Source organism: Pseudescherichia sp. (assembly GCF_032052675.1).
In the GTDB taxonomy this organism is placed as follows: domain Bacteria; phylum Pseudomonadota; class Gammaproteobacteria; order Enterobacterales; family Enterobacteriaceae; genus Pseudescherichia.
Genome location: NZ_DAMBWA010000002.1, coordinates 171,077 through 228,747, shown reverse-complemented (window position 1 = coordinate 228,747; position 57,671 = coordinate 171,077). Strand labels below are relative to the sequence as shown.

Here is a 57,671-nt window from a genome sequence, read left to right as displayed (position 1 = left end):
GACAGCGCTCCTCAACCACCGGCAGACCTAATACCGGGCCAGAGATGACCGGAATACCGTAGCAGTTAAATTTATCCTCATCGCGTCCGGTGACGCTCCCCACCGCGTAGGTCCAGTTTCTGGCGGCCACGCCGGGAACCACGATGCCAAACATGCCGCTGCGCTCAATCAGCTCCCGCGACCAGGCGCTCTTGTCGATCACGATGGCAATGCGCGGCGGGGAGAACTCCACCGGCATCGACCATGCTGCCGCCATGATATTGCGGCGATCGATCTGTTCGTCCCGGCTGGTGATCAGTACGGTTGGACCGTGGTTAAGCAGGCGGCTGGCGTGCTCCAGCGCAACGGGGCGGAAATAACTCATTGTGACTCCTTAAAGTGACCTTGCTGCATTAAAGGCTGCATGGCGGATTAAATCAAGTCGCAACATTAGCGTCATCGCGCCGTAATAAAGCCTGCCTATAGTCGCCAGCAACCAAGTCCCAAAGAGGATAACAATATGTTTGCTCCCCTGTCTTTTGTACAGGTGAGTGCGTCCCGTCATTTTCTGGCGACGGGACGTTGTCGGCTTCCTGCTGCAGGAGGGCGATGATGCACGCACTCACTCGTATCCGTCTCGAAGGTGTCTCGTACGCCTTTGCCACCCATACCGTTCTTCATCAGATCGATCTGCATATCGAACCCGGCAGCATTGTGGCTCTGCTCGGGCCGTCCGGCTGCGGGAAAAGTACGCTGCTGCGCCTGCTCGCCGGGCTGACGCAGCCTGGGGAAGGGGAGATCTGGTTTGGCGATCGCCGTGTGGCTAAGGCTGGCTGGGCGCTGCCGCCCGAAGCGCGCGATATCGGCATGGTCTTTCAGGACTATGCTCTCTGGCCGCATATGTCCGTGGCGCAAAACGTGGCTTTTCCGCTCAAAATGCGCAACCTACCGCGTAATGAACGCGACGTTCGCGTCGCCGAGGCGCTGGCGCGGGTAGGGCTGTCTGACTTTGCCGATCGTAAACCCTCCGGACTCTCCGGCGGGCAGCAGCAGAGGGTGGCACTGGCCCGGGCCATTGTCGCTCAACCGCGGGTGCTGCTGTTTGATGAACCGCTCTCCAATCTCGACAGCGAGTTGCGTGAGTCGCTGTGCCTGGAGATGTCGCGCATCCTGCGCCAGTCCGGCACGACGGCGGTCTACGTTACCCACGATCGCCAGGAGGCCGAACTCATTGCCGATCGCATTGTGCATCTCTCAGCGGGTCGCGTTGCCGCGTCCGATATCGTTACGTCTGATTTAGTTACAACATACAATGGAGTTTCATGATGAAAGCAGTACCGTCTGTAATAAAAGGAGTTGCATTAGCTATGGCATTATCTGCAATAAGCCTCTCCAGCGCGCAGGCGCTAACCGTCTACACCGCAGGGCCGGGATCGCTGGCAAAAGGGCTGGCAGCAGGTTACGAGAAGAAAACCGGCGTCAAAGTTAATATCTTCCAGGCAACAACAGGGAAGGTGATGGCGCGTCTGGAGGCCGAGCAGGCCAATCCGCAGGCGGATATTCTTATCTCCGCCTCCTGGGATACGGCGGAAGATCTGCACAACCGTGGCTGGCTGCTGCCACACCAAAGCGGGAACGCTGAAAAGGTGCCGGCTAATCTGAAAACCAACGACTATGTTGCCCAAGGCATCTCGGCGCTGGGTATCGTCTGGAACAGTAAGAGCGGAACGCCTGAGCCAAAAGAGTGGCAGGATCTCACCTCTGCGGATTTCAAAGATAAGGTCACCACGCCTGACCCTGCGCTCTCCGGCGCATCGCTCGATCTGCTGATCGGTCTGCAAAACGGGATGGGTGACGAGGCGTGGAAGCTGTTTGAACAGCTGAAGCAGAACGGCATGGTGGTCAGCGGGCCTAATGCCCAGGCGGTAACACCGGTTATGCAGGGGGCAAAAGCTGCCGTGTTTGGCGCGGTAGACTATGGCTCCTACGGCAATATCGCTCAGGGTGAATCCCTGAAAGTGATCTTCCCGACCAGCGGTACGGTGATCGCCCCACGCCCGATGATGATCCTGAAAACGACCCAGCACCCTGATGACGCTAAAGCTTTTGTGGATTACGTGCTCTCACCTGAAGGGCAGGCGCTTGTAGCCGATGCCTGGCTGATGCCGTCCCGCACCGACGTCGCGGCTAAGCGTCCGCTGCTTAATGAGCTAAAAATTCTGCCGACTACCAACGATGGCAACAGCGAGCGCAGCGACGTGCTGAAACGCTTTAATACGCTTTTCGCGCAATAATTATCTCGCGGGGGCAACCCCGCTTTCAGGATAGCCGTTGTGAAACAGAAATTTATTACGCTCACTACCGTGGCGCTGCTGGCGATCCTGGTCGCGCTGCCGTTGCTGTTTATCGTCCTGCAGGCCATCTTCCCGCAGTTTAGCGCGGGCTCTTTGAGTGGCGCATTTAGCGGCATCGCGCCGCAGTTTCTAGACCCGCAGCTACCAGCCATGCTGGGCGGTACGCTGTGGATCGCCGCTGGGGTTGCGCTGTTCAGCGCTCTGATTGGTCTGCCGCTCGGCGTCATGCGCGGGCTGTTTAATCTTCCGGCTCCGAGGCTGTGGGATCTTATCTTTTTGATCCCGTTTCTCACGCCGCCCTATATTGCCGCGCTCTCCTGGATGCTGGTTTTACAGACCAACGGCTACCTGGATCAGCTGACGGGCATCGACCTTAACGATCTGCTTTTTAGCCGCAGCGGCATTGTGCTAGTCATGACCCTGAATATCTTTCCAGTGGTCTATTTTGCCGTTTCGCGCAGCCTGCTCGCCAGTGGACAAAGGCTGGCACTGGTTGCCCGGGTGCATGGCGCCACGGCCTGGCGGGCGTTCTGGCATATTACGCTGCCGATGGTCGCTCCCGCACTGGCGGCAGGCATGCTGTTAGCCTTTACTCTGGCCATTGAGGAGTACGGCGTCCCGGCTGCGTTAGGTTCGCGCTCAGGGGTAGTGATGATGACGGTGGGCATTGAGAAGAAGCTTGCCGACTGGCCAATCGATCTGCCCGGCGCGTCTCTGCTCTCCATGATGCTGATCGTTATTGCCTTAGCGGGGTGGTGGCTCCAGCGTCGTCTGATTGGGGATAAAGAGGTCACCAGCGTGACCGGAAAACCTACTGAGAACCAGGGGGCCACGCTCGGCATCGCCGCCGTTCCGGTGGTCATGGTGATGGCACTCACCGGCTTTCTGGCGGTGGGATTACCCGGTTTGTCGATGGCCATCACGGGCGTAATGTCTACGCTCTCTGGCGGAGTGGCGTGGAGTAACCTGACGCCTCAGCACTATCAGGCGCTTTTCTCCCAGCAGGGCGATGCGCTGTCGGCGTTGGGCACCAGCCTGTCGCTGGCGCTGGCCGCGTCGCTCATTACCGGTCTGCTTGGACTGCTTGTCTCGTGGCTGGTTGTCGTCAGACAGATTAATGGCCGAGGTGTGCTGGACGCGCTGTCGTTATTGCCAGCAGCACTGCCGGGCATTGTCGTTGGTATCGGTCTTATTCTATTGTGGAACCGCACCTTCTGGCCCGTTTCGCCCTACAATACCTGGGCGATACTACTGCTCTCTTACTGCTGCCTGCTGATGCCGTGGCCAGTGCGTTATATCACCAGCGCGCTGCGCCAGCTGGGCGGCAATCTGGAGCCAGCCGCCCGCGTCCACGGTGCAAGCGCGCTACAGGCGCTGCGCTTTATCGTCATGCCGCTGGTCTTTCCTGCCATGCTGGCCGCGATGCTGATGGTGTTTGCTATCGCCTCACGCGAGCTGGTCACCTCGCTTCTGCTCTCACCAGCCGGAACACAAACCGTAGCGGTCTTTATCTGGCGGCAGTTTGAACAGGGATCGGTCGGGCAGGGGATGGCGATGGCTACCTTAACGCTGCTCACCGGGCTTGTTCTCATGCTTACCGCGTTGACGATAATGCAGCGTAAAGCACGAAGCTGATAATAATTTGCGCAGACATGCTCAAATAGTAGACAGTTGAAACGGGGACTATTGCGCGGGTGAAAATTGCTGTCTACGTTTATTCCGGTAATAATTTTCTCTCGCTATCTGGAGAGACGAATAACTTAAAACTGAAGGCATATTGATGCACAGCGCAACAACCGAAGACCAATTAAACACCTTGTTCGACCAGGGTATTCAGGCTTTTGAGGCCGAACGTGTTCTCATCAAAGAACTTGCTCAGAATCTCAAAAGTAACCGAATTGAGGTAAATAACAAGAATCTGATCCTGGCATTGATCAGACTGCTCGAAACTGAAGATGACGTGGTCAAGCTTGATGTCTACCGCAACGCACTTGAGCTGATCGTGCAAAAAACACCGGACGATCTGTAACGTTATTTGAAACGCCCCGTATCGCTTTGTCAGGATACAGGGCGTTCGCTTATAAAGGTTTTACCAAACGAGCTCTGAGATAACGGATACAGGTTTCGAGTGTGCGCTGTAGCTGCTTCTCTTTTACCATCACTCTACGGGCACGAAGTACCATCATAAGATTGTCCGCATTAACCGGCAGACGTGAATTCATTAGCCAGGTTGCCGCCTCACCAATGACCTCTTGAATCTTTTCAAGTCCAACCTGTTCATCTTCGTTCAATTGCACTCTCAATGCTGAAAGGGGTTTGTCTTCCAGGCGTGTTAGCCAAGATCAAATTCACAGAGAGCATTTAGGGGAACATGCTTAAAGCAAGTCTGATTAGAAGGGCGAAAAATAGCAGAAAACCTGTTAATCATACGGATTAAACAGGTGTCACTGCTTGATGCTAGTGTTTGTAGACGGTGGTGGGGTGATTAAAAACAGCGTCACGCTTATGAAGCTTCAAAGAGCGAGAGGAACGGGTGCCACTGTTGGGAAGCGTTCTGAACTGATGTACCCCGTTGATAGCCGTGCGAAAAGCTTCACGTCTGCCATGATCGCATTCATCATGGAGACTCTCCTGCAACTGGCCTATAAGGGCATCAAAAGAGACACTGTCGTCAGATTCAAGAAGCGACATGACTGCCTCTCCCATAACTTTATCTACCAGCCTTTCCTTATCATTTTTGCTCATTGAGCCTCTCAGTAATTATATGGCGCTGGACTGCATATCAAACTAGCAGTATGCCCGCTTATGCTTGAGATTGACAGGTATATTATACATGCATGAATGTTATGAGCGATTGTTTCGTAAAATTAAACGCATCAAGTCGCTAAGATGAGCCGCAACGATCGGATCGGTTTCAGATTCGATTCGGGAAACCAGTTTTAAACAGATAGTGCGCCTGCTGATAATTTGACCAGCGCGTAACAGAGCCATGACGATATCTCCCAGCATCTCCTCACGTGAGGGAACGCTCTGCATTACTGCACGCACATCAGCACTTACATTGTAATCATGTGCATGTTTTACATCTTTATCACACATATCTGCGTTTCCGGTCCGAGTCGATCTTGTGCTTGCAGAGGAGGAGTGGGGTTAGCCGCCTCAGCCATTTTATTTTGATGCCTAATAATATCGGGAAGAAACGGCAAATGAAAAGAAAAGTGATATTTTTTTACCTCGCCTCAGCAAGGATTTAAGGGTAAGCCCTTTATTTAAATACGATATATCCTATTAATCATTGTACATAAACCTTCCTTAAGTAGAACTGCATATCACTCTCTGCATCATAGACTATGATTTTATGTACATGCGGTCAGGAGAGGTAACTAGCCGAACACCGTTTTACACCCTTTCATCACGTCTGCGTTTATTGAGGTATCTGCATGGAGTCCAGATCTTTTCTTAAAAGCTGGGGGGCCGAGTTCGTGGCCGCTGACACAGTGCGTTTTCGTGTTTGGGCAAGCGGTCAGGAGAGCGTCACGCTCAGGCTCTCAGGCAAGGAATTTAAGATGAACCCGGCCGGAGATGGCTGGTTCGAATTTTCTACAACCGATATCGCGCCAGACGCGGAATATAACTATGTTCTGGCCGACGGTACCGTCGTGCCGGATCCTGCGTCCCGCGGACAAAAGGCCGATGTGAACGGCCCATCGCTGGTTGTAAACCCGGATAGCTATCGGTGGCAAAATACCCAGTGGCGTGGGCGCCCTTGGGAAGAGACCGTTTTTTATGAGCTACATGTCGGAACCTTTACCCCAGAGGGGACGTTTAGGGCCGCAATTGAAAAACTGCCTTATCTGGCAGACATGGGTATCACCGCTATAGAGATCCTGCCCGTGTCGCAGTTTGGCGGCAATCGGGGTTGGGGCTACGATGGCGTGCTGCTCTATGCGCCGCACTCTGCCTATGGTACGCCGGATGACGTAAAAGCCTTCGTTGATGCCGCTCACGGCTACGGCATATCGGTTGTGCTCGATATTGTGCTGAATCATTTCGGCCCGGAGGGTAACTATCTGCCGCTGCTGTCGCCAGATTTCTTCCACAAAGAACGAATGACGCCCTGGGGACCCGGTATTGCCTATGACGTTGACGCCGTGCGCCGTTATATTGCCGAAGCGCCGCTCTACTGGCTGAAAGAGTTCAACCTGGACGGTCTGCGCTTCGATGCGATCGATCAGATCGAAGATAGCGCTGAGAAGCACGTTCTGATTGAGATTGCCGAGCGCATTCGCGCTGAGATTACCGACCGGCCTGCCCACCTCACCACTGAAGATTGCCGGAATGTCATCTTCCTCCATCCGCGAGATGAAAACGGTTCAGCGCCGCTGTTCAGCGGCGAATGGAATGACGACTTCCACAACGCCGTACACGTTTTTGCTACCGGCGAAACGCATGCCTACTATCAGGACTTTGCTGACGCGCCGGAAAAACACGTAGCGCGAGCGCTGGCTGAAGGGTTTGCCTATCAGGGAGAGGTATCACCTCAGTCTGGCGAAGCACGTGGTGTGAACAGCACCGCGCAGCCGCCGGTGGCTTTCGTCGACTTCATCCAGAACCATGACCAGACGGGCAACCGTGCCCAGGGTGAGCGATTGGTTACCCTGGCGGGCGTCGAGCGCACTAAGGTGCTGCTGGCTGCGCTGCTTCTCTCCCCGCATATCCCGCTGCTGTTTATGGGAGAGGAGTACGGTGAGAGTAATCCTTTCCTGTTCTTTACCGATTTTCATGGCGATCTCGCCAAAGCCGTGCGCGAAGGGCGGGCCAAAGAGTTTGAAGGTCACGATGGCTACGAAGGCGACAGCGTGCCCGATCCCAACGCTGAGAGCACCTTTATGCAGTCAAAGCTGGACTGGAAAAAGCTGGAAGGAGACGAAGGGCGCGCCTGGCAGGCGCTAACCCGGGCACTGCTGCGGCTGCGCCAGCAGCATATCGTGCCGCTTTTGGCTACAGCCGGAGGTCATTCAGGGCGAGTAGTCAACACGGCTGTAGGTTTCCTTGCTGTGACCTGGACCTTCCCGCAAGGCACACTCTCGCTGGCGCTAAATATTGGTGAGCGTAATCAGACCCTGCCGGATCTACCCGGCGAAACCGTTTTTGCCTGGCCGAATGCGGCAGATGAACTGCCGCAAAACTCAATTGTTGTTCGCCTTGCATCAGGAGAAGCAAAGTGAAGATCCCAACCGCGACTTATCGGATTCAATTTCGTAACGGCATGACTTTTGACCGTGCCGCTGGCCTCGTGCCCTACATGCAGCAGCTTGGCATCAGCCATCTCTACGCCTCACCGATCTTTACCGCCACCTCAGGCTCCACGCATGGCTACGACGTCACGGATGCCAACGAGATCGAGCCTGCTATTGGTGGGCGCGAAGGCTTTGATCGGATGGTAAACGCGTTGAAAGAGGCGGGCCTCGGCCTGATTCTGGATATCGTTCCGAACCATATGGCGGCGTCGTTGGAGAACCCCTGGTGGCGCGACGTCATTGAACACGGCGAAAAAAGCCGTTACGCCCGCTATTTTGATATCGACTGGTCGCGTCGTCTGACTCTGCCGTTCCTCGGAGATACTTTTGAAGCCGAGCTGGAGAAGGGGGATATCACCGTTCAGGCCGATCCGCAGACGGGCAAACCTGCTTTTGCCTATTTTGAGAGCTTCTATCCGCTTTGCCCGGAGAGCTATCAGGGCCGCGAAGAGGAGGTGCTGAAGCTCACCGATAACGCAGAGCTTATTGCACTCCATGAGCGTCAGCCCTATCGGTTAATGACGTGGCGAGACGCGCCGCGCGATCTCTCCTATCGTCGTTTTTTTGAAATTACTGGTTTGGTGGGTGTTCGGGTTGAAGACGATGCGGTCTTTGACGATAGCCACCGGCTGATCCTCGACCTGGTCCGCAGCGGGGCGGTAGACGGGCTGCGTGTAGATCACGTAGACGGCCTTGCCGATCCTAAAGGATATCTCCAGCGCCTGCGCCAGGAGGCCGGAGCCGACTGCTACCTCACCGTTGAGAAGATCCTCGGCAAGGGTGAACATCTGCCGGATGACTGGCCGGTGTCCGGCACCACAGGCTACGAATTCATAGCCGCGCTCTCTGACGCTCTGGTAGACGACGACAGGCTTGCCGCGCTGCGCAAGGCCTACGATAAGGCGATGGAAAAGCAGGTCGATATGAAAGCCGAGCTGCGTGCGGCGAAGCTGCTGATGGCTGACAGAAATTTTGAAGGTGAATTTACTACCTTGCTGAAGCTGGCGCTTGGCATTGCTGAGTCAGAGGGGATCGCGGCGCAAGAGAGTAGTATTCGCAGTGCGTTGCGGGAGCTTCTGGTTGCTTTCCCGGTTTACCGTACCTATGGCACCGCGCAGGGGCTTCCAGCTGCTGATGCTCAGCTCCTGCAAAAAGTGGCTGACAAGGTCAGAGCCAGCGCTACCGCCCCGGACCCCGATGCGCTCGACTTTATCACCCGGATCCTTGCGGGCGCGCTTTCTGACGCTGCCTCTGAGAAAGCATCGCTTTTCCGCACACGTTTTCAGCAGCTTACAGGGCCGCTGATGGCAAAATCCGTGGAGGATACGCTTTTCTTCCGCCAGAACATGGGACTGGCGCTTAATGAGGTGGGGGCCGAGCCGCTGCCGCGTATTTTCTCCCTTGATCGTTTCCACGCCGAGATGAAAACCCGGCTCGAGAAACAGCCTGATGCGCTCTCCGGCACCTCGACCCACGACACCAAGCGCGGCGAGGATACCCGCGCGCGGCTCTATACCCTGACGGAAGCCCCGGCGCGCTGGGCGGTCTGCGTTGCCCGCTGGCAGGAGCTCAACCAGCATAAGGTGGTCGAACTTGAGGATGGTCCGGCACCGAAACCCGCGGGGGCGTGGATGCTCTATCAGGCCCTGGCGGGCGTCTGGCCCGTTACGCTTCAGCCCGACGACGTGGAAGGCCTGAAGGCATTAGAGGAGCGCTTCCTGGACTTTGTCGAAAAGGCGCTGCGGGAAGCGAAGCTGCGTACCGACTGGGTCGACAGCAACGATCCTTTTGAAAAAGCGATGCTTGATTACGCCCGGCATCTGCTTTCGCCGGATAACCAGGCCTTCCTGCAGGATTTTGTTAGCTCCCTACAGCCGTTTATCCGGGCAGGTCTGGTCAACAGCCTGACCCAGACGGTGATTAAGCTCACCGCGCCGGGTGTACCGGATATCTATCAGGGCAGCGAGGCGCTTAATTTCAGCCTTGTCGATCCCGATAACCGTCGCGAGCCCGATTTTGCCACGCTGACTAAGCAGCTGACCGAGGACGATCGCCCCGTGGTCACCACCGAAGAGAGCTGGCAGAGTGGCCTCCTTAAACAGCAGGTTATTGCGAAGAGCCTGCGCCTTCGTCAGCAGAAACCCGCGCTGTTCCGGCATGGCGACTATCTGCCGCTGACGGTAACGGGGGAGCGGGCGGATCACGTTATCGCCTACGCACGAATGACTCCCCGGATCAGAGGCGGTGATGCGCTGATCGTGATTGCGCCGCGCCTCGCCCTGCGGCTACCTGACGATGCTGACGCAGCATGGTTTACCGATACCACGATTGCGCTGCCAGAAGCACTCGCAGGCCGCCGCTACCGCAATATTCTCAGCGGAGAAATTATCTCCCTGGAAGAAAGAATTGATTTAACCAATACCACTGGAGATGTACCGCAAATATTGATCGCTGAATGACTATTCGCCTGATTTTTTGCAGCGCTTAATCGCGCCTGGTTGCTTATTGCCTAAAGGAATGTGCCCTTTGAAGTCCACATTCTATGGAGAAGAATGAATGAAACACCGTAATACCTATCACATCCTGCCGGGGGATTATCACCTTCTCGGTGCTAACTACGATGGCGAGGGCGTTAACTTTGCCCTTTTCTCGGCGCATGCAGAGCGCGTTGAGCTTTGCCTCTATGATCCGAGCGGCAAGAATGAAATCGCACGCATGGATCTGCCAGAAAACACCCATGAAGTCTGGCATGGTTACGTACCCGGCCTGAAGCCGGGCGCGCTGTACGGTTTTCGCGTGCACGGTCCGTTCGATCCAGAAAACGGCCACCGCTTTAACCCGAACAAGCTGGTCATCGATCCCTACGCCCGTGAACTGGTCGGCGACGTGGAGTGGAACGAAGCGCATTTTGCCTATGACATGCTGCATGAGGATAAGGATCTGACCTTTGATAAACGGGACAGCGCGCCGTTTATGCCGAAGTGCCGGGTCGTTAACCCCCATGAGTTTGACTGGCAGGATAACAATCGTCCCAATATCCCGTGGTCGCAGGCCATCATCTACGAAACCCATGTGAAGGGCTTTACCCAGCTCAATTCGGCGCTGCCGCAGGAATTGCGCGGTAACTTTGAGGGGATGGGGCACAAAGCGACCGTGGACTACATCAAAAGTCTGGGTATCACCTCTGTCGAACTGCTGCCGGTCCACTGGTTCCCGGACGACCAGCATCTGCTCGATCGCGGGCTGAAAAACTTCTGGGGCTACAATACGCTTGGCTTCTTTGCGCCAGCCTCTCGTTACTTCGGACCGAAAGGCATTCAGGGCTTCCGTGATATGGTGCGCGCCTTCCACGATGCGGGTATCGAAGTGATCCTCGACGTGGTCTATAACCACACCGCGGAAGGTAACGAACTGGGTCCAACGCTGTCGTTTAAGGGTATCGATAACTTCTCTTACTATCGCACCATGCCCGATCAGCACCGCTACTACATTAACGATACCGGCACCGGGAACACCGTTAACACCTCCCATCCGCGCGTACTGCAGATGGTTATGGACTCCCTGCGCTACTGGGCCGAGTCGATGCATATTGACGGCTTCCGTTTCGACCTCGGGACTATTCTTGGCCGTGAGCCGGAAGGCTTTGACCAGCGCGGCGGCTTCTTTGATGCCATGACCCAGGATCCGGTGCTCTCTAAACTCAAGCTGATTGGTGAGCCCTGGGATATCGGTCCGGGCGGCTATCAGGTAGGTGGATTCCCGCCGGGCTGGGCGGAGTGGAACGATAAATATCGTGACACGGTGCGTGAGTACTGGAAAGGCGACAACGTTGCCCCTGATTTCGCCTCCCGCCTGCTGGGCTCTGGCGACCTCTACGACATTCGCGGCCGTCGCCCCTGGGCCAGCGTTAACTTTATTACCGCTCACGACGGCTTTACGCTGAACGATCTGGTGTCGTACAACGAGAAGCACAACGAAGAGAATGGCGAAGAGAACAACGACGGTCATAACGACAACCGCTCCTATAACTACGGCGCGGAAGGTCCCACCGACGACGAAAATATCAATGCGATCCGCGAGCGGCAAAAACGGAACTTCCTCGCCACGCTGTTCTTCTCGCACGGCACGCCGATGCTGCTGGCCGGGGACGAGTTTGGCCGCAGCCAGATGGGTAACAACAACGGCTACTGCCAGGATAGCGAGATCTCCTGGATTCACTGGGACGATCTGCCAGCCTCCAGTGAGGCGCTGCGCGAGTTTACCCGCCAGGTTATTAAGCTGCGTACTGAGCAACCGCTGCTGCGCCGTGAAAGCTGGCGCGACGGCCTGCTTATCGAGTGGTTCAACGCCGAGGGGGGGATCCAGCAGCCTGAGCACTGGCATGAAGGTTCGGCTCTGGTGGTCTATATCAGCCGGCCAGATTTGAAGCCGGAGGAGGGGATCTGGCACGATATACTGATGCTGCTCAATCCGTTTGAGGAGAGCATGCAGTTCCGTATTCCGCAGCCTGGCGAGAGCGGCTGGGTGCTGGAGCTGACCACTTTTGATACGGAATCCCGCGGTATTGTCATTGATAGCGAAACGGATTTCACTCTGGAAGGGCGCAGCATCGCGCTGTTCAGAAGACCCTAATCAGAAGATGATCGTTAGCAGCGCTTACCCAGGCGCATATCGATAATAAACGGCTCTGCTTTTACACTCAGCAGAGCCGTTTTTGCTTCTGGATCTATGCCTTAACGACGGAAATCGATCACCATACGGCCACGGATTTTACCTTGCTCCATCTCATGGAAAATAGCGTTGATATCTTCCAGCGGGCGCGAGGCGACTTTCGGCACCACTTTACCTTCGGCGGCAAACTGGAAGGCTTCGGCCAGATCCTGGCGCGTGCCCACCAGCGAACCCACAACCTGAATGCCGTCCAGCACGAGGCGAGGGATGTCGAGGCTCATTGACTCTGGCGGCAGGCCAACGGCAACCACGCGTCCACCGGCGCGTACCGCATCTACGGCGGAGTTAAACGCCGCTTTAGCGACGGCCGTGACTACCGCCGCATGCGCACCGCCGGTTTTCTGCTGAATAATCTGCGCTGCGTCTTCATTCCGGGAGTTAATGGTCAGATCGGCGCCCATCTCTGACGCCAGGCTGAGCTGCTCATCATTCACATCAATGGCAATGACTTTGGCGTTAAAAACGTTCTTCGCATACTGCATCGCCAGGTTGCCAAGGCCACCAAGCCCGTAGATCGCAATCCACTGCCCGGGTTTAATATGGGAGATCTTGATTGATTTATAGGTCGTCACGCCTGCGCAGGTAATACTGCTGGCGGCGGCAGGATCCAGACCATCCGGGACTTTAACCGCGTAGTCCGCCACCACGATGCACCCTTCGGCCATGCCGCCATCGACGCTGTAGCCCGCGTTTTTCACCTCGCGACAGAGGGTTTCATTACCGCTGTTACAGTATTCACAGTGCCCGCATCCCTCATAGAACCAGGCCACGCTGGCGCGATCGCCAGGCTTCAACGACGTTACGCCCGGGCCTACCTCTTCAACAACGCCGATGCCTTCATGGCCCAGGATCACCCCGGTCTTATCACCGAAATCGCCGTTTTTAACATGAAGATCGGTATGACAAACCCCACAGCACTCCATCTTTAGCCGCGCCTCGCCGTGGCGAAGTGGGCGTAAGGTTTTTTCTTTAATTTCGACTTGATGATCGTGAGTGACAACAGCAGCTTTCATTTTTATCTCCTTAAGGTATGCAGTCGGTTAATGCATAACGTAACGCGTGATAAGTGAACGAAATTACTCCTTTAGGATTAATGACTTCTGGAGAAGTTGCAACCGCGCAGACACATTCTGCAATGATTTATGAGAATAATTCGCAAATGCCAGCGAGGAGAGGGAGGCCCGGCAAGCGTAGCGCCGCCGGGCAACTGATTAAATAGAAGTTCGACGATAGCTGCGGTACTCAGGCCGCCAGAAGTTATCATCAATCGCCTGCTGCAGCGCCTCGGCGGAGGTTTTCACCGCCACGCCCTCCTGCTGGGCTACTTTACCTACCGCAAACGCGATGGCCCGGGAGACGTGCTGGATCTCATCGAGGCCCGGCAGCACCATGCCGTTGTCGTTGGTGCGCAGCGGGGAGTGCTCCGCCAGCGTTTCACTTGCCGCCATCAGCATCTCGTCAGTAATGCGCGACGCGCCAGCGGCGATGACACCCAGCCCGACGCCCGGGAAGATATAGGCGTTGTTGCACTGGGCAATCGGGTAGAGCTTATCTTTCCACTGCACCGGCGGGAACGGACTGCCGGTCGCTACCAGCGCGTTGCCGTCGGTCCAGGTGATGATATCCTGCGGGGTCGCCTCTACGCGGGAGGTAGGGTTCGAGAGCGGCATGACGATCGGGCGCGGGCAGTACTTATGCATCTCACGGATAATTTCTTCCGTAAAGAGCCCCGTCTGACCCGAAACGCCGATCAGGATATCCGGCTTAACGTTGCGTACCACGTCCAGCAGGGAGATGGCGTCGCCGCTGGTCTCCCAGTTCTGAATATTCTCCTGCTTCTGCACCAGCTTGCTCTGGAAGGGCAGCAGGTTCGGCATCTGGTCGGTCAGCAGGCCAAAGCGATCGACCATATAGACTTTTTGCCGCGCCGCCGCTTCGCTCAGCCCCTCGCGCTGAGTTTGGGCCACGATCTGCTCGGCAATACCGCACCCGGCGGAACCGGCGCCAAGGAAAACAATTTTTTGATTGCTCAGCTGGCTGCCTGCAGCACGGCTTGCCGCAATCAGCGTGCCGACCGTAACGGCCGCCGTGCCCTGAATATCGTCGTTAAACGAGCAGATCTCGTTGCGGTAACGGTTGAGCAGCGGCATGGCATTTTTCTGGGCGAAGTCTTCAAACTGCAGCAGCACGTCCGGCCAGCGCTGCTTCACGGCCTGGATAAACTCATCGACAAACTCGTAGTATTCGTCACCGCTGATGCGCGGATGACGCCAGCCCATATAGAGTGGATCGTTAAGCAGCTGCTGGTTGTTGGTACCCACATCCAGTACTACCGGCAGGGTATATGCCGGGCTGATGCCGCCGCAGGCGGTATAGAGCGACAGCTTGCCGATAGGAATGCCCATGCCGCCGATGCCCTGATCGCCGAGACCCAGAATACGTTCGCCGTCGGTCACGACGATCACTTTAATATTGTGCGCCGGAACGTTCTGTAAAATGTCATCCATCATGTGGCGATTTTCGTAGGAGATAAACACCCCGCGTGCGCGGCGGTAGATCTCGGAGAAGCGTTCGCAAGCAGAGCCGACCGTCGGGGTGTAGATCACCGGCATCATCTCATCGAGATGGTTTTCCACCAGCCGATAGAAGAGCGTTTCGTTAGTGTCCTGAATGTTACGTAGATAGATGTGCTTATCGATATCCGTTTTGAACCCCTGATACTGCAGCCAGGCGCGTTCAGCTTGCTCTTCGATGGTTTCCACCACTTCAGGAAGCAGGCCGAGCAGGTTAAAGTTGCGTCTCTCTTCAAGGCTAAAGGCGCTGCCTTTATTCAGCAGGGGGAACTCCAGCAGTAAAGGGCCAGCATAGGGGATGTAAAGCGAACGGTTTTTCTTGTACTTCAGCAACATCTCTAAAACTCCTGGGTAAACAAATCCCGGCGATGGCACGGTTACCTGCGTGCGAACGGGGTAGGTAGTACGGCGGAGGGAAGTATAAAGCATGCGTATTGCAATTACTTGTTACTTCGCTGAAACATATTCATAAATAAAAGCGCCACCGGAGCGGTGGCGCGGGAAGGGTTCAGGCGTGCCTTACTGGGCGCGGCGATGGCGCCCGTGGCGATGCGTGACCACTTTTTCGCTGCCGTCGTCGCTACGCACGACTTTGCGCTGGTTCGACAGCTTGTAGTCCAGACCTAAAATATGACGTGCCTGACGATTCGTTCTCATGCTAACTCCTTAATTCTGTAAATAGTTTCAAGGACCAGCCCGCAGTTGCAGGCCGGGCAAAGCGTAATCCCATAGCTCAGGCAGTATACCGCGTGCAGTGAACGAAAAATGTGCTGCACGGTTGATTACGTTAATTTCCTCCGCCAAAAACCTGCACGGCGCGCTGCAGGCGTGCGGAGCGGGAGGAGAGGTCGCAGGCGGCGTCGGTGACCCGCTCAACCATGCCGGTATTGTTGTGGGTCATGACGCCAATACGCGATACGGATTCGTTAATTAGCGTCAGCGCCTGCGTCTGCTCCTGAGCGGCGGTGCCAATCTCTTTAATCATGGTCGACATCTGGATTACGTTATCGATCATCGCTGTCAGGTGCGTCTCGGTGTTTTCCACCCACTTCACCCCGCTGCTGACGTTAGCAACGTTCTGTTCAATCAGGGTTTTGATCTCCTTCGCGGCAGAGGCGGAGTGCTGGGCCAGGTGACGCACCTCGGCGGCGACCACGGCAAAACCGCGACCCGCTTCCCCGGCGCGGGCGGCTTCTACGGCAGCGTTAAGCGCCAGAATGTTGGTCTGAAAGGCGATGCTGTCTATCACGCTGATAATATCCACGATCTGCCGGTTATCCCGGGAGACAGACTGCATCATGGTGATGGTTTGCTTCATAATATTGCCGCTGTTCATTGCGTTGCGGCTGGTCTCATCTGCCCGTATCATCGCATCAGCGGCTGTCTCCGCCGTCTGTTTCACCGCGCTGGCAATCTCCTCTACTGCCGCCGCCGTCTGGTGGAGATCCGCCGAGGTCTCTTCGCTACGCTGCTGTAGCGACTCCCCCTCTTCAGAGATGCGATGGCTGATTTTACGGATCCCATTCAGCTGCGTGGTGACGTCCCCAACCAGAGAGTTGAGGTTCAATCCAGACTGATTCACAAGGCGCAGCAGCATGCCGATCTCATCGACGCGGTTCAGTTGAATATAGTCGGCGCGTCTTCCAGACACTACGTTTTGCATTTGCGTTAAGATTAATTTTAATGGGCGTGAAATCTGCAGCTGTAAAAACAGCGCGACGAGTAAAAACAGTATCACCGTTGTGCCAGACATTATCAGCGCAGGGAGAGGAATAAATGGCAAGACAGCTATCAACAAGGCGGCAGTGCCTAAAGCCAGATTAATTCGCCGGGAAATAGTGAGCCACTTAAAAAGCGATAAAAAAGAGAGAGGGCCCCGGCGAATCAACACGCCTTTATAGAAGCGATAGCCTTTAAGTTTATTGGCGTTTATCTGCGCATAAAGATTTTCACTTGCGCTAATCTCGTCCCTTGTTGGAATATTCCTCACCGAGATGTAACCGGTCAGCTTTTGCTGCTGATAAACCGGAGTGACGTTAGCGCGCACCCAGTAGTGATCGCCGTTGTGACGCCGATTCTTCACCAGCCCCGTCCAGCTCTCTCCCTGCTGGATGGTAAACCACATATCGGCAAAGGCGGCCGGAGGCATGTCAGGGTGGCGAATAATATTGTGCGGCTCGCCAACCAGCTCACTTTCATCAAACCCGCTGGCAGTAATAAAAGCAGAGTTAGCATAGGAAATATGACTCTGCGTATTCGTTGTCGACATAAGCGTCGTGCCATCGTTAAGTAAATACTCTTTCTGTGTAACGGGAGTGTTACGCTTCATGAATAACCCCACAATCAAGCGTCGTGCAGCAAACAAAAAAGAAATGGATATTGTTTTTATAGCTCGCGCATTCTCCACTATGAAAGCAATAACGGAAAGTAGCTAAAAGAAATATTTTTAATTGCAGCAAAATAATATTTACGGTGTCGGTTATAAAAATGAAAATAGATAAATAGGGAGTTGTTAATACCTCAGCGCTCGGCAAAACCTTAACGCAAATAGAAAGGGTATCGTGCTATATCGCAAAAATAATCTAACCTTTACTCGTAACGTTAATCGCTGGACAGGCTCAGGAGATGGACATGCACACCCCTAACGCTTCAGGACGTTCGCGCTTTGCTGTAGCGCTGTATGAGCTACTTAATCCCATCCCACTCGGCTTTTTTACCGCCGCCTGGATCTTTGACATTCTCTATATCAAAAGTATGCAGATCATGTGGACCGACGCCGCCAGCTGGCTGATTGTTATCGGGCTGGTGATTGCCATTATTCCGCGGGTCATTAATCTGGTGCAGGTCTGGATAGGGCATCGCTACGCCTTTAGCTCGCCCATTAAGCTGCACTTCTGGCTTAGCCTGCTCGCCATCTTGCTGGCGATAGTTAACGCCTTCATCCACAGCCGCGACGCGTATGCCGTGGTCCCGCTGGGTGTGATCCTGTCAACGTTAGTGGTGATCCTGCTGCTGCTGGCGAATGTTCAACTCGCGCTGCGTCAGCGTAATGCTTAAGGAGAAGCTCGTATGAAAAAACATAACCGAGCGTTACTCAGCGTGGCGATTGTTGCGCTACTCAGCGCCTGTGATAACGGCGCCGCTGTCGATCCGCAGAAGCAGATGGGGCCGAACCCGGAGCTGCCGCAGGCGCAAAATTTCCTGCTGCCGCCGATGCAGGTACCGGAAGGCGTGCCGTGGAAAGAGGGCGAGAAGCCAACCGTTCCCGCTGGGCTCCAGATTGAAAAAATTGCCGATGGCCTGAAGCATCCGCGCCAAATCTACGTTTTACCGAATAATGATGTGCTGGTGGCAGAGTCAAACAGCACACCGAAACCCACCACGCGACCCAAGCAGCTGATTATGGGCCTGGTACAGAGTGCCTCCGGTAAGGCAGGAAAAGGCGGCGACAGCATTACCCTGCTGCGCAACGTCAACGGCAAATGGGAGAAGCACACCTTTATTGAGGATCTGCATTCGCCGTTTGGCATTCAGCTGATCGGCAATACGCTGTGGGTGGCCAATGCTGACAGCCTGGTTAAGTTCCCCTATGAAACGGGACAAACCTCCATCAGCGTGCCCGCACAGGAGGTCACCGAGCTGCCCGGCGGCCCGATCAACCACCACTGGACCAAATCTCTGCTCGCCAGCCCTGACGGCAGCAAGCTGTACGTTGGCGTCGGATCCAACAGTAATATTACGGAGAACGGTATCGGGGCGGAGTATCGCCGGGCAGCTATTCTCGAAGTCGACGCCGCCAGCGGGGCAAGCCGCATCTACGCCAGTGGCCTGCGCAACCCCACCGGACTGGGGTGGGAGCCGCAGAGCGGCAAGCTGTGGGCTATCGTCAATGAACGAGATGAGATCGGCTCCGATCTGGTGCCGGACTACATGACTTCGGTACAGGAGAACGGTTTCTATGGCTGGCCCTACAGCTACTTTGGCCAGCACGTTGATGAACGCGCTCAGCCGCAGCGGCCGGATCTGGTCGAGAAGGCTATCAAGCCCGACTACGCCATTAGCTCACACGTCGCGCCGCTCGGTCTCCTGTTCTATACCGGAGATAATATGCCGCAGTATCGCGGCGGTGCGTTCGTCAGCGAACACGGCAGCTGGAACCGCAAGCCGCTCAACGGCTACCAGGTGATGTGGGTCAAATTTGAAAATGGGCAGCCGGTAGGGTTACCGCAGCCGGTAGTTACGGGCTTCTTAACCGACGACCAGAAGCAGGTACGCGGCCTGCCGGTCGGGCTGGGGATGGATGCCCAGGGCGGACTGATTATTGCCGACGATGCTGGCAACGCCGTCTGGCGGGTCAGCGCCGCCCAATAGCGGAAAAGTAGAGGAGAAGTAAAAAGGCTGCCAGAGGGCAGCCTTTTTTAACGCTTTCGCTTAGCCACGGAGTCTCTGACGATCAGCGAGCCTTCGTGCAGGGAGTGCGGGGCGCTGTTATCGTCGCTTTCAGGAGAGAGCAAAATGCGCACCGCATCGCGGATCATCTCATCCATCGGAATATGGACGGTGGTCAAGGTCGGGGTGAAGTAGCGGCCGATGATGGAGTCATCGAACCCGGCAACGGAGATGTCGTCCGGCACCCGCAGGCCATTGTCGATCATCGCCTTGGTCACCCCGATGGCCATGTCATCGTTAGCGGCCAGAATACAGCTCATCGGCCGGTCTTTTTTCAGCAGGGCACAGCCCGCCTCGTAGCCACTTTCAGTGCTCCAGCTGCCGCGTACGATAAGCGTTTCATCAGGGGTCAATCCGGCAGCACTAAACGCATCGCGGTAGCCAGCAAGGCGGCTGTCACCCGTGGGCGAACCCTCGCCGCCAGCAACAAAAGCAATATCGCGATGCCCCTGGTCAAGCAGATACTCCACCATGCGCATGCTGCCCTGGTAGTGATCGACAAATACCGAGCTGCTGCGGTTGCGCTTTAGCTCGCGGTTGATCACAACGATAGGCACGCTGCTTGCATCAATGATGTCATCCAGCTCATCCACGCTGAGATATTTGGGGTAGATCATGATCGCCTCACAGCGCAGCTGCACCAGGAAGTTGATAGCGTTACGCTCATCCTCCCGGCTGTGCTTGCCGTCAGCCAGCACCAGCTGACGCTGGAGATCTTCGCTGCAGGTCGCCGCCTGGTAGATCATCGCTGAGAAGAACGGCCCGTTATACAGGCCGTTGGTGATCACCAATCCTACCGAGTTGGAGCGGCTGGTCGCCAGCGTGCGCGCCAGCAGGTTAGGGCGATATCCCGTCTCCTCAATGGCCTTAAAGATGCGCGCTTTAACCTCTTCGCTGACCACTACCTTACCGTTCAGCGCACGGGAGACCGTAGCTTTTGAGACGCCCGCCCGCCTGGCGACATCCAGTATCGTGACCATAACACTCCCCAGTTAGTTAACAGCGTATCAGGAGACGGTCATCAACGGCATCTCCTGACGAATGGTGCCCCCGGACTGGAGCTTCGTCAGCTGAAACTCATCGCTGTTGATCACCAGCACCGGCGTGGTCAAATCGTACCCGGCACGCTCGATGGCCTCTTTATCAAACTCCAGCAGCGGCGTACCGGCTTTGACGATATCGCCTTCCTTCACCAGCGGGCGGAAGTGCTCGCCCTGTAAATTCACGGTGTTTAATCCAACGTGGATCAGTAGCTCAGCTCCGTTCTCGCAGGCCAGGCCAATGGCGTGGCGTGAGTCGATCACTGTCTCCACCCGGGCGTCGCAGGGCGCAACCACTTTACCTTCATGAGGACGAATAGCAACGCCGTCGCCCAGCACCTTTTGCGAAAATGCCTCATCTGCGACCTCTTCCAGGGCGATGACATCGCCACTGAGTGGGCTATGCAGCGCCAGGCTGCTCTTCGCCGCTGCGGTTGAGGGGGTGCTGACCGGGGCGGACTCTGGTGCGTCGGTCAGCGTCTCTTTCGCTACCGGATCGTCAAAGCCAACAAACTGCACCAGTATAATAGTCAGGACGATAGCCGTTGCGCTACCGGCAAGTTCACCGATGAAAGACATCGGCGCATCCGGGCTAATGGCGTTTACCAGGGTAAACAGGCCCGGCAGCGCCGCGTAGGCATAGTAGAGAGAGCCAAACAGACTGGCAACCACTGCACCCACCGCACCACCGATGCAGCCGCAGATAAATGGTTTTTTAAAGCGCAGCGTCACGCCGTAGATGGCTGGCTCAGTAATGCCAAAGATGGCCGTTACGCCCGCTGACAGGGAAGTCGTTTTCAGCTCGCGGTTACGGCTCTTCAGAAACACGCCAAACACGGCGGCCATCTGGCCGATCACGGCGATGGTTTGATAGGCCTGGAAGGAGTCATATCCCTGCGTGTCAAAGTTGGCCATGATCACTGGGGTAATGCCCCAGTGCACGCCGAAAATAACAATGATCTGCCATATGCCGCCGATGAGGGCAGCGGCCACCGCAGGCGCGGCGGCAAACAGGGCGTTGTAGCCGCTGGCAATACCCATTGCAGCCCAGGTCGTAATCGGCCCAATGACGATAAGCGTCAGTGGAACGATGATCACAAAGCAGATCAGCGGGGTGAACAGGGCGCTGACGACCTCCGGCAGGGCCTTCTCGACACGCTTCTCAAGCCACGAGAGCGCCCAGACCAGGAACAGCGGCGGCAGCACCGACGAGGTGTAGACCGTTTTTGCCAGTGGAATAAACAGGAAGGTAATGGTCTCCCCATTAGCAATGCGGCCCGCCATCGCTGACCATTCGGGATTGATCAGCGCACAGCAGCAGAGCACGGCGATAAACGGGTTACATTTGAAGTGGCGCGCGGCGGTAATGGCGATAAAGACCGGCAGGAAAGCAAACGGCGTCCACGACATAAAGTTGAAAATAGCAAAAGTGCCGGTAGTTTTAAGATCGGCATCGATTAGGCCAACGACGATCAGCAGGCCCTGTAAAATCCCGGCGGCGGCAAGGATATAGACAATAGGCGCGAACACGGCGGACATGGTGGCGATCACCGCATCCAGCCAGCGGGTTTTCGGTTTGTTAGCGGTGCCGGTGTGGTCTTCGCCGATGAGCGCCGAAAGCGCGTTAAACACATCGGCGACGTGGGTACCAATAACAACCTGGAACTGGCCGCCGCTCTCTACCACGGCAATCACGCCGGGCAGGTTCTGGATCCGACTTTTCGCCTCGACAGGGGTATTGTTTAAAACCAGACGTAAACGGGTGGCGCAGCGGGTAAAGCTACTGATATTCGCTTCTCCACCCACCTCATGAAGAATGTCACTGGCTAACTTATTGTAATCCCTAATAATGGCCATTCTGATGTACCTTTTTTATGGGTTATGAGTGTGTGACTTTTATTTGAAACCGGTTTCATGCTAGCAGTGAACAGTCCCCTTGCAACCGGTTTCATGGCTAAAATGTGGGCTGAATCACAGAGGAAAGCGAGAGAAAAAGAGTGTGGCTTATTACGCAGAGTCGTAAGAAGGGCGTATCGTCCCTGGCCTCAATAAGGGTAGAGTAAAGCGAAGACCTCATTACTGTCCTGGAGCATGCATAACGATGGATTACCTCTCTGGAATTATCGTTCATACGCCGCTCTGGGTGTGGGCGTTGTTTATCTATCTACTGGTACGCGGCATCAAGGCGCGTCAGCCCGCAACGGTGCAGCTTGAAAAGCTGCTGATTGTGCCTGCGATCTTCCTGATATGGGATATTTACGATTTAATCGCCTTTCGCCCCCCGACGGTGGGGACATGGACGATGTGGGTGACAGGAGTGCTGGCGGGGGCAGCGATAGGCTATAAGCTTATTAATCCAAAACGCATTCAGCCAGGCAGCGAACCCCGAAGCCTGCAACGGCCCGGGGACTACAGCGTCTTACCGCTAATGATGATCGCGTTTCTCACCAAGTATGTGTTCGCCGTACTTACTGCTATTTCGCCCGCCGCGATGGCGCAGCCGGGATTAAGTGGGTTCGCAGTTGTCTCCGGCGGCGTCTTTGCAGGAACATTCATGGGTAAATTTATGCACTATGTCCGCTGCTATGCCGCATTTAACAGAAATTAATTATCATGCCGGGCGTGAAATTGACACCTGTGAGATTTCGCTTGCGGGTAATCCTGACACCAACGAACATTTAAAAAAGGTTGAACGCTTTTGCGGCTATTATGATGCATTGAATCAGGAAGAGAAGAAGAGGGCGATCTATCAGCATTTGACCGGCCATCTTCCTCCTGTTTCTGTGAACGAGGCAAAGGCGTTAGCCCTGAAGAAAAGAGCGTTGACCGGGAGAGAGCTCGGCGAGGTCGCGCGACAGCAGATCCGTGAGATTACCGCGTATCATGCCGCTGTAAACGCCTGGTTTGCAGATTGCGATAATAATTGGGAGCACATTATTCCGCAGGAGACGCTGGTGCTGCACTACAGCGGGCAGAACACAATGGCCGCTCAGTTTGTTGCGAAAGTCAACGGTGTGGTAGCCCATACTGCGTTAACCTATTTTGAAAACCAGCGTCGTCATATGCGTCATACGGGCACCCGCTGGCTTATTATCGATAAGAAAAAACATTCACAATCGCTGCCTATTGCTGCCGATGCCGCGGTACATGACGCTCTCAGTTTTTATTATCATGAGCAGGATGAGAATGTGCGCATCTATAATTTTAAAGGTCAGCCGCTAAGAAAGGTTAACTGCCCTCCAGAGACCTCACTTGCCGAGATTTTTGATCATGAAGTGGCCCGCAAAAATTACGAAAAGACGCAGGCGAGCTTACTGAAAGAGCAGGGAGATGTGGCCTCGGCAATTCAGCTCAACCAGCAATGCTACGCCCGGGATCCGCTTTGGCAGCAGGAGCGACACAACGGTAATGTACCTGATAAGTCCGATGCCGTGGCGGATGTCTCCTACTATCTGGCTATCGCAAACAGTGACAACGTCACGTATATCAGCAGCGTTGACGCTGAGGGGCAGGAGAGGATAACCCTAACCAAGATTACCCTTACAACTGCAGACAAAATCGCGGCGGTCGAGGCAAGGCTTACGGCGACGTTGGGAAGAGAGCCTCAGCGTGAGGAGATAAGAGAGGTCCTGGTACGATTTGGACTAGACCCGCGCTGCTCTGGTCGGCCGGGTAAAGCGGAGTCCTCACCCGGCTGAGGCCGCAACGCCTGATGGCACTGCGCTTATCAGGCCTACATCACTTCAGCATTAATCAAATATCATCCATCGTATGGTCGACGACGATCTCCAGCGTCTTGCGAATAATGTCGCTCTTCACCACATCATGAGTGGATTCAATAGCCTGAATGAGATGCAGGATAATCGCTTTGTTGGTGAGCTGACCGCCGGATGCAAGGATCGATCTGACTACTGCCCCTAACACCGTTGACTCATCGGCCAAAATCTCACCCGCATTGCGGAAGTAGGCGGAGAGGGCCGTATCTGGCAGCGCTTCAAAAGGGTCTGATGATTGCTGGAGCATAGCCTGAAGCATAGGAATATACCGTTAAAAAGTTAGAAAAGTGGATGCAGTCAGTGTTTTTTACTGGTGCTCTGCTGTTGGCTATTACCGAACAGTTGAATCACATTATCCTTATGCTCGCTCTGAGAGTCCTTCTGTTCCCGCCCGGCCTTGTGCCGCATTGATACTTTTGTCGTTTTAGTGATTTCCGCGATGACGCGCCCAAGCGTCTCACGACGTCGGATATCCGTCTCTTTCGCTTCCATAGACCGCAGCCTCGTGATAAGCGCCCTGTTATTGACAGGCCCATTCTCACTAAGGAGAGATAAGACGGCTTCTCCAATTAGCTCATCTGTAAGTTGTTCATTTTCACTTCTACTCATAACTGTGTCTCTGTTGCCACGCTATTCCCAAAGGGAGACGCAACATGAGTCAGCGCTTGGTGGAGAAGGTGTCATCTTCCATGAATACCCGCCCACCAAAAGCGACTTAAAACCTAACTATCAGTTGCTGTATATATGCATGTCCTTAACGATCAAACAGCAGGCCAATCAGCGTGTGGTAATGGCTTTCCTCTTCTGCATCGGACGCCATTTCCAGGCGGCTAAGCAGCTTCGTGCAGATAGCCTTACGGTTCAGGCTCTGGCCGCTACTCAGGATCTCTACCACGATCTGACCCAGCGTCTCCTGCTGGCTTGGCAGTGCAGCTTTATTGAAATAGCGGGTAATGGCATTAGCTGTGTTCGGAACATAACCGTTCTGCTGCATATGTCACTCCTGTAAAATTCAGTAATTTGTGATAACGAGTACAAAGTTATACAAATCACGCAAACTTGTACATAGAAACTGTACAAATTTTCGTAATTTATGTTAGATATTTTTGATATATGCTTATTATCAATAAGTTACATAAAATAGCTATCAGGTTTTGAGAAAACTTGTACAGGTATAGCAAAAAGCTGTACTCTTTATAGCGCAGCATACTTATACACGGGAAAGATTGTCTTTAAAATCAGGCACAATCATTACAGGATCTGCGTGCTGACATTTGTTAAGGTGGCCTTTCACACACTGTTCCCCGGAATAACTATGCTCACAACCATTATTTACCGCAGCCATCTCTGCGACGACGTACCGGTTAAAATGCTGGAAGAGATGGTTGCTGCAGCAAACCAAAAAAATGGTCACTCTGAGGTGACAGGTATCCTGCTTTTTAACGGGACCCACTTCTTCCAGCTTCTTGAGGGGCCGGAAGAGAGCGTGTTCAAAATCTACCGCGCTATTTGTCAGGATACCCGTCACTACAACCTCGTTGAGCTGCTGTGTGACTATGCCCCTTCACGCCGGTTTGGTAAGTCGGGGATGGAGCTCTTCGATTTAAGGGAGTATGACCGGGACGATGTGCTGCAGCGCGTGCTGGATAAAGGTACCTCAAAGTACCAGCTTACCTATGACGACCGTGCGCTACAGTTCTTCCGCACCTTCGTCGAGGAGCGGGAAAAAGAGAACTATTTCGAGATCCCACCCGCGGATGCCTGGGATTTCATCCCGGATGACAATGCCAGCCGCGCTGAGACGCTGGCGGTGGATGAAACGGCAGAGTGCAGCTTTGCTTTTCAACCGATGATCGATCCTTTTGCCCGTGAGGTGGTCTCGATTGAAGCCTTACTGCGTACGCCGGGTGGCGATCTGCCAGAGGCCTGGTTTGCAGGGCTGACGGGAGATGAGGTGTACGAGGCTGACCTGCGCAGCAAAAAAGTGGCTTTTGCTATGGCTCGCGGGCTGAATATAGGCGAGCAGACGCTGTCGGTTAACCTGCTGCCGATGACGCTGGTGAAAGTCTCTGGCGCGGTTGATTTTCTTCTGCAGGAGATCCAGGCCAACGGGCTGATCCCTGAACAGATCATCGTTGAGTTTACCGAGAGCGAAGTTATTTCACGCCTCGACGAGTTCACTGACGCGGTGAGGCAGTTAAAGTCAGCAGGTATTCGTGTCGCCATCGATCACTTTGGCGCGGGCTTTGCCGGTCTGCTGCTGCTGGCGCAGTTTCAGCCGGACAGGATTAAAATTAACCGCGACCTGATCAAAGATGTGCATAAAAGTGGCCCGCGGCAGGCAATAATCCAGGCCATTATTAAGTGTTGTAGTTCGCTGGAGATCCTGGTCTCCGCGGTAGGCGTTGAGCGGCCTGAGGAGTGGATGTGGCTTGAGTCGGCCGGCATATCACAGTTCCAGGGCTACCTGTTTGCCCGTCCTGATTTTGCCGGCATTCCTGCCGTGGCATGGCCTGAAAAGCGGGCGGGTTTATGAGATAATGATAGCGTTTGAATATGAGCATAGCGGCGTTGAGTTTAGGGGAGTTGATGGCCTTTTATAGTATTGGCGATGTAGCAGAAAGATGCGGTATTAACCCGGTCACGCTCCGTGCCTGGCAGCGTCGCTATGGCTTGCTTAAACCCCAACGCAGCGAAGGTGGTCATCGTCAGTTCGACGAGGAAGATATTCAACGCATCAAAGAGATCAAACGCTGGATCGAGAGCGGCGTCCCCGTCAGTAAAGTTAAGGCGCTGCTGGAAGACAACAGGGTGGTTGCCCATGATGACTGGGCAACCCTGCAGGAAGAGATGATGGGCGTGCTGCGCCAGGCCCGTCCGGCTAAGCTGCGCACGGCTATCACAGCGCTCGGACGCGACCATTCGGTGGATGACCTTATCGACCATATACTCACGCCTGTGCGCCAGCGTCTGACCCACGATCAATATACAGCCCGCGTCATGTCCAGCCTGCTGGACGGCGTCATTACCGAGCATGCTGTCTCATGCGTGATCAACGCGCGTAAAAAAGCGGGCAGGGAAGCGCTGCTCATTGGCTGGGGCAGCGAGGATCGCACTCGGCTATGGCTGGAGGCGTGGCGGCTGTCACAAAGAGGATGGCATATTGATCTGCTGGCAGAGCCGCTGGAGGTTCCTCGTCCGGAGCTTTTCCCCGGCCAGCATATCTTTTTATGGACCGGCAAAGCGCTCACGCGTCGCCAGCAGGAGCAGCTGGAGCACTGGCAGGAGCAGGGTTTTACCGTTGCGTTTCATGAGCCATAACTGATCCTGCTAATTATTTTTTATTTCTATTAGTTCACCTACCCACAATTCCTGTACCAGGCTTACAGAAAAGGTCATAGCAATTGTGGAGCATTATGAAAGAGCAAAATCGTACTATCGGTATCAAACCCTATGGTGGTTCAGCAGGCGGTTGGGGAGCACTAAAAGCCGTCGCCGACGCGATACGCGGCCAGATGTCGGTGAAGCAGGACGTCATTGCCCTGTTCAAAGTTAACCAGCCACAAGGCTTCGACTGTCCTGGGTGCGCCTGGCCCGATCCGCAGCACGCCTCCTCGTTTGAATTTTGTGAAAACGGCGCGAAAGCCGTCTCCTGGGAAGCCACCAGCAAACGAACTACCCCCGAATTTTTTGCCGCCCATACCGTCAGCGAGCTGTGGGAGCGTAACGCCTTTGAATTAGAGGGCGAGGGGAGACTCACCCATCCGATGAAATACGACCCCGCCAGCGATACCTATCAGCCCATTGAGTGGGAAACCGCTTTTAGAGAGATTGGCGAGCATCTGCGCAGCTATGACGATCCCGACAGCGTCGAGTTTTACACCTCCGGCCGCGCCTCTAACGAAGCCGCCTTTCTCTGGCAGCTCTTCGCACGCGAGTACGGTACCAATAACTTCCCTGACTGTTCAAATATGTGTCATGAACCCACCAGCGTCGGCCTGCCGGAGTCGATCGGTGTAGGCAAGGGCACCGTTGAGCTGGAGGATTTTGACCATTGCGATCTGGTACTTTGCATTGGGCATAACCCCGGCACCAACCATCCGCGCATGCTCGGCACGCTGCGGGAGGTCTCAAAACGCGGCGCCACCATCGTTGCCATTAACCCGCTGCGCGAGCGTGGCCTTGAGCGCTTTACCTCCCCGCAAAGCCCGATCGAGATGCTCTCTCTTAGCTCGACCGAGCTCGCCTCGACTTACTACAAAGTGCGGGTCGGCGGCGACGCGGCGATGCTAAAAGGGGTGATGAAAATTTTGCTGTCGATGCACGAAGAGGCGAAAGCCAAAGGTGAGCCCGGCGTCATTGACGAAGCCTTTATTAGCGAGCATACCCAGGGGTTTGAAGCGCTGAAAGCCGACCTCGATGCCACCGACTGGCCGCATATCCTCAAGGTTTCCGGTATGGAGCGCAAGGAGATCCAGCACGTTGCCCGTCTGTATGCCAACGCCGAACGGACTATTATCTGCTACGGCATGGGTATCACCCAGCACCAGTACGGCACGCAGAACGTTCAGCAGATTGCTAACCTGCTGCTGATGCGTGGCAACATTGGCAAAAAAGGGGCTGGCGTCTGCCCGCTGCGCGGCCACTCTAACGTGCAGGGCGATCGCACCGTGGGTATTACCGAGATCCCACCCCAGTCGCTGCTGGACAGTATCGAAAAGGTCTTCGGCTTCACGCCGCCGCAAAAGCACGGCCACGGCGCCGTAGCGGCGATTCAGGCGATGCGCGACGGCCAGGCAAAAGCGCTGCTCTGTCTGGGGGGAAACCTGGCGGAGGCGATCTCCGATCCGCAGGTGACCTTCCCGGCGATGCGCAAACTCGATCTTGTCGTGCACATGGCGACCAAGCTTAATCGTTCCCACCTGTTGCTGGGTAAGCATAACTATCTTCTTCCGGTGCTGGGCCGTACCGAACGGGATGTTCAGGCCTCTGGTGAGCAGAGTATTACCGTTGAGGACTCCATGTCGATGGTGCACGCCTCTCACGGATCGCTGGAGCCAGCCTCTCCCCATCTGAAGTCCGAGCCAGCCCTGGTTGCCGCGCTGGCAAAGACCACGCTACCTCATACCGTCGTCAACTGGGACAAAATGGTAGGCGACTATAGCTTTATTCGTGACGCCATTGAGGCAACCATTCCGGGCTTCGAAAACTTCAATGAACGGGTGAAAAAACCGGGTGGTTTCCGCCTGCGCAATACCGCGTCGGAGCGGGTCTGGAATACCCCCTCTGGCAAAGCCGAGTTCAAAATCATGCAGGGCATCAATGAGGATCCGCGCTCGCTGAAGTGTCACGATCTGGTGCTAACCACGCTGCGCAGCCATGACCAGTACAACACCACGCTGTACGGTCTGAACGACCGCTATCGCGGCGTGACCGGCAGGCGGGACGTGCTGTTTATCAATGCCGATGAGGCCGAGAAGCGCAACCTGCGGGTGGGCGATCAGGTCAACATTGTGGCGTTGGATAGCGAAGGTAACGCCACCGAGCGGCGCATGCACAACCTGACCGTGGTGGTGATTGACATGGCGCCAGGTTCGGTAGGGGCCTACTATCCTGAAGCCAACGTCATGGTGCCGCTCGACAGTCACGACACTAAAAGCGGTATTCCGGCCTATAAGAGCATCCCGATAGCGATGGAGCGCGTAGAGGCGGTGGCCACCTCCGGCGCGCTCCGCTAATCAGCGCTCGTTAATCAACTGCCCCAGCGGCTCCGCAGGTAGTTCACCGCCTGCTGAGCCTGGGGCTGATTAAGGTTGTTCTCCCGAAACAGAATGGTGCCGTCGATCCCCGGCACCGCATCGTTAAGGTCGAGCTGCTTTTTCAGCTCTGGCACGCCGCCGTTGACCGTCCAGTCCGGCTCGGTTTTCGACGGTTCACCCACCTTATATAAGGCCACGCCGATATAGAGCCGCGTATGGGTCGGTTTCACTACGTTTGCCCACCATTTTGCCAGCACATCATAACGTGCCGCGTCTCTGGAGAAGGGCCAGTAGATCTGCGGGGCGATATAATCCACGAGTCCTTTTTGCACCCACAGACGTGTATCAGCATAGGACTCATCGTAAGCCGCCGCTCCACGCGTGTCAGATCCGGCAGGATCGTGGGAGCGGTTACGCCAGACGCCGCAGGGACTCACGCCAAACTCCACGTTAGGATTCAGCTGCTTAATGGTACGCGACACCTGCTCAATCAGCTGCAGCGTGTTGTTACGTCGCCAGTCCGCTTTCGAGGCAAACCCGCTGCCATATTTCTGGAAGGTCTGATTGTCATTAAGGGCCGAGCCAGGCGACTCAGCATAGAAGTAATCATCGAACTGCACACCGTCAACCGGATAGTGGGCAACGACCTCCGCCACGATGCTGGTGATCCAGTCCCGGGCTTCCGGAATACCGGGGTCAAGCACATAGCGATCGCTGGCAGTGCGGATCCAGTCCCGGTGCAGCACAAAGACGCTGGCCGGATTGAGCGGCAGGGTGCGGTTCAGCTCGGCAACGGTGCTGGGCTTGGTGTTAGTGGAGACACGATAGGGATTAAACCAGGCGTGCACCTTCATGCCGCGCTTGTGGGCCTCATCAAGCATAAACTGTAGCGGATCATAGCCGGGATCAGCGCCGATAGTGCCGGTGAGCATATCTGACCAGGGGAGGATCTTCGACGGCCATAAGGCAGTCCCGTCAGGCTTCACCTGGAAAAACACGGTGTTGATCCCCAGACGTTTCAGGTTGTCCAGTTTATCCGTTAACGCCTTCTGCTGCAGGCTGATGCGCAGCGCAGGGCTGGCGGTAACCGACGACGCCGGCGGCCAGTCGAGACGAGAGACCGTCGTCAGCCAGACGCCGCGCACCGGCTCATTACTGCGCGCAGCGCTGTCTGGCAGGGGCTGCCTGGTTACAGGAGGAAGAGGAGTCACCATTGACTTCGGTGGTTTAGAAGAGCAGCTGGCAAGTAAAAGCGCGCAGCCAACCAGTGCGCCTAACCGTATAATGTATCGCGCCATCTCTGTTTCAGCTCTTATTCAGGCGGCTAGTAGCCCAAGGGTTAAAGACGGGTTCGTCCTGTTTTTCCGGGGCGGCATTATCCAGTGGATCCCTGTCCAGTGAATCTACGTAGAGGGCTTCGACCTCCGCGCGCGCCCAGGGCGTACGGCGCAAAAATTTGAGGCTCGATTTTACGCTGGGATCGTTTTTAAAGCAGTTAATATTGATAAGCTTGCCCAGCTCGCTCCAGCCATAGCGCGCAACAAGGGCATTCAGCTGCATCTCAAGGGTTACGCCGTGCAAAGGGTCTTTGGATACGTGTGCAGTCATGACCAGTCCGATGGTTTAGGATTTGGTGATTAGGATAGCGGGCTGGTAATAAAAAGAAAGGGCTACTCACTATCTCAAAATAGTAAAATATTGAGATAGATTGCCGCAGGTGCTATAACTATCTCAAAATAGCTCCAAATTGAGATAGTTTTATGGCGATTAAAAAGGTTCCAGCACCCGTTCCGTTTTCTCAGCTAAGCGGCAGGGAGTTAGAAGCGTATCAGCACTATAACCGGGTAACTGACGGTAAAGGACGCTATCTCCCCTTTGAAGAGTTTCAGTATCGAATTAAAAAAGGCGAGGATGTCACGATAGCCTGGACGTTGACGCGTCTGGCGCGTAACGCCGCTCTTCAGCGCATTGATTATCACAACGAGGCTGGCGAGCCGGCTGGTTTCAATATCACCCCTGCCATATATGAAGTATGCGAGTTAGCGGATAAACATGCGACAGCATTGGCACTGAGTGAACAGATCGAGCGGCTACGTGGTGCCGGAGCCGAGTTAAGTCAGTTGCGTTTTGAAGAGCCCATTACCAGTTCCCAGCTTGAAGGTGCAAATACCACCACGCTGGTGGCGAGAAACATGCTTGAATCCGGACGAGCGCCGCGTACCGAGGATGAGCAGATGATCGCAGGCAATGCGCGTTTAATGGCGGAAATCCCCGAGTTGGCAGAGGAAGGGCTTACGTTGGGTCTTATTCGTAAGCTGCACGCTATCGGTATGGGCGGCATTAATGACAAAAAGTACCGGCCAGGCGAGTTCAGGGAGACCGATGATGTCGTCATTGCCGATTATGACGGCAATATTGTTCATCAGCCACCGCGGGCAGCGGCGCTTGCGGCTCGGCTGCAAAACATCTGTGACTGGTTAAACAGGAAAGATGCGTATATCCATCCTCTGATAAGAGCATGCATTCTGCATTTTATGATTGCTCACGAGCATCCCTTCAGGGATGGAAACGGACGGACCAGCCGGGCGCTATTTTACTGGTACATGTTAAAAAGCGGCTATGACGCCTTTAAATACATTTCAATCAGTCAGCTCTTGCACGCTGCACCGGTGAAATATGCCCATAGCTACCAGTATACTGAGACCGACGGTATGGATCTCACTTACTTTCTTGAATATCAGGCCAGTACCATTGGGCGTGCACTACGGGTATATCTTGAGCATATCGAAACGATTACCAACAGAAGCGCAATGATCGACCGTCGGCTGTTTGAGTCTGGCGCGCTGAGACGTTTGACGTCACGCCAGGTGACGCTTTTAAACGTTATGCTATCGACGCCGAGAAAAGCCTATACCGCCGCTGACGTCAGCGAACTGTTGGGGGTATCGGATAACACGGCACGAAACGATCTGCGGGCAGTAGTTAGGGAAGGGTTTGCGCTTGAGAAGAGAGCAAACGACCAAAAAACAGTTTATGTCGGCTTGCTCTCTGGCATCAGTAGCTGAAGCACAAAACAGGCATATATCTTGCTTTATCTCCGGTACGTTTCTTTAGCTCAGGTACCAACATGCCTCTTTCCGCTCTCGATTTCGTACTGGCCGCCCGACGAAGTGAAATAACCGGTCTACAACAGCTACTGCAAATGAGCAAGCTGGTGGGCGCGGTTAGCCAGCTTATCCATCTCCTGCAGCGCGAGCGGGGCACGGTAAATATCTATCTCTGCTCGCAGGGAACTCTCTGGGGCGATCGGCTCAGCGAGCGGTCGCGTCAGGTTCAGCAGGCCGTACTCGCTATGGACACGCAGCTGCTGGCATTGGATCTCGCCGGACAGCCAATGGCTAACGCATCGCGACTCTTCAGCCGTATCGCCATCGCGCTCAACAGTTTGAGCAGTTTGCCGGCGCTACGGGAGCAGGTTGCGGCGCTGAGTATTCAGCAGCCCGAGGCGATGAGCTGCTATAGCGAGGTAATACGCACCCATCTGGCGCTAATATTCGAAGCCGCCGATACCTCCGGCGATCCCGCGGTGTCACGGGCGCTGCTGGCTATGTTCAGCTTTATGCAGGGTAAAGAGCTGGCCGGGCAGGAGCGCGCCCTGGCGGCGGCGGGCTTTACCTCGCGACACTTTGATGACCAAGCGCATCAGCAGCTGCTGGAACTCATTGAGGGACAAGAGCGCTGCTTTCACACCTTTATGGAGTTTGCCGACGAATGCGCTCTGACGCTATGGCAGCAACAGCAGCGCACCGACAGCAGCGAGCTGGAACGCTTCCGGCGCATAGCCTGCACCTGCGCAACCCCTGCAGGAGAACCCCACGACGTCGCGCTGCGCTGGTTTGACATCGCCACGGCACGCATTGATGGTATGAAAATCATTGAGGACCGGCTGGAGGAGAGACTCATGGCGTGCTGTGAGCAGCGGATCCACGATGCGCAACGTTGCGGCGCGCGGCAACAGCAGGAGATTGCGCAGCTGCCACAGCGGGATAACCACTATGCGGCGCTGATCCCGCCCCAGCTCAGCCGCTCCATACTTGAGCTTATTGAGCAGCAATCTCGCCAGCTGCAGGCCCAGGATGCTGAGCTGGCCGCGCTGCGCGCCACGCTTGCCGACCGTAAGCTGGTGGAGCGTGCCAAAGGCTTATTGATCCAGCACCACGGCATGAGCGAGCCGCAGGCGCATAAGATCCTGCGGGACATGGCAATGAAGCAGAATAAGAAGCTGGCGGAGATTGCGGAAGCCATGCTCTCCGTGGCGGCGGTGATGGGTAAATCAGCGCCGTAATCCTTAAGGAGTAGCTGCACCGACAGTGTGCAAATTATCGCCCGTTGCAGTGCAGACAGAATCTCCTTTTCTGTCTTTTCGATTATAACCTGCTGTTTTACAGCGACATACTGAGTTGGCACATAAGCTGCATTAGTTAATTTGTAAATGAGTAAAAAGCACATAGCGACTAAGCCAACGGCGGCTTAGGTAGCGTTTCGGATAAAGGCGTCCGTTAGCGTTCAGGAGACTGAGCGCTAACTGGACGCTTTTTTTTTGCGCATTTTTCACCATACAGGAAGCCGCAATGAAGCAAGACGATAACAACACCGGGGTAAGCCTCTCCCGCCGCCGATTTCTGGCAAACAGCGCGCTGCTGGGCGGCAGCATGCTGCTACCGGGCTTTATCAACAGCGTCTGGGCAGCGGGTTACGATGCGCCAGAGAAAAAAGAGATCCGCGTAGGCTTTATCCCGCTAACGGACTGCGCCTCGGTGGTGATGGCAGCGGTGAAAAAGTTTGATGAGAAGTACGGGATCAAAATCATCCTCAGCAAAGAGTCCAGCTGGGCGTCGGTGCGCGACAAGCTGGTCTCCGGCGAGCTGGATGCCGCCCATGTACTGTATGGGCTGGTGTATGGCCTCCAGCTCGGCGTCTCCGGCCCGCAGCATGATATGGCCATGCTGATGACCCTCAACAATAACGGCCAGGCGATCACGCTCTCGAACCAGCTGAAAGCGGCGGGCGTGACCGATGCGGCCTCGCTGAAAAAAACCGTTGAGGGCAGCCCAAAGGGGACCTACACCTTTGCCCAGACGTTCCCCACCGGCACCCACGCCATGTGGCTCTATTACTGGCTGGCCAACGCCGGGATCCATCCCTTTAACGACGTGCGCAACGTGGTCGTGCCGCCGCCGCAGATGGTGATGAATATGAAAATCGGCAACATGAGCGGCTACTGCGTCGGCGAACCCTGGAACCAGCGCGCCATTCTGGATGGGATTGGTTTTACCGCCGCGACGACACAAGAGATCTGGCCCGATCATCCGGAAAAAATCCTCGGCACTACCTCCGCGTGGGTGGCCGCTAACCCCAATACGGCCCGCGCGCTGACTGCGGCGGTGCTGGACGCCTCCCGCTGGATCGACACCTCCGACGCAAATCGGATTGAAACGGCGAAAACTATAGCGGGACGCGCCTACGTCAACACCTCGCCAGAGACCATTCAGGGACGGATGCTCGGCGACTATGACAACGGGCTGGGCAAGAAGTGGAAAGACGCTCACGGCATGCGCTTCTTCAACGATGGGGCGGTGAACTATCCGTATCTCTCAGACGGCATGTGGTTCCTGACCCAGCACAAACGCTGGGGGCTTATCGATGCCGACCCGGACTATCTGGCGGTCGCGAAGACGATCAACCGCACCGATCTCTATAAGCAGGCGGCGACGGCGGTAGGGGGCATCAACCTGCCCGCCAGCGATATGCGCAGCAGCACCCTGTTCGACGGCAAGGTCTGGGACGGCAGCAACCCTGCTGAATATGCCAACAGTTTTGCTATGAAACGCTAAGTGAGGCCGACATGTCTATCAACACCAAAACGAATGTGGTTACGCTGGCCGCCGAGCCGGAGAGCGCGGAGATCCTGCCCCTGAAAACGGCTATACCGACGCCGCCGTCAGAGGTGACAAAACCAGTACCTGCCAGCCGCCTGCGTAAAGGCATCCAGGGTGCAGTGAAGAAAGCGGTGCCCGGAGTGCTGGGAGCCGTTGTGCTGATCGTCCTCTGGCAGATCGCCGCCCTGAGCAGCAATGGCTTTCCGACGCCGCTGAAAACCTGGGACGCGGCCAAAATCATCTTCGCCGAGCCGTTTTATATCGCCGGGCCGAACGATATGGGTATCGGCTGGAATGTGCTGGCATCGCTCAAACGCGTGGCGCTGGGCTTCGGTCTGGCGGCGCTGGTGGGGATCCCCCTCGGCTTTCTCATTGGCCGCTTTAGCTTTATTGCCAACATGCTTAACCCGGTTATCGCCTTGCTGCGCCCGGTCAGCCCGCTGGCCTGGCTGCCGATTGGCCTGCTGCTGTTCCAGCGCGCAGAGCCTGCCTCGGCGTGGACCATCTTTATCTGCTCTATCTGGCCAATGATCCTCAATACCGCCGAAGGGGTGATGCGCATTCCGCAGGACTATCTCAACGTGGCACGCGTCCTGAAGCTCAGTGAGTTCACCGTGATGCGCAAAATCCTCTTTCCCGCCGTGCTGCCGCACATTCTGACCGGGGTTCGCCTCTCAATCGGTATCGCGTGGCTGGTGATCGTCGCGGCGGAGATGCTCACCGGCGGCGTCGGGATCGGATTCTGGATCTGGAACGAGTGGAACAACCTCAACGTGGAAAACATCATCATCGCCATTCTGCTGATTGGCGTCGTGGGGATGCTGCTTGAGCAGGGCCTGATGGCCATTGCCCGCCGGTTTAGCTACGGCAACTAGTCACAAGAACCTCAGGAGCCTGATATGAAACATGAGAAAGCCATTATCCGTATAGAAAACGTTACCCAGCGCTTTCATACCGCCCAGGGGCCGTTTTTGGCGCTCGACAACGTCAGCTTTGAGCTTGCCCGCGGCGAAACCGTCAGCCTTATTGGCCACTCGGGATGCGGGAAGTCAACGCTGCTGAACCTGATCGCCGGACTGAGTCATCCCACCGAAGGCGTGCTGCTGTGCGATAACCAGGAGATTAGCGGGCCTGGCCCGGATCGCGGCGTGGTGTTTCAAAACCACTCCCTGCTGCCGTGGCTGACCGCCTTTGACAACGTTGCCCTGGCGGTAGAGCAGGTCTTCAAAGGCAGGATGAGCAAGAGCGAGATGCAGGCGTGGATTGAACACAACCTTGAGCTGGTACATATGGGGCATGCCATGCACAAACGCCCCGGGGAGATCTCCGGCGGTATGAAGCAGCGGGTAGGTATTGCCCGGGCATTGGCAATGAAGCCGAAGGTGCTGCTGATGGACGAACCCTTTGGCGCGCTGGATGCCTTAACCCGCGCCCATCTGCAGGATGCGGTGATGGAGATCCAGTCCCGCCTGAACACCACCATTCTGCTCATTACCCATGACGTTGACGAAGCAGTGCTGCTCTCTGACCGGGTAATGATGATGACAAACGGTCCTGCGGCCAAGGTTGGCGAGGTACTGCATGTCGAGCTGGAACGACCGCGCTCGCGGCTAACCCTGGCGAACGATCCGCGGTTCCATCACTACCGTCAGCAGGTGCTGCACTTCCTGCATGAAAAACACCGGGCCGTGGCCTGAGACCGCGGGCGAGGTAAGCAGAATGGATAAACCTCTCCTGGTGGTTATTGGCAACGGTATGGCGGGCGTACGGCTGGTGGAGAGGCTATGCGAGCTGGCCCCGACGCGTTATCGGATCGTGGTCATTGGCGACGAAGCGCAGCCTGCCTATAACCGGATCATGCTTACGCCGGTGCTGGCGGGCGAAAAGCGCTTAGCTGACATCACTACCCACGACAGCGCGTGGTACGAACGTTACAACGTCACGTTAATCGCCGGTTCCCCAGTGACGGCCATTGACCGCGAGGCCCGCACCCTAAGCGTCAATGGGCAGAAGCTGGGTTACGATCGGCTGGTGATCGCGACCGGATCGCTGCCCTTTATGCCGTCGCTGCCGGGGGCGGATCTGCCGGGTATCTATGGTTTTCGCCATCAGCAAGACGTCGAGAGCATTCTGCATGCGCTTAGACCGGGGCAACCGACGGTGGTGATTGGCGGCGGCGTGCTCGGCATCGAGGCCGCGGCGGCGCTGGCGCTGCGCGGTATGCAGGTTACGCTGCTGCACCGTGGACCGTATCTGATGGATCAGCATCTGGATCGCCATGCGGCAGATCTCCTGCGCAATGAATTAATGGCACGCGGTATTGAAACGGTGCTGGAGGCGGAGACGATAGCCTATAGCGCCGATGAAAGCGGACATGTTCAGTTTGTGACGCTCCGCGATGGGCGGGTCATTCCTGCCCGCCGGGTCATCGTTGCCGCTGGCGTGCGGCCTAATATCAGCCTGGCGCAGGCTACCGGGCTGGATTGCGCCCGTGGAATCCTGGTCGACGATTGTCTGCAAACCTCCGATCCGTATATCTCCGCGATTGGCGAATGCTGCCAGATAGGTGAGCAGACCTTTGGACTGGTGGCGCCGTGCTGGCAGCAGGCAGAGTCACTCGCGGCAAAGCTGGCCGGGGTGAGCGCACCGCCGATGCGCGTCCATGAGGTACCGCTGCGGCTTAAGGTCACCGGTATCCATCTTTTCTGCGCCGGAACGCTGCATGGCGAACATGACGCGGAGATCCATTCCACCTTCGATCCCTTTGACGGCCACTATCGTCGTCTGCTTATCCAGAATAACCAGCTGCAGGGCGTGCTGCTGTGGGGAGACATCAGCGACGGGCCGGACTACGTCGCCCGTCTCGGTCACTCTCAACCCAGCCTGTTTATGCCTGACGCGCTACATCCCATTTCCCTGAAAGAGCCGTTATCGCGTGAGATAGCGAGGAGCAACGTTATGTCAAAACCCGTTTTAGTGATGGCCGGACACGGCATGGTCGGCCACCATCTTCTGCAACAGCTGGTCGAGCGCGAACTGCACCTTCACTATCAAATTATCGTCTTCGCCGAGGAGAAGAGACCGGCCTACGACCGGGTACATCTCTCGGAATACTTCTCAGGGCGCAGCGCTGAGTCGCTGTCGATGGTAGAGAGTGATTTCTTTGCGTTAACCGGGATTGAACTGCGTCTCGGGCACGGCATTGAACATATCGATCGCCATCGCCGTTTTGTGATTGATACGCAGGGGCGGCAGACCGCCTATGATGTGCTGGTTCTGGCAACCGGATCCTATCCGTTTGTGCCGCCGATCCCCGGCAACGATATGCCTGGCTGTTTGGTCTATCGCACCATCGACGATCTTGAGGCGATTCAGGCCTGTGCGCAGCAGGGGCGTGTTGGCGTGGTTGTCGGCGGCGGCCTGCTGGGCCTGGAAGCCGCTAACGCGCTGAAGCAACTTGGTCTGCAAACGCACGTCGTGGAGTTCGCGCCGCGGCTGATGGGCGTGCAGCTTGATGAAGGCGGGGCGGCGATGCTGCGCCGTAAGATTGAAGCCCTCGGCGTGCAGGTGCATACCGGTAAAGAGACCCGGGAGATTGTGCCGGGAGAGAGCAGCCATTACCGGATGGTTTTCGCCGACGGCAGCCATCTGGAGACCGATCTGGTGCTCTTTTCTGCCGGGATCCGTCCGCGAGACCAGCTGGCCCGAGAGTGCGGCCTCGAAATTGGCCCGCGCGGTGGGATTGTGATCGACGATAGCTGCTGTACCTCCGATCCGGCTATCTTTGCCGTCGGAGAGTGCGCCCTGTGGAACGGGCAGATATTCGGGCTGGTAGCGCCCGGTTACCAGATGGCGCGTACCCTGGCGGAGACGCTTGCCGGCAACGAGGCGGCCTTTAAAGGTGCGGATATGAGTACCAAGCTGAAACTGCTTGGCGTTGAGGTAGCATCGGTGGGCGATGCGCATGCCCGCACGCCGGGCAGCGAAAGCTATAGCTGGGTGGACGGCCCGGCAGAGATCTATAAAAAGATAGTGGTATCAGCGGATCGCAAGCGTCTGCTGGGCGCGGTGCTGGTGGGTGACAGCAGTGAATACAGCACGCTGCTGCAGATGATGCTCAACGATATGCCGCTGCCCGCCAGTCCGGAAGGGCTCATTCTGCCCGCCAGCGCAGGCAGTGCACCGCAGGCGCTGGGCGTCGCGGCGTTGCCGGACGGGGCGCAGATCTGCTCCTGCCATAACGTCAGCAAATCCGACATCTGCAACGCCGTGAAGGAGGGCTGCGGTGACATGGCCGCGATTAAATCCTGCACTAAAGCGGCCACGGGATGCGGCGGCTGTGCGGCGCTCACCAAACAGGTGATGGAGTTTGCGCTGAGTGAAATGGGCGTCGAGGTGAAAAAGGATATTTGCGAGCACTTCGCTTACTCACGTCAGGAGATCTATCACCTGGTGCGCGTAGGCAACATCCGTAGCTTTGATGAGCTGATCGGTAAACACGGTCACGGCCACGGGTGTGAGATCTGTAAGCCGCTGGTGGGTTCGGTACTGGCGTCGTGCTGGAATGAGTATCTGCTTAAGCCGCAGCATCTGCCATTACAGGATACTAACGATCGCTTCTTTGCCAATATCCAGAAGGATGGCACCTACTCGGTGGTGCCGCGCATTCCCGCCGGGGAGATCACCCCTGACGGGCTGATCGCTATCGGCCAGGTCGCCAAACGCTACAACCTCTATACCAAAATCACCGGCGGGCAGCGGGTTGATCTCTTTGGTGCCCGGGTGGAGCAGCTACCGGAGATTTGGCAGCAGCTCGTGGATGCGGGGTTCGAAACAGGTCACGCCTACGGCAAGTCGCTGAGGACGGTGAAGTCCTGCGTCGGCTCCAACTGGTGCCGCTACGGCGTACAGGACTCTACCGATCTGGCGCTGCGGCTGGAGAACCGCTACAAGGGGCTGCGGTCGCCGCACAAAATTAAAATGGCCGTCTCGGGCTGCACCCGCGAATGCGCTGAAGCGCAAAGCAAAGATGTCGGCGTCATCGCCACCGACAAAGGCTGGAATCTCTACGTCTGCGGTAACGGCGGCATGAAACCCCGGCACGCGGATCTGCTGGCCCAGGATCTCAGTACCGAGGCGCTGATCCGTACCGTGGATCGCTTCCTGATGTTCTATATCCGCACCGCCGACCGCCTGCAACGCACCAGCACGTGGATGGATAATCTTGAAGGTGGCATGGCGTACCTGCGCCAGGTGGTACTGGAGGATAGCCTCAATATTGCCGCCGAGCTTGAAAGCGAGATGAACGCCGTGGTAGCGACCTACCAGTGCGAATGGCAGACCACGCTGGCGGCTCCCGATCGTATCGCGCTGTTCAAACCCTTTGTTAACAGCGATGAGCCAGTACGAGCGGTGCAGGGCTGGGTGGAGATCTGTGACCTGAGTGAGATCCCGGCCAATGCCGGTATGGCGGCCCGGCTAACCCACCAGCAGATTGCACTGTTTCATCTGCCGGATCACCCCCAGCAGGTGTTCGCGCTGAGCAATCACGAGCCAAATAGCGATGCCAACGTGCTGGCTCGCGGCCTGCTGGGCGACGTGAAAGGTGAACCGATAGTGATTTCCCCTCTGTATAAGCAGCGGTTCCGTTTGCGGGATGGCCGCAGCGTGGACGATGGGCAAAGCACACTGAGCGTCTGGCCGGTAAAAGTGGAGAACGGACGCGTCTGGGTGCAGGCGTATCCCGAGAGCCACACGGCCCGGCCTGCCGAGATTATCGAGACGGTGAGCCTATGAATAGCGCAACGATCTCTACCACCTGCGCCTACTGCGGTGTGGGCTGTGGCGTAAAGATACAGCCACAGCAAGAGGGGTGTACCGTCAGCGGCGACGCGTCACACCCAGCTAATTTCGGGCGGCTATGTGTGAAAGGCAGTGCCCTGGGTGAGACGCTGGATCTGGACGGGCGTCTGCTGCACCCGGAGATTGACCGCCAGCCGGTAAGCTGGTCGCAGGCCTTAGACACCGTCGCGCAGAGATTGCAGGCTATCATTCGCGTTCATGGTCCGCAGGCGGTGGCGTTTTACGGCTCCGGCCAGCTGCTGACAGAGGACTATTACGTCGCCAACAAGCTGATGAAGGGCTTTATCGGCGCGGGAAACATGGATACCAACTCGCGGCTGTGTATGGCCTCGGCGGTAGTGGGCTACAAACGTGCGTTTGGAGCCGATGTAGTACCGTGCAGCTATCGGGATCTCGAGCTGGCCGACTGCGTGATCCTCACCGGGTCGAATACCGCCTGGGCGCACCCGGTAGCGTATCAGCGATTGGTCCAGGCCAAAAAAGCACGGCCGGAGATGCGCATTATCGTCATCGATCCACGGCAGACCGCCACCTGTGACATCGCCGATCTGCATTTGTCGCTGCGTCCCGGCAGCGACGCAGCCCTGTTTTGCGGGGCGCTTAATGCAATGGCCGAGCGTGGTCGGCTGGATAGTGGATTTCTTTCTCATCATACCGAGGGTAGCGATGAAACCCTGGCTGCGGCGCGTGACTGGCCAGAAGAAAAGACCGCTGCATTCTGCGGACTGCCGCTCCCCCAGCTGCGGACGTTCTATCAGATGATTGCCGATAGCGACCGTCTGATCACGCTCTATTCGATGGGCATTAACCAGTCCAGCTCTGGCGTGGATAAGTGTAATGCCATCATTAACCTGCATCTGGCGACGGGTAAAATAGGGCGCGAAGGCTGCGGTCCATTTTCGATAACCGGTCAGCCAAATGCGATGGGCGGTCGGGAGGTAGGCGGGCTGGCGAACCAGCTGGCGGCACATATGGGGTTTAATGCCGACGATATCGAGCGCGTAGGGCGCTTCTGGAATAGTGACAATGTCACAAAAAGCGCAGGACTCAACGCCGTTGAGCTGTTCCACGCTATTGAGAATGGAGAGATAAAAGCGGTCTGGATTATGGGTACGAATCCGCTTGTCTCGCTGCCGGATGCGGATCGGGTACGCGCTGGGCTGGCCCGCTGCCCGCTGGTCATTGTCTCTGATGTCATGCGCGATACCGACACCACCCGAGCGGCCCATATTCGCCTTCCAGCTCAGGCGTGGGGCGAGAAAAATGGCACCGTCACTAACTCAGAGCGCTGTATCTCGCGCCAGCGCGCTTTTCTTCCTGCACCGGGTGAGGCGAAACCGGACTGGTGGATCGTAAGCCAGGTTGCCCAACGGTTAGGGTATGACGAGGCATTTACGTATCAGCATCCGGCAGAGATTTTTCGCGAGCATGCGGCGCTGTCCGGCTTTGAAAACAACGGCTCACGGGCATTTGATATTAGCGGTCTGGCGCAGCTCTCCGACCGGGAGTGGGATGAACTCCGTCCGGTGCAGTGGCCGGTTAACGCGGCCACTCCGCAAGGCAGGGAGCGGCTGTTTACCGACGGACGTTTCTTTCATCCTGATAGCAAAGCAAGGCTGATCGCCATTACGCCACGGCTGCCGGTCAACCAGGCGACGGTCACTTATCCCTTGATTATGAACACCGGCAGGATCCGCGATCAGTGGCATACCATGACCCGCACCGGTAAAGCGGCACGCCTGATGCAGCATATCAGCGAACCGTTTTGTCAGTTTCATCCTGAGGATGCGCCACATATTCATGCTGGCGATCTGGTGCGCGTCTCATCATCCCACGGTTGGCTGCTGCTCCGGGCGCAGCCCGATCTCCTGCAACCGCGTGGCAGGGTATTTGTGCCGATGCACTGGAACAGTCAGTTTAGCCAGCAGGCAAGGGTGGATGCGCTGGTTGAGGCGCATACCGATCCGCTCTCCGGCCAGCCGGAAAGCAAACATATGCCGGTCAACCTGCGTCGCTGGCATACCGCATGGCAGGGCGAACTGTTTATTCGCGGCAGCCACCTGACGCCGCCCGTCACGGCATACTGGAGCCGGATCGCACAGCCTGGTGTCACGCACTACGTCCTGGCAGACGCCTCTACGCCTGCGGAGTGGCTGGCATGGCTCAACGAATACATCCCTACCGAACAATGGACTTGTCAGTCAGCCACCCTGGGCGATACCGGTTTCAACCTGCTGGCGTGGTCAGACGGCAAGTTACAGCTGGCGTTTTACGTACATCGCGACCGTCCCGAGCTGGAAAGACCGGCAATCGTAGCTGCGTTCAGCCAGCCGCCACAGACCGCGCAGCAGCGTCTGGCTCTGCTGGCCGGTAGGGCTGAGCACGGCAACGCTTCAGCCGGGGCAACCATCTGCAGCTGCTTTGGGGTAGGCGAAATAACCATTGCTGACGCCGCGCGACAGGGATGCAGCAGCGTGCAGCAGCTCGGCGCAAAGCTCAAATGCGGCACCAACTGCGGCTCCTGTATTCCAGAGCTGAAGAAGATCCTCGCGGAACAGATCACTTTGAATTCAGGCATGTCTTAATAGTGAGCGTGCCGTGTTCTGCTAGCTTAATGATTTAGCTGAAGTTGGTAACCGGAGGTTATCTTTGCTGATTAAACTGAAAAGAACACGCTCGCACAATGAGGACCGCAAGCTGGCACTGTGGCTGGCCACTGCGGCAGGGCTGTTAAACGCCATCGCCCTTGGCGCTTTCGGCTTCTTCCCGTCCCATATGACCGGTAACACTTCACAGCTCTCCAGCGAAGTCTCCAATACGGACTTGCGGGACGTTCTATTCTTTAGCGCCATTATCACTGCCTTTGTCTGCGGGGCGGTGCTGGCCCGCATCATCGTGCTGTGGGGGATCGTGCATAACTGTCGGCTGATTTTCTGTCAGATCCTTTTTGCAGAAGGCCTCTTTCTGACAGGAATATCGCTGTATGAAATCTACTTTCATACATTCTCATCGAACCGGGAAATTATTGTCGTTCTTTGCGGGCTGATGGGTCTGCATAACTCGACATCCACGCAGCTCTCCGGTGGCCGGGTCAGATCGACACATATTACCGGTACGTTAACCGATGCGGGGATCTCGCTGGCGTCCGTGCTGGCAGCTATGCTGCGCCGGGATTTTTCCAAAGATAGCGCCGCGCAGAAAAGTCAGCTTAAGACCCATCTCACAACGATTTTCTCGTTTTTAACCGGCGGCATTGCGGGACTGTTCCTGTTCAGATTGTTTGGTTTTACAGCCATGTCGGCGGTTGGTGTAGTTTTAATGGCGATTGCTGCGCTATCGATTATAAGCGTTACCGTACGGGTTAGAAAAGCACGCACGGCTATGCGCGGCGTCTCTTAAATATTAATGGCTTCAGCTAATGAAGCCATGCTCTTTTTATTATGTAGCGGATAAAAAGGGCACATATCCTTTTTATCTCTTTGTCATTATCCTTCTATATTGAACCTGCCTATATCACATCCTAATGTGCCAAATATAACGATAAAAAATCATTGTTATACATTTATCGCCTATCTCTTTCATTTAATCAGATTTATTATAAATTTCTTACAAATCAATAGTTTAATAACAGCTAACTATCTAAAGGAGTAAATCATGAGTAGCACTACTCTCGCCACCGGTACGCCGGTGGTCAGCGTCAATGATAACCGTGGCGCAATAATTCGTGGTCTAAACTGGAATCATGAGCAGGTAAACGACCCGCTTCGATTACTGATTAACCACCACCTTATTAATGATGACAGCCGAGTTTTTGAAAGTCGCGATCCGCGTCTCTTTACCGCCTGGTCTGCTAACGACGCGACGCCAGCAAATCTGCGGAGCACACCCTCACTGACAGGTCAGGTTTTGCACCGTGAAAGCAGCGACAGTGGGGATCTGGTGACACTGTTTGACGCGGCAGGCCGTCCGGTGTGGCGCCGGGACGGGCGCGGCACGGTGCAGACCGTGGCGTACGATGCGCTGGGCCGCCCTTCATACGGCAGCGAGCAGCTGAGCGGAAGCGGTGACATCCGGGTCAGCTGGCGCAGCGGGTACGGCGACGCCGGTCCGGCGGATGACGGCTCGCAGGAGGACAACCTGCGGGGAGTCTGCGTGGCGCAGTATGATGATGGCGGCCTGGCGCAGGTGAACGCGGTGGCGCTGAGCGGGGCGGTGCTCAGCCAGACGCAGCGCTTTTTGTCTTCGGCAGAGGCGTTACCGGACTGGCAGGCGGATGCAGCAGCACTGCTGGAGGCAGATGTGTATACCACGGCCACTGCCGCCGATGCCCGGGGCATGGTGCTGAACCAGACGGATGCCATGAACCATGTGCAGGCCTGGCGGTATGACATCAGCGGCAATATCGGTTATCAGACGGTGACCCCGGCGGGCGGGGAGACGCAGACCCTGCTGACGGACGTGACATGGAGCGCGGCGGGTCAGGTGCTGACAGAGTCCGCCGGCAACGGCGTGACCACCGGGTACAGCTATGACCCGCAGACGCAGTGGCTGTCCGGTATTCTGGCAAAGGATGCGGATGGCCGCCGCCTGCAGGACCTGAGCTGGAAGTATGACTTCACCGGCAACGTCACCCTGCTGACCGACGGGTGCGTGGCGACAGGCTACTGGCGTAACCAGGCCACGGACGGCGTGCGTGATTATACCTATGACGCGCTGTACCAGCTGCTGAGCGCAGAGGGGCGCGAGAACGCGGGCAACACCGGCATGCAGTACAGCGCCCTGCCGGTAATGCCGGACGGCAGCCAGTATGTCAGCTACGCCCGCAGCTATGAGTATGACGACAGCGGTAACCTGAAAACGATGACGCACAGCGGGGCGGGAAGCTACACGCGCACCATGACCACAGCGGAGACCTCGAACCGCAGCGTGCAGCGGAACGACGGCGGCGCGCAGAGCCCGGATGAGGTGGCGAAGTGGTTTGACAGCAACGGCAACCTGCAGAAACTGCAGGCCGGAGCGTCCCAGACCGACCCGCTGGCCTGGGACGGCAGCAACAACCTGCAGTCGTTGACCCTGGTGAGCCGCGACCCGGACGTCACGCAGAACGACCGGGAGCTGTACCAGTACAGCGGCAGCCGGCGGGTGCGCAGACAGACCCGGACCCTGGCGAACGGCAGCAGCGGGCTGTGGAATGTGGCCGATGTCCGCTACCTGCCGGGGCTGGAGCTGCGCAGATGCTGGCAGGAGACCGCGGGCGAGGCGCCGCCTGCGGAGCCGACAGAGGAGCTGCACGTCATCACCGGCCAGGCGGGGCGGGCGGGTATCCGGGTGCTGCACTGGGAAGCAGGTAAACCGGATGCTATTGACAACAACCAGGTGCGCTGGAGCGTGGATGACAACACCGGCTCGCTGATGCTGGAGCTGGACGCCGGGGGCGGAATTATCAGCCGGGAGGAGTACTATCCCTTCGGCGGCACGGCGGTGTGGGCGGCGCGCAGCGAGGTGGAGGCCAGTTACAAGACCGTGCGCTACTCGGGCAAGGAGCGGGACGGCACCGGGCTGTACTACTACGGTCACCGCTACTACGCCCCGTGGCTGTGCCGCTGGGTGAGCGCCGACCCGGCAGGCGAGGTGGATGGGCTGAACCTGTTCCGGATGGTAAGTAATAACCCGGTTAGCCTGAAAGATATTGGTGGGATGGCTCCTGTCGGTGATAACAGTACAGCTGGAACGAGCTTTAAAGACAAGCTTGCAATGTTTCAACAAACAAACGGCAACTCAGGAGCGACATCAGGCCAATCGGTACGGCCCAGAGTCCCTCCGCGTCCAGTAAAAGCACCACCATCACCGCAACCTGCGGCTTTACCGGTCCAACAGCCAGCCGCCAAAGCTGCTGAACCGAGCGCGAGCGCCTCAGCTGCTCCGACAGGAAGTCTAAGAAGCCAGCCTAAATCGGCACAGGAAGTTTTTGAAAGATACGGGACCCGTTATCAACCTGATGACAGGGCATATCCCTTTGAAATGATGGAGGAAATAACGCAAAACAAACTTAATTACTCAAAAAAATCTTTATCGGCAAACAACCTTGAAAAACTAGCACGCATGAAATTTACGCTTCGGCATTATACGTCAGCCCCGGCGGGGCAGACGCCATCCTTCAATGAGATTGCCACCAATATGGACTTGGTGAAAAAAGGGGTGAAATCTCTTTCACGGTCAAGTGGCAGTAATACCAATGAAGATGACTGGCGCAGACTGGGTAATACCGGATTTTCGTTTTTCCTTCTGGCAATAGATGGAGAGGTAGCCAACAGAAAGTTTTTGGCTAATTCAACGCACTATGCAGAATTCAGTATTGACGATCTCATACAAGCGCTCGGTCCGGACACAGAGTTCTTTGCCAGCGCAGATCTGCTCCATGAGAAGAATCTCGCATCGGCCAAAGCAATAAGAGGTAAATTAGGTGATTTAAAATCACTGCTTGCAGCAGCGGCAGAAATTTCTCCGGTACAGCTTGGAATGCTGGATGCAAAAGCTCTGCTAAGTAAAATAGATGCAGCGTTTGGCAATACGCTTGAAATAAAAATTCCAGGGAATGTTAAATTAGCAGGCCCCTGGAACAAAGTTTAAACCCATAGCCTAACCGTTTACTGGAAGAGAATAGAGTACACCGCTAAAAGATGTTATGGCGGTGCGCTCTTAATAGCGGAATATTTGCTAATCGAACCATGTCGGCCGTTCTGACATGGCGATCTCCATGCTCACTTTTATCTGTTCAGGAACGATCCTGGTTAGCGACAGCTCCGGCAGCTCGTTAATGTCGAAAAAGCCAATATCGGTGGATTCGTGGCTTAATGCCAAACTACCGCCGGTTTCCTCGCACAGGAAGATAAGCTTGTAAACATGCCAGGGGTAGGGTGGATGGCCATGAAGATTGCGATCCCAAACGCCCAGCAGTTTTGTCACTTTTACGCTGAGCCCGGTCTCTTCTTTAACTTCCCGGCTCACGGCGACAGATGGCGTGTCGCCAACATCAGCCCAACCACCAGGCAGACTCCATAGACCATCGTCAGCTTCGCGAACCATCAGAATTTTGCCTTCGCGGAGGATAAACGCGCGAACGTCAGTTTTCGGCGTTGCGTAACCAACTTCAGAAACGTGATTCCATCTCTTAGCGTCAATGTCAAAGCGGGAGCCGATCAGCTCAACGGCCAGCTGCTGAAGAGTTTCATAGCGTTCACGATCGAAGACATCCTTTGCATAGGTGAGTCCAGTCTGGGCGAGAGCGTTTAGCTGCTGTGCGAGAACGGTGATATCAATAACTTTTTGATCGTTCGACATAGATCTTTCCTCTGGCTTGTCGTTATGGTCCGTCCGGGTAAAGACAAAGAAAAGAGATGATAGTCATGTTGGGCTAACGAAGAGAAGGGGAACAATGCTGATTCGAAAGAATTAACTGGGATGGGCTAAGCAGCCTGTGGGAACCCAATACGCAATTTAACATAATATACATTATGCGCACTGAGGTTATGGGGGCTCAATACTAATGTCTGTTTGTGGCTCAGTCTCTCCATATTCAGCCTGGTCGTGCGATGCATATGATAACTTTATCAAGAGTATTTATTTACTGAGGCAGATCACCTGTCCGGAACACTTACCATCCTGTAAATCCATAATGACCAGTGCGGCACGATCCTCTGGAGCCTGAGCAATACGTTCACCCTTTTCATTCCATGCGGCGCTTTTCCCGACCGGTTTCCAACCGCCTGACGGGCCACAGTAATTAGCCATCAGCGTAGGCATTGCATAACGTTTGGCGTAACTTTGCAGCAGACTTGCATCTTTATCATAGCCACCTGCGCTCAAAACTGAATTAAGATAAATGTCAGCCCCCATATGCACCGTTCGTTCTGCATGCATCGGTTGCCCTGCATCTGCACATATAGCCACACCGACATTAAAGTTGCGTACCGTAAAAACACACTCCGCTTCACCGGCTGAAAAGTAATCAGACTCTCCGGGGTGAAGATACATTTTTCGGTAATAGGAAATTGGCTGCTTCGAAGAAATTACACATGCGCCAATGGCTGGCTTGCGGCCTTTGACGTTCAAAGGTGCCCCCGCAATAATCACCATATCCTGTTTCTCAGCTAACCTTTGAAGAGGCCGGAGGCAGCTCTCATCGGCGAGAGCCAATTGTTCAGCCATCTCTGGTTCGTAACCTGTTAAAGAGAGTTCTGGAAAAAAGATGAGGTTAACGCCAGCCGATGCTGCTGACGCGATCAGTAATTCGTGATAGCGCATATTCTCTTCAATACAGCCGCGAACCGGAGCAAATTGTGCAGCTGCGATTTTTAACTTTCCTTGAATACTGCCCATACCTACGCCTTAATGTTGTTAAGATCATCATTTACCATACAAAAATAAACATCATGCGTCATCTTTCTAATACTTCATTCTACTGGATACGCTCTACCGCAGGATCCCGGCATCAATCGATGCGACATGCGTCTTGCCGCAGAACGCCATCGACAAATCGAACTCATTACGAATGATGTTGAGCGCCGTTGTGACACCCTCCTCCCCCAGCGCTCCTAGCCCATACAGCATACTGCGCCCGATATAGGTTCCTTTTGCGCCGAGCGCAATCGCCTTGAGCACATCCTGCCCGGAACGTATCCCGCCGTCGAAATGCACTTCAATGCGATCGCCTACCGCGGCGACAATCTCCGGCAGTACGGTAATCGATGACGATACGCCATCCAGCTGACGCCCGCCGTGATTGGAGACGATCAGCGCATCCGCGCCCGCCTCTACCGCCAGACGCGCATCGTCTGCGTCCATAATGCCTTTCACGACAAGCTTGCCGCCCCAGCGCTGCTTTATCCACTCAACATCCTGCCAGGAGAGCCGCGGGTCGAACTGCTGGGCCGTCCACTCCACCATCGCGTCGATATTATCAACCCCGCTGGCGTGGCCAATGATATTGCCGAAGTTACGGTTACGCGTGGCAAGCATACTGCGACACCAGCGCGGTTTGCCGGCAATATTAAGCAGGTTGCGCAGCGTCATTTTTGGCGGTGTCGACAGGCCATTCTTGATGTCTTTATGGCGCTGGCCAAACACCTGTAAGTCCATAGTGACAACCAACGCGCCGCAATTGGCGGATTTTGCACGGTCGATAAGGTTGGCAACGAACTGGCGATCGCGCATGACGTACAGCTGAAACCAGAATGGATGGTAATTCGTCGCCTGCGCCACCGCTTCAATCGAACAAATACTCATCGTGGAGAGCGTAAAAGGAATACCAAACTTTTTTGCCGCGCGCGCCGCAAGGATCTCACCGTCAGGATGGATCATGCCGGTTAAGCCGGTGGGCGCAATCGCCACCGGCATCGTAACGGCCTGCCCGAGCATCACGCTGGCGGTGCTGCGTCCGGCAATATCGACCGCCACGCGCTGGCGAAACTCAAGGCGGCGTAAATCGGTTTCGTTGGCGCGATAGCTATACTCAGTCCATGAGCCTGCATCCACATAATCGTAAAACATTTTTGGCACCCGCTTACGCGCCAGCTGCCGTAACTCTTCGATACAGGTTATGGTCATATTCGCTATCCAATAAAAAAGGGCTAAATAATGATTATTTAGCCGCTGATAATAATAAAAAAATGCAAAAAGCTATTACGATTTAACGTAATCGGTATAGGCGTTCTGCAACGCAATGTGATCGGCAATATATTTAGCGTCGTGCCATACACCGTAAATAAACGATGAGGCGCGGTTTACCAGGTTCGGCAGGCCGAGGAAATAGATGCCCCGCTCGGCGGAAATACCGCGTTTATGGAACGGCAACCCCTTTTCATCGAATGCATCGACCTGCAGCCAGCTGAAATCAAATTTAAAACCGGTCGCCCAGATAATTGTCGTAATGCCCGCTGCGGCAATATCCAGTTGCGTCAGCGGACTGAGCAGGCACGCCGGATCGGGCAACAGCTCCCAGGCCTGCGGCTCCGGCGGCAGATCCAGCCCGTTGCGCTCAATATAGGCATCAGCATCGCGTAGTACGTCGAAATAGGCTTTATCGCCCTCGGCGATATTCTCAGCCAGACCTTCGGCGAAGTGCAGCACGCCGTTATCCCAGCTTTTGGTAATGCCGACAAGCGTAATGCCCATATGCGCCAGGCGGCGGAAATCCACGGTTTTGCCGCCTTCATAGCCGCTCACCGCAAAGGCCACGTGCTCTTTCTTCGGCTTGATTTTAACTTCATCCCACAGGCCGAGCGCGCCGAGCCACCAGCAGTAATCACGGTCGCGATAAGCGCGCGGCGGACGGTAATGTTCCCCAACCGAGAGATAAACCTCACGCCCCGCTTTCCGCAGCTCTTCGGCGATTTGCGTACCGGATGCCCCTGCCCCCACCACCATCACGCCGCCTGCGGGCAACTGCTGCGGGTTTTTATAAACGGAAGAGTGGATCTGCTGCACCCCGGCGCTCTCTGGTACAATCTGCGGGAATGACGGCTTCTGGAACGGACCCGTTGCGGCAACCACGTTGTCGGCTTCGAATTCACCGGCTGAGGTCACCACTCTGAACCCGCTGCGCCCCGGCAGGCGCTCCACCTGATGGACCTCTACGCCGGTGCGTACTGGCGCGTTAAGCATCTTCACATAATCTTCGAAATACTGCGCCATGCGCTCTTTCGGCGGAAAGGCCTCCTGGGAAATATTGTCGAATCTAAGCGACGGGAAACGGTCATGCCAGGCGGGTCCGTTCGCCACCAGCGAATCCCAGCGCTCTGAGCGCCAGCGTTCAGCGATGCGGCTGCGCTCAAGAACAACATGCGGCACCCCCATCAGCGCCAGATGTTCACTCATGGCAATACCGGCTTGCCCAGCACCAACAATAACCGTATTAATTTTTTCTACTGACATAATACATCCCCAAAATTCACAATTTATTAATGCCTGGCGTCAACGTTTAATACTTTGCCAAGCCCTAAAAACTTATTGGCAATAATTAACAGCGTGGCGGTAACGGTAATATAAATGACCGACAGGGCCGCCAGCGTCGGGTCGGCGAATTCACGCACGTAGTTATACATCGCCACCGGCAAGGTCTGCGTCGCCTGGGTGGTAATAAACAACGATGCGGTAAATTCATTAAAGGAAAGAATGGCAGCAAACAGCCAGCCGCCGAACAGGCCCGGCAAAATCAGCGGTACGGTGATGGTCAATACGACGCGCAGCGGCGATGCGCCAAGGCTAGCCGCCGCCAGCTCAATACGCTGTTCGAGGTTTTTTAGTGATACATATACGCTGCGCAGCACGCTAGCCGCCGCCAGCTCAATACGCTGTTCGAGGTTTTTTAGTGATACATATACGCTGCGCAGCACAAACGGCAGCACCAGCACGACGTGGCAGAAGATCACCAGCGGATAGCCGCGTCCCAGGTTGAGCTGTGACACCAGCATTAACAGGCCCAGACCAATAGTGAAATGCGGGATAAACAGCGGCGACAGCAGAATGCCTTCCAGCACCTGCTTGCATGGGAATGAGTAGCGCTCAATGGCAATCGCCAGCGAGGCGCCCACGAGCACCGCCAGCGACGATGCCCATGCGGTGACAATCAGCCCGGACCAGAAGCCGTGACGAAAATCATCGTAACTCACCGCCCGTTCGAACCAGCGCAGCGACCAGCCTTTCGGCGGGAAGAACAGCACCGAGGTGCTGCTGAACGAGGAGATAAACACCACGACGGTCGGCAGCAGCACAAAGATAAGAATAGCGGCGACCAGCAGGCGGCCCGTCAGCGTCATCAGTTTATCGTTCATCGAACGGGTCATATTAGTGCTCTCCCATCGCGTGCAGGAATCGGGTCATGCGTTTCAGCGCCATCAGTAACAGGATGGTCAGGATCAAACCGGCAATGCTTAACGCGGCGGCAAACGGGAAGTTCATCGACGAGAAGCCCAGCTGATAGACCAGGGTCGCCACGGTGCTAACGCGTCCGCCGCCAATCAGTTGCGGCGTGGCGAAGGCGCTAAAGGTCCAGGCGAACGCGGTGGTCAGGCTGGAGACAATGCCTGGGATCGAGAGCGGAATGGTCACTGTCAGCAAGGTGCGGAGCGGGCCTGCCCCGAGGCTGGTGGCGGCTTTCTCATAATCGGGGTTAATGTGTGACAGTGCGGTGGCCAGCATCAGCACCATGATCGGCATAGTGACGTGCACCAGCGCCACCACCACGCCAGTTTGCGTAAACATAAACTGAATGGGTGTTGAGATGACGCCCATCGCCAGCAACAGGCTATTCAGGAAGCCACTGTTGCCCAACACGATGATCCATGAATAGGTGCGCACCACTTCGCCGAGAAACAGCGGCGTAATCGCGATAATCAGAATGGTGGATTTGATCCACGTAGTGCGGGTGCGCACCAGTGCGTACGCCAGCGGATAACTCATCAGCAGGCCAAAAATGGCGGTTTTGGCGCTAAGCATGACGGTGTTGATAAAGGCATCGGCATAGATGCTTTTAAACAGGCCGTTAAAGTTTGCCAGCGTAAACCCACCCACGTCGAGCGAACCGGGAATATAGGCGCGTACGCTATATTGCATCACCGCGAACATCGCGATAACCAGCCCAAACGCGGTCAGCGTGGCGGGAATAATGAACCAGGGTAAAAATGTCGGTTTTCTCGTCATAGACGTTGCTGCCTGAGTAGTATGTTGCCGGTAGAAACGGGGCGGCCCGCAAGCCGCCAGGTCAATCAATGAGACATGATGTTTTCAGAGAACCACTGACGCCACTCTGCGGTCTTCTCGGCACGGAGTTGCGGATCGGTATTGATGGTGGCATTCCACTGCTCGGGCGTGGTTAACATGCCCGGTAGCTTCGCCAGCTCTGGGTCAATATGGGCGTTCGTCACCGTTGGGCTACCGTGATAAATCTTCGCCACCTGCTGCTGGATCTCCGGCTTCAGGGCGATATTAATGAACTTATAGGCGAGGTCGGCCTTGCGGGTGCCTTTGTTAATGCCAACGGTATCAACGCCCAGAACCGCGCCCTCTTTCGGCATCACCAGCTTGATGTTCACCCCTTCGGCAATCATGTGGTAGGCGTTCATCGACAGCATCACCTGCACAGGCGTTTCGCCGGTGGAGATCAGTTGCTGGCTATTGGCATCATCGGTATAGAAGGATTTGATGTTCGGGATAAGCGCTTTCAGCTTCGCCTGGCCCTGCTCCCAGTGCGCCGCATCGGTGCCGGAGAGTTTGGCGGAAACCGCAATGATATGGCTCGGATCCCAGTCAGGCAGCGCCAGCGTCCCTTTAAGCTCAGGCTTCCACAGATCGTTCCAGCTCTCAAAGGTTTCGCCTTTCGCCACCAGATCCGGTCGATAGCCGATGGTGTAAACGTAGCCCCACACGCCGAGGTGATAAGGGCTGACTTTCGCCTGCTGCACCAGGTTCGCCGCGTTCGGGATTTTGCTCATATCGAGTTGTTCAAACAGGCCGGAGTTGGCGTACAGATAGCCCACATGCGCCGTCGTAAAGGTCACGTCCGTTTCCGGCGAGCCGCCCGCCAGTTTGGCTTTGTTCAGACGATCAATGGTGCCGCCCGTGACAAACTGCACTTCCACGCCGGTCTCTTTGGTAAATTCTTTGGCGATGGTCTCATCAATCAGATCTTTAAAACCGCCGCCCCACGTGCTGACAATCAGCTTGTCAGCGGCCATCGCATGACCTGCGGTCAACACGCTCGTGGTCAACAACGTTAAGGCACAAATCTTACGCAACATATTCTCATCCCCAATGCATGAAATGGCTGTGGTAGCAATCTGAAACCCGGCGCGCCAACGCGGTGCGAACGGTGTTCCCTGGTGTGAAATCACTATGCCGATACGAGATGATTCGGTAAAACAGCCTTTTCCTCCTCTTTGCGTCAGAATTTCTGACGCAAAAAAATGACCCTGTTTTGGCATGAGAAATGCAAGAAACCTGCACTATTAGAATGACTGGCGCCACATGAGGGCGTCAGCGATCTCAGGAGAACCTGCATGCTCAGTCGCATTACCCAGCGTCAGCTGGAATATTTTGTCGCTTCCGGAGAGGCGGGCAGCATCATCGGCGCATCGGAACGTATCCACGTCTCATCCCCGTCGATCTCTGCCGCTATTACCCACATTGAATCTGAACTGGGCGTACAGCTGTTCGTGCGGCATCACGCTCAGGGCGTATCGCTGACCGCCATCGGCCATCAGGTTCTGAAAGAGGCGAAGCTCATTCTGGAGCAGATGATGAACCTCTATACCATTGCGTCGGAATCCATGAACAATGTGCGCGGCCCGCTGCGCGTAGGCTGTCTGGATACGCTGGCACCCATGCTGACGCCGGAACTGGTGTTCGGCTTTGGCCGGGCGTTTCCGGGCGTGCGCATTACGCTCGTGGAAGGCCACCATGAACAGCTGCTGAAACAGTTGCGCGCTGCCGATATCGACATCGCTCTGACTTACGATTTAGTGCCCGCTAACGACATCGCATTCACTTCGCTGGCGCAGCTGCCGCCGTATGTGATGGTGGGTGAACATCATCCGCTGGCGACGCAGTCGGCGGTGACGATTCAGGATCTGGCGACAATGCCAATGGTTCTGCTGGATATGCCGTGGAGCCGCGAATATTTCCTGGGGCTGTTTAGCGAGGCGGGCGTCACGCCGAACGTGGTCATGCGCTCCGGCAACATGGAAGTGGTACGCGCAATGGTGGCCAACGGCGTGGGGTTTGGTATCGCTAACGTGCGGCCGAAAGCGCATCTCTCGCAGGATGGCAAACGCCTGATTCGCGTGCGGCTGGCGGGGGTGAACAGACCGATGCAGCTGGGTTACGCCACCGTGGCCCATACGCAGCACTCTATGGTGGTGAACGCGTTCGCCGAGCGCTGCCGCATGTTTATCTCCGACCAGTACATCCCTGGCATGGCGGCGCCCAGCTATTTCGACCCGCAGGTGGTGCGGGTGGCGTGACGCCGTCACATTTCGTCCCGGCGCGGTTATAAATATTAATACCCGCGCGCCGGGAACACTTGATTGGTTACCGGCTCGCCGCGTGCGGCGCGCTGAATGTTCTCTGCGACCTGCTGCGCGGCGCTGGCGGGAATGGCGACAGACGCCAGATGCGGCGTGATCAGCACATTTTCCATGCACCACAGCGGATCGCCCGGCGGCAGCGGTTCGAGGTCAAATACATCCAGCGTGGCTTCCGCAATCCGCCCGGCGCGTAACGCGTCCGTCAGCGCCGCCTGGTCGACAATCGCGCCGCGCGATACATTGATGAACGCCGCGCCGGGCGGCAGGCACGCCAGTCGTTCTGCGCTAAGCAGGCCAGCCGTGTGCGGCGTGAGTGGCAGCATGACTACCAAAATGTCGCTCTGGCCAAGAAAATCATTCAGCGACTCCGGGCCGCTGCTACAGCGAACACCCACAATCGCTTTTTGCGAACGCGACCAGCCGCGCACGTCAAAACCCTGTCGCGCCAGCTCCTGCGCCGCATACCCGCCCAACTCCCCCAGTCCCAGCACGCCGACACGGACGCTGGAGGGGGTGCGCGGATGCAAATAGTGCCAGCGCTGCTCCCGCTGCGCGCGCTCAAACGCCGGAATATCGCGCGCGTAGCGCAGCACCGCAAAAAGCACATAACCGGCCATCATGCGCGCCATATCAGGATCGGACAGGCGAATGATCGGGATATCCGGCAGATCGTCACGCCCGACCAGGGAGTCGACGCCCGCGCCAAGATTCACCAGCAGCCTCAGATTGCGGTATGGCGCAAAGAAACCACGCGGCGGTTGCCATGCCAGCGCATAGTGCACGTCGTCAGGTTTTTGCACCGTTTCGGCGCGGCAAATCGTCACGCCGG

Annotated in this window: 47 protein-coding genes (2 of these 47 running past the window's edge); 24 read left to right on the top strand and 23 right to left on the bottom strand. The window is 56.0% G+C overall.

Annotation, left to right across the window (positions count from 1 at the left end; translation table 11 throughout):
* On the bottom strand, window positions 1-364 hold the 5' portion of the coding sequence (locus RTX96_RS03610) for a flavin reductase family protein (protein WP_103820226.1). It extends 212 nt beyond the left edge of the window; only the first 364 of its 576 coding nucleotides appear in the window; its start codon is at window positions 362-364; the stop codon falls past the left edge of the window.
* A 227-nt stretch (window positions 365-591) separates the two neighbouring features.
* Here RTX96_RS03610 and RTX96_RS03605 point away from each other — a divergent pair, with 227 nt between their 5' ends.
* The 4 genes from RTX96_RS03605 (at window position 592) to RTX96_RS03590 (ending at window position 4,362) form a co-directional block, all read left to right on the top strand.
* Window positions 592-1,305 carry an ABC transporter ATP-binding protein gene (locus RTX96_RS03605; protein ID WP_103820280.1) on the top strand — a complete coding sequence of 238 codons (714 nt, stop codon included), beginning with the start codon at window positions 592-594 and terminating at the stop codon, window positions 1,303-1,305.
* Window positions 1,305-2,273 (top strand): ABC transporter substrate-binding protein, encoded by a 969-nt coding sequence (locus RTX96_RS03600; RefSeq protein WP_312670352.1) that lies wholly within the window; start codon window positions 1,305-1,307, stop codon window positions 2,271-2,273. Before RTX96_RS03605 ends, RTX96_RS03600 begins: the two co-directional genes overlap by 1 nt.
* A 39-nt stretch (window positions 2,274-2,312) precedes the next feature.
* A complete protein-coding gene (locus tag RTX96_RS03595) occupies window positions 2,313-3,968 on the top strand; it encodes an iron ABC transporter permease (protein ID WP_312670161.1) in 1,656 nt (551 codons plus the stop codon).
* A 145-nt stretch (window positions 3,969-4,113) separates the two neighbouring features.
* Window positions 4,114-4,362: a biofilm development regulator YmgB/AriR family protein gene (locus tag RTX96_RS03590; RefSeq protein ID WP_312670160.1), complete on the top strand. Its 249-nt coding sequence runs from the start codon at window positions 4,114-4,116 to the stop codon at window positions 4,360-4,362.
* A gap of 49 nt (window positions 4,363-4,411) precedes the next feature.
* Here RTX96_RS03590 and RTX96_RS03585 read toward each other — a convergent pair whose 3' ends face one another.
* The 3 genes from RTX96_RS03585 to RTX96_RS03575 all read right to left on the bottom strand — a co-directional run bounded on the left by RTX96_RS03585 (window position 4,412) and on the right by RTX96_RS03575 (window position 5,432).
* On the bottom strand, window positions 4,412-4,630 hold the full coding sequence (locus tag RTX96_RS03585) for a hypothetical protein (RefSeq protein WP_103820230.1): 219 nt from the start codon (window positions 4,628-4,630) through the stop codon (window positions 4,412-4,414).
* A 160-nt stretch (window positions 4,631-4,790) separates the two neighbouring features.
* Window positions 4,791-5,078, bottom strand: a complete 288-nt coding sequence (locus RTX96_RS03580) for a hypothetical protein (protein WP_312670159.1) — start codon at window positions 5,076-5,078, stop codon at window positions 4,791-4,793.
* Between the two features lie 99 nt (window positions 5,079-5,177).
* Complete coding sequence (locus RTX96_RS03575; protein WP_312267860.1) at window positions 5,178-5,432, bottom strand: biofilm development regulator YmgB/AriR family protein; 255 nt, start codon at window positions 5,430-5,432, stop codon at window positions 5,178-5,180.
* A gap of 341 nt (window positions 5,433-5,773) precedes the next feature.
* Between RTX96_RS03575 and treZ the strand changes: the two genes are divergently transcribed.
* From treZ to glgX, 3 genes are all read left to right on the top strand, one after another.
* Window positions 5,774-7,561, top strand: a complete 1,788-nt coding sequence (gene treZ, locus RTX96_RS03570) for a malto-oligosyltrehalose trehalohydrolase (RefSeq protein ID WP_312670158.1) — start codon at window positions 5,774-5,776, stop codon at window positions 7,559-7,561.
* A complete protein-coding gene (treY, locus tag RTX96_RS03565; RefSeq protein ID WP_312670157.1) occupies window positions 7,558-10,092 on the top strand; it encodes a malto-oligosyltrehalose synthase in 2,535 nt (844 codons plus the stop codon). Before treZ ends, treY begins: the two co-directional genes overlap by 4 nt.
* 97 nt (window positions 10,093-10,189) lie before the next feature.
* Window positions 10,190-12,265: a glycogen debranching protein GlgX gene (glgX, locus tag RTX96_RS03560; protein ID WP_103820234.1), complete on the top strand. Its 2,076-nt coding sequence runs from the start codon at window positions 10,190-10,192 to the stop codon at window positions 12,263-12,265.
* Between the two features lie 101 nt (window positions 12,266-12,366).
* Here glgX and adhP read toward each other — a convergent pair whose 3' ends face one another.
* From adhP to RTX96_RS03540, 4 genes are all read right to left on the bottom strand, one after another.
* A complete protein-coding gene (adhP, locus tag RTX96_RS03555; RefSeq protein WP_103820235.1) occupies window positions 12,367-13,377 on the bottom strand; it encodes an alcohol dehydrogenase AdhP in 1,011 nt (336 codons plus the stop codon).
* A gap of 198 nt (window positions 13,378-13,575) precedes the next feature.
* Window positions 13,576-15,273 carry an NAD-dependent malic enzyme gene (locus RTX96_RS03550; RefSeq protein WP_103820236.1) on the bottom strand — a complete coding sequence of 566 codons (1,698 nt, stop codon included), beginning with the start codon at window positions 15,271-15,273 and terminating at the stop codon, window positions 13,576-13,578.
* 183 nt (window positions 15,274-15,456) lie between these two features.
* Window positions 15,457-15,594, bottom strand: coding sequence for a stationary-phase-induced ribosome-associated protein (gene sra, locus RTX96_RS03545; protein WP_072015219.1), 138 nt, complete (start codon window positions 15,592-15,594; stop codon window positions 15,457-15,459).
* Between the two features lie 130 nt (window positions 15,595-15,724).
* Window positions 15,725-17,266, bottom strand: a complete 1,542-nt coding sequence (locus RTX96_RS03540) for a methyl-accepting chemotaxis protein (protein ID WP_312670156.1) — start codon at window positions 17,264-17,266, stop codon at window positions 15,725-15,727.
* 302 nt (window positions 17,267-17,568) lie between these two features.
* Between RTX96_RS03540 and RTX96_RS03535 the strand changes: the two genes are divergently transcribed.
* Both RTX96_RS03535 and RTX96_RS03530 read left to right on the top strand, forming a co-directional pair.
* A complete protein-coding gene (locus RTX96_RS03535) occupies window positions 17,569-17,994 on the top strand; it encodes a DUF2231 domain-containing protein (RefSeq protein ID WP_103820238.1) in 426 nt (141 codons plus the stop codon).
* A 12-nt stretch (window positions 17,995-18,006) separates the two neighbouring features.
* Window positions 18,007-19,308, top strand: coding sequence for a sorbosone dehydrogenase family protein (locus tag RTX96_RS03530; protein ID WP_312670155.1), 1,302 nt, complete (start codon window positions 18,007-18,009; stop codon window positions 19,306-19,308).
* Between the two features lie 47 nt (window positions 19,309-19,355).
* Here the strand turns inward: RTX96_RS03530 and RTX96_RS03525 are convergent, their stop codons facing one another.
* Window positions 19,356-20,366 carry a LacI family DNA-binding transcriptional regulator gene (locus RTX96_RS03525; protein ID WP_312670153.1) on the bottom strand — a complete coding sequence of 337 codons (1,011 nt, stop codon included), beginning with the start codon at window positions 20,364-20,366 and terminating at the stop codon, window positions 19,356-19,358.
* 27 nt (window positions 20,367-20,393) lie between these two features.
* Window positions 20,394-22,283 carry a beta-glucoside-specific PTS transporter subunit IIABC gene (locus RTX96_RS03520; RefSeq protein WP_312670152.1) on the bottom strand — a complete coding sequence of 630 codons (1,890 nt, stop codon included), beginning with the start codon at window positions 22,281-22,283 and terminating at the stop codon, window positions 20,394-20,396.
* Between the two features lie 244 nt (window positions 22,284-22,527).
* On the opposite strand from RTX96_RS03520, the gene RTX96_RS03515 reads away from it, so the two are divergent.
* A complete protein-coding gene (locus RTX96_RS03515) occupies window positions 22,528-23,034 on the top strand; it encodes a hypothetical protein (RefSeq protein WP_103820242.1) in 507 nt (168 codons plus the stop codon).
* The gene (locus tag RTX96_RS03510; protein WP_312670151.1) at window positions 23,000-24,124 is read left to right on the top strand and encodes a hypothetical protein; all 1,125 of its coding nucleotides are present in this window, start codon (window positions 23,000-23,002) and stop codon (window positions 24,122-24,124) included. Before RTX96_RS03515 ends, RTX96_RS03510 begins: the two co-directional genes overlap by 35 nt.
* Window positions 24,125-24,179: 55 nt before the next feature.
* On the opposite strand, the gene RTX96_RS03505 is transcribed toward RTX96_RS03510, so the two are convergent.
* The 3 genes from RTX96_RS03505 to ycgZ form a co-directional block, all read right to left on the bottom strand.
* Window positions 24,180-24,461, bottom strand: a complete 282-nt coding sequence (locus RTX96_RS03505; protein WP_103820244.1) for a biofilm development regulator YmgB/AriR family protein — start codon at window positions 24,459-24,461, stop codon at window positions 24,180-24,182.
* 38 nt (window positions 24,462-24,499) lie between these two features.
* On the bottom strand, window positions 24,500-24,694 hold the full coding sequence (locus RTX96_RS20835; RefSeq protein WP_409418552.1) for a hypothetical protein: 195 nt from the start codon (window positions 24,692-24,694) through the stop codon (window positions 24,500-24,502).
* Window positions 24,695-24,956: 262 nt separating this feature from the next.
* Window positions 24,957-25,196 (bottom strand): regulatory protein YcgZ, encoded by a 240-nt coding sequence (gene ycgZ, locus RTX96_RS03495; RefSeq protein ID WP_103820246.1) that lies wholly within the window; start codon window positions 25,194-25,196, stop codon window positions 24,957-24,959.
* Between the two features lie 321 nt (window positions 25,197-25,517).
* On the opposite strand from ycgZ, the gene RTX96_RS03490 reads away from it, so the two are divergent.
* From RTX96_RS03490 to RTX96_RS03480, 3 genes are all read left to right on the top strand, one after another.
* Window positions 25,518-26,738 (top strand): diguanylate phosphodiesterase, encoded by a 1,221-nt coding sequence (locus RTX96_RS03490; RefSeq protein ID WP_312670149.1) that lies wholly within the window; start codon window positions 25,518-25,520, stop codon window positions 26,736-26,738.
* Window positions 26,739-26,791: 53 nt separating this feature from the next.
* Window positions 26,792-27,523 (top strand): MerR family transcriptional regulator, encoded by a 732-nt coding sequence (locus RTX96_RS03485; RefSeq protein WP_103820248.1) that lies wholly within the window; start codon window positions 26,792-26,794, stop codon window positions 27,521-27,523.
* 95 nt (window positions 27,524-27,618) lie between these two features.
* Window positions 27,619-29,940, top strand: coding sequence for an FdhF/YdeP family oxidoreductase (locus RTX96_RS03480; protein WP_312670148.1), 2,322 nt, complete (start codon window positions 27,619-27,621; stop codon window positions 29,938-29,940).
* A gap of 14 nt (window positions 29,941-29,954) precedes the next feature.
* Here the strand turns inward: RTX96_RS03480 and RTX96_RS03475 are convergent, their stop codons facing one another.
* Window positions 29,955-31,259, bottom strand: coding sequence for a glycoside hydrolase family 10 protein (locus RTX96_RS03475; protein WP_103820250.1), 1,305 nt, complete (start codon window positions 31,257-31,259; stop codon window positions 29,955-29,957).
* Between the two features lie 7 nt (window positions 31,260-31,266).
* Window positions 31,267-31,569: a VF530 family protein gene (locus RTX96_RS03470; protein WP_312670147.1), complete on the bottom strand. Its 303-nt coding sequence runs from the start codon at window positions 31,567-31,569 to the stop codon at window positions 31,267-31,269.
* 152 nt (window positions 31,570-31,721) lie between these two features.
* Between RTX96_RS03470 and RTX96_RS03465 the strand changes: the two genes are divergently transcribed.
* The 9 genes from RTX96_RS03465 (at window position 31,722) to RTX96_RS03425 (ending at window position 48,392) form a co-directional block, all read left to right on the top strand.
* Window positions 31,722-33,026, top strand: a complete 1,305-nt coding sequence (locus RTX96_RS03465) for a Fic family protein (protein WP_312670146.1) — start codon at window positions 31,722-31,724, stop codon at window positions 33,024-33,026.
* Window positions 33,027-33,088: 62 nt separating this feature from the next.
* Window positions 33,089-34,306: a nitrate- and nitrite sensing domain-containing protein gene (locus RTX96_RS03460; RefSeq protein ID WP_312670145.1), complete on the top strand. Its 1,218-nt coding sequence runs from the start codon at window positions 33,089-33,091 to the stop codon at window positions 34,304-34,306.
* A gap of 286 nt (window positions 34,307-34,592) precedes the next feature.
* Window positions 34,593-35,855, top strand: coding sequence for a CmpA/NrtA family ABC transporter substrate-binding protein (locus RTX96_RS03455; RefSeq protein WP_312670144.1), 1,263 nt, complete (start codon window positions 34,593-34,595; stop codon window positions 35,853-35,855).
* Window positions 35,856-35,866: 11 nt separating this feature from the next.
* On the top strand, window positions 35,867-36,775 hold the full coding sequence (gene ntrB, locus RTX96_RS03450) for a nitrate ABC transporter permease (protein WP_312670143.1): 909 nt from the start codon (window positions 35,867-35,869) through the stop codon (window positions 36,773-36,775).
* Between the two features lie 24 nt (window positions 36,776-36,799).
* Complete coding sequence (locus RTX96_RS03445) at window positions 36,800-37,597, top strand: ABC transporter ATP-binding protein (RefSeq protein ID WP_103820256.1); 798 nt, start codon at window positions 36,800-36,802, stop codon at window positions 37,595-37,597.
* Between the two features lie 22 nt (window positions 37,598-37,619).
* Entirely contained in the window at window positions 37,620-41,696 is a 4,077-nt protein-coding gene (gene nirB / locus RTX96_RS03440; RefSeq protein ID WP_312670142.1) for a nitrite reductase large subunit NirB, read from the top strand.
* Window positions 41,693-44,347, top strand: a complete 2,655-nt coding sequence (locus tag RTX96_RS03435; protein WP_312670141.1) for a nitrate reductase — start codon at window positions 41,693-41,695, stop codon at window positions 44,345-44,347. The genes nirB and RTX96_RS03435 overlap by 4 nt, the downstream gene beginning before the upstream one ends.
* A 64-nt stretch (window positions 44,348-44,411) precedes the next feature.
* The gene (locus RTX96_RS03430) at window positions 44,412-45,161 is read left to right on the top strand and encodes a YoaK family protein (RefSeq protein WP_103820258.1); all 750 of its coding nucleotides are present in this window, start codon (window positions 44,412-44,414) and stop codon (window positions 45,159-45,161) included.
* Between the two features lie 255 nt (window positions 45,162-45,416).
* Entirely contained in the window at window positions 45,417-48,392 is a 2,976-nt protein-coding gene (locus RTX96_RS03425; protein WP_312670140.1) for an RHS repeat-associated core domain-containing protein, read from the top strand.
* 87 nt (window positions 48,393-48,479) lie between these two features.
* Here the strand turns inward: RTX96_RS03425 and RTX96_RS03420 are convergent, their stop codons facing one another.
* The 7 genes from RTX96_RS03420 to RTX96_RS03390 form a co-directional block, all read right to left on the bottom strand.
* Window positions 48,480-49,103: an NUDIX hydrolase gene (locus tag RTX96_RS03420; protein WP_312670139.1), complete on the bottom strand. Its 624-nt coding sequence runs from the start codon at window positions 49,101-49,103 to the stop codon at window positions 48,480-48,482.
* Between the two features lie 279 nt (window positions 49,104-49,382).
* Entirely contained in the window at window positions 49,383-50,141 is a 759-nt protein-coding gene (locus RTX96_RS03415) for a carbon-nitrogen hydrolase family protein (RefSeq protein ID WP_312670138.1), read from the bottom strand.
* Between the two features lie 93 nt (window positions 50,142-50,234).
* Window positions 50,235-51,368, bottom strand: a complete 1,134-nt coding sequence (locus tag RTX96_RS03410; RefSeq protein ID WP_312670137.1) for an alpha-hydroxy acid oxidase — start codon at window positions 51,366-51,368, stop codon at window positions 50,235-50,237.
* A 75-nt stretch (window positions 51,369-51,443) separates the two neighbouring features.
* On the bottom strand, window positions 51,444-52,694 hold the full coding sequence (locus RTX96_RS03405) for an NAD(P)/FAD-dependent oxidoreductase (RefSeq protein ID WP_312670136.1): 1,251 nt from the start codon (window positions 52,692-52,694) through the stop codon (window positions 51,444-51,446).
* Window positions 52,695-52,720: 26 nt separating this feature from the next.
* Complete coding sequence (locus RTX96_RS03400; RefSeq protein WP_312670135.1) at window positions 52,721-53,605, bottom strand: ABC transporter permease; 885 nt, start codon at window positions 53,603-53,605, stop codon at window positions 52,721-52,723.
* A gap of 1 nt (window position 53,606) precedes the next feature.
* The gene (locus RTX96_RS03395) at window positions 53,607-54,461 is read right to left on the bottom strand and encodes an ABC transporter permease (protein ID WP_103821029.1); all 855 of its coding nucleotides are present in this window, start codon (window positions 54,459-54,461) and stop codon (window positions 53,607-53,609) included.
* Between the two features lie 65 nt (window positions 54,462-54,526).
* Window positions 54,527-55,558 (bottom strand): ABC transporter substrate-binding protein, encoded by a 1,032-nt coding sequence (locus tag RTX96_RS03390; protein ID WP_103821028.1) that lies wholly within the window; start codon window positions 55,556-55,558, stop codon window positions 54,527-54,529.
* A gap of 258 nt (window positions 55,559-55,816) precedes the next feature.
* On the opposite strand from RTX96_RS03390, the gene RTX96_RS03385 reads away from it, so the two are divergent.
* A complete protein-coding gene (locus RTX96_RS03385) occupies window positions 55,817-56,779 on the top strand; it encodes a LysR family transcriptional regulator (protein WP_103821027.1) in 963 nt (320 codons plus the stop codon).
* Window positions 56,780-56,814: 35 nt separating this feature from the next.
* Here the strand turns inward: RTX96_RS03385 and RTX96_RS03380 are convergent, their stop codons facing one another.
* Window positions 56,815-57,671, bottom strand: the 3' portion of a protein-coding gene (locus RTX96_RS03380) for a glyoxylate/hydroxypyruvate reductase A (RefSeq protein ID WP_312670134.1). It continues 73 nt past the right edge of the window; the window shows 857 of its 930 coding nt (coding positions 74-930); the start codon falls outside the window, past its right edge; its stop codon occupies window positions 56,815-56,817.

Bases quoted from the DNA above. Each gene is read 5' to 3' on its own strand.
- nirB (WP_312670142.1), top strand. From the start codon at position 37,620: ATGGATAAACCTCTCCTGGTGGTTATTGGCAACGGTATGGCGGGCGTA.
- RTX96_RS03530 (WP_312670155.1), top strand. From the start codon at position 18,007: ATGAAAAAACATAACCGAGCGTTACTCAGCGTGGCGATTGTTGCGCTA.
- RTX96_RS03420 (WP_312670139.1), bottom strand. From the start codon at position 49,103: ATGTCGAACGATCAAAAAGTTATTGATATCACCGTTCTCGCACAGCAG.
- RTX96_RS03575 (WP_312267860.1), bottom strand. From the start codon at position 5,432: ATGTGTGATAAAGATGTAAAACATGCACATGATTACAATGTAAGTGCT.
- RTX96_RS03580 (WP_312670159.1), bottom strand. From the start codon at position 5,078: ATGAGCAAAAATGATAAGGAAAGGCTGGTAGATAAAGTTATGGGAGAG.
- RTX96_RS20835 (WP_409418552.1), bottom strand. From the start codon at position 24,694: ATGGAAGCGAAAGAGACGGATATCCGACGTCGTGAGACGCTTGGGCGC.
- treZ (WP_312670158.1), top strand. From the start codon at position 5,774: ATGGAGTCCAGATCTTTTCTTAAAAGCTGGGGGGCCGAGTTCGTGGCC.
- RTX96_RS03605 (WP_103820280.1), top strand. From the start codon at position 592: ATGCACGCACTCACTCGTATCCGTCTCGAAGGTGTCTCGTACGCCTTT.
- RTX96_RS03540 (WP_312670156.1), bottom strand. From the start codon at position 17,266: ATGAAGCGTAACACTCCCGTTACACAGAAAGAGTATTTACTTAACGAT.
- RTX96_RS03510 (WP_312670151.1), top strand. From the start codon at position 23,000: ATGTCCGCTGCTATGCCGCATTTAACAGAAATTAATTATCATGCCGGG.
- RTX96_RS03485 (WP_103820248.1), top strand. From the start codon at position 26,792: ATGGCCTTTTATAGTATTGGCGATGTAGCAGAAAGATGCGGTATTAAC.
- RTX96_RS03535 (WP_103820238.1), top strand. From the start codon at position 17,569: ATGCACACCCCTAACGCTTCAGGACGTTCGCGCTTTGCTGTAGCGCTG.
- RTX96_RS03465 (WP_312670146.1), top strand. From the start codon at position 31,722: ATGGCGATTAAAAAGGTTCCAGCACCCGTTCCGTTTTCTCAGCTAAGC.
- RTX96_RS03425 (WP_312670140.1), top strand. From the start codon at position 45,417: ATGAGTAGCACTACTCTCGCCACCGGTACGCCGGTGGTCAGCGTCAAT.
- adhP (WP_103820235.1), bottom strand. From the start codon at position 13,377: ATGAAAGCTGCTGTTGTCACTCACGATCATCAAGTCGAAATTAAAGAA.
- RTX96_RS03525 (WP_312670153.1), bottom strand. From the start codon at position 20,366: ATGGTCACGATACTGGATGTCGCCAGGCGGGCGGGCGTCTCAAAAGCT.
- RTX96_RS03455 (WP_312670144.1), top strand. From the start codon at position 34,593: ATGAAGCAAGACGATAACAACACCGGGGTAAGCCTCTCCCGCCGCCGA.
- RTX96_RS03435 (WP_312670141.1), top strand. From the start codon at position 41,693: ATGAATAGCGCAACGATCTCTACCACCTGCGCCTACTGCGGTGTGGGC.
- ntrB (WP_312670143.1), top strand. From the start codon at position 35,867: ATGTCTATCAACACCAAAACGAATGTGGTTACGCTGGCCGCCGAGCCG.
- glgX (WP_103820234.1), top strand. From the start codon at position 10,190: ATGAAACACCGTAATACCTATCACATCCTGCCGGGGGATTATCACCTT.
- RTX96_RS03405 (WP_312670136.1), bottom strand. From the start codon at position 52,694: ATGTCAGTAGAAAAAATTAATACGGTTATTGTTGGTGCTGGGCAAGCC.
- RTX96_RS03475 (WP_103820250.1), bottom strand. From the start codon at position 31,259: ATGGCGCGATACATTATACGGTTAGGCGCACTGGTTGGCTGCGCGCTT.
- ycgZ (WP_103820246.1), bottom strand. From the start codon at position 25,196: ATGCAGCAGAACGGTTATGTTCCGAACACAGCTAATGCCATTACCCGC.
- RTX96_RS03385 (WP_103821027.1), top strand. From the start codon at position 55,817: ATGCTCAGTCGCATTACCCAGCGTCAGCTGGAATATTTTGTCGCTTCC.
- RTX96_RS03480 (WP_312670148.1), top strand. From the start codon at position 27,619: ATGAAAGAGCAAAATCGTACTATCGGTATCAAACCCTATGGTGGTTCA.
- RTX96_RS03590 (WP_312670160.1), top strand. From the start codon at position 4,114: ATGCACAGCGCAACAACCGAAGACCAATTAAACACCTTGTTCGACCAG.
- RTX96_RS03470 (WP_312670147.1), bottom strand. From the start codon at position 31,569: ATGACTGCACACGTATCCAAAGACCCTTTGCACGGCGTAACCCTTGAG.
- RTX96_RS03445 (WP_103820256.1), top strand. From the start codon at position 36,800: ATGAAACATGAGAAAGCCATTATCCGTATAGAAAACGTTACCCAGCGC.
- RTX96_RS03520 (WP_312670152.1), bottom strand. From the start codon at position 22,283: ATGGCCATTATTAGGGATTACAATAAGTTAGCCAGTGACATTCTTCAT.
- RTX96_RS03550 (WP_103820236.1), bottom strand. From the start codon at position 15,273: ATGTTGCTGAAGTACAAGAAAAACCGTTCGCTTTACATCCCCTATGCT.
- RTX96_RS03490 (WP_312670149.1), top strand. From the start codon at position 25,518: ATGCTCACAACCATTATTTACCGCAGCCATCTCTGCGACGACGTACCG.
- RTX96_RS03415 (WP_312670138.1), bottom strand. From the start codon at position 50,141: ATGGGCAGTATTCAAGGAAAGTTAAAAATCGCAGCTGCACAATTTGCT.
- sra (WP_072015219.1), bottom strand. From the start codon at position 15,594: ATGAGAACGAATCGTCAGGCACGTCATATTTTAGGTCTGGACTACAAG.
- RTX96_RS03505 (WP_103820244.1), bottom strand. From the start codon at position 24,461: ATGCTTCAGGCTATGCTCCAGCAATCATCAGACCCTTTTGAAGCGCTG.
- RTX96_RS03400 (WP_312670135.1), bottom strand. From the start codon at position 53,605: ATGACCCGTTCGATGAACGATAAACTGATGACGCTGACGGGCCGCCTG.
- RTX96_RS03395 (WP_103821029.1), bottom strand. From the start codon at position 54,461: ATGACGAGAAAACCGACATTTTTACCCTGGTTCATTATTCCCGCCACG.
- RTX96_RS03460 (WP_312670145.1), top strand. From the start codon at position 33,089: ATGCCTCTTTCCGCTCTCGATTTCGTACTGGCCGCCCGACGAAGTGAA.
- RTX96_RS03390 (WP_103821028.1), bottom strand. From the start codon at position 55,558: ATGTTGCGTAAGATTTGTGCCTTAACGTTGTTGACCACGAGCGTGTTG.
- RTX96_RS03515 (WP_103820242.1), top strand. From the start codon at position 22,528: ATGGATTACCTCTCTGGAATTATCGTTCATACGCCGCTCTGGGTGTGG.
- RTX96_RS03410 (WP_312670137.1), bottom strand. From the start codon at position 51,368: ATGACCATAACCTGTATCGAAGAGTTACGGCAGCTGGCGCGTAAGCGG.
- RTX96_RS03600 (WP_312670352.1), top strand. From the start codon at position 1,305: ATGAAAGCAGTACCGTCTGTAATAAAAGGAGTTGCATTAGCTATGGCA.